The sequence below is a fragment of the Streptomyces sp. CRN 30 genome (assembly GCF_034105845.1).
In genome coordinates this window covers 57,293-99,269 of the sequence record NZ_JAVRHI010000091.1, presented here as the reverse complement: position 1 = coordinate 99,269, position 41,977 = coordinate 57,293, and the positions used below count along the sequence as shown (strand labels likewise).

38 protein-coding genes and 1 pseudogene (1 of these 39 only partly in view) are annotated in these 41,977 nt (G+C 73.5%); 20 read left to right on the top strand and 19 right to left on the bottom strand.

What is annotated here, in order from left to right; genetic code table 11:
• The 12 genes and pseudogenes from UW392_RS08905 to UW392_RS08850 form a co-directional block, all read left to right on the top strand.
• Positions 1-892: GntR family transcriptional regulator (locus UW392_RS08905; RefSeq protein ID WP_320774346.1), on the top strand; the 892-nt coding region annotated here is incomplete at its 5' end.
• A gap of 93 nt (positions 893-985) precedes the next feature.
• The gene (locus tag UW392_RS08900) at positions 986-2,374 is read left to right on the top strand and encodes a glycoside hydrolase family 28 protein (RefSeq protein WP_320774345.1); all 1,389 of its coding nucleotides are present in this window, start codon (positions 986-988) and stop codon (positions 2,372-2,374) included.
• 139 nt (positions 2,375-2,513) lie between these two features.
• Positions 2,514-3,728, top strand: coding sequence for an enolase C-terminal domain-like protein (locus tag UW392_RS08895; protein ID WP_320774344.1), 1,215 nt, complete (start codon positions 2,514-2,516; stop codon positions 3,726-3,728).
• Positions 3,729-3,748: 20 nt separating this feature from the next.
• The gene (locus UW392_RS08890; RefSeq protein WP_320774348.1) at positions 3,749-4,771 is read left to right on the top strand and encodes a hydroxyacid dehydrogenase; all 1,023 of its coding nucleotides are present in this window, start codon (positions 3,749-3,751) and stop codon (positions 4,769-4,771) included.
• Positions 4,772-4,776: 5 nt separating this feature from the next.
• Positions 4,777-5,781 carry an aldo/keto reductase gene (locus UW392_RS08885; RefSeq protein WP_320774343.1) on the top strand — a complete coding sequence of 335 codons (1,005 nt, stop codon included), beginning with the start codon at positions 4,777-4,779 and terminating at the stop codon, positions 5,779-5,781.
• Positions 5,778-6,662, top strand: coding sequence for an amidohydrolase family protein (locus UW392_RS08880; protein ID WP_320774342.1), 885 nt, complete (start codon positions 5,778-5,780; stop codon positions 6,660-6,662). The genes UW392_RS08885 and UW392_RS08880 overlap by 4 nt, the downstream gene beginning before the upstream one ends.
• Before the next feature lie 21 nt (positions 6,663-6,683).
• Positions 6,684-8,129, top strand: coding sequence for a hypothetical protein (locus UW392_RS08875; RefSeq protein WP_320774341.1), 1,446 nt, complete (start codon positions 6,684-6,686; stop codon positions 8,127-8,129).
• A 54-nt stretch (positions 8,130-8,183) separates the two neighbouring features.
• Positions 8,184-9,452: an ABC transporter substrate-binding protein gene (locus UW392_RS08870; RefSeq protein WP_320774340.1), complete on the top strand. Its 1,269-nt coding sequence runs from the start codon at positions 8,184-8,186 to the stop codon at positions 9,450-9,452.
• A 135-nt stretch (positions 9,453-9,587) separates the two neighbouring features.
• Positions 9,588-10,439, top strand: a complete 852-nt coding sequence (locus tag UW392_RS08865) for a sugar ABC transporter permease (protein WP_320774339.1) — start codon at positions 9,588-9,590, stop codon at positions 10,437-10,439.
• A complete protein-coding gene (locus UW392_RS08860; RefSeq protein WP_320774338.1) occupies positions 10,436-11,278 on the top strand; it encodes a carbohydrate ABC transporter permease in 843 nt (280 codons plus the stop codon). The genes UW392_RS08865 and UW392_RS08860 overlap by 4 nt, the downstream gene beginning before the upstream one ends.
• Before the next feature lie 201 nt (positions 11,279-11,479).
• Positions 11,480-11,548: pseudogene (locus UW392_RS66930) on the top strand (L-rhamnose mutarotase); the annotation flags it as partial.
• 43 nt (positions 11,549-11,591) lie between these two features.
• Positions 11,592-14,258: a right-handed parallel beta-helix repeat-containing protein gene (locus UW392_RS08850; protein ID WP_320774337.1), complete on the top strand. Its 2,667-nt coding sequence runs from the start codon at positions 11,592-11,594 to the stop codon at positions 14,256-14,258.
• Positions 14,259-14,317: 59 nt separating this feature from the next.
• Here UW392_RS08850 and UW392_RS08845 read toward each other — a convergent pair whose 3' ends face one another.
• Positions 14,318-15,067: a FadR/GntR family transcriptional regulator gene (locus UW392_RS08845; protein ID WP_320774336.1), complete on the bottom strand. Its 750-nt coding sequence runs from the start codon at positions 15,065-15,067 to the stop codon at positions 14,318-14,320.
• Between the two features lie 138 nt (positions 15,068-15,205).
• On the opposite strand from UW392_RS08845, the gene UW392_RS08840 reads away from it, so the two are divergent.
• On the top strand, positions 15,206-16,339 hold the full coding sequence (locus tag UW392_RS08840; RefSeq protein ID WP_320774335.1) for a mandelate racemase/muconate lactonizing enzyme family protein: 1,134 nt from the start codon (positions 15,206-15,208) through the stop codon (positions 16,337-16,339).
• 58 nt (positions 16,340-16,397) lie between these two features.
• The gene (locus tag UW392_RS08835) at positions 16,398-17,057 is read left to right on the top strand and encodes a ThuA domain-containing protein (RefSeq protein WP_320774334.1); all 660 of its coding nucleotides are present in this window, start codon (positions 16,398-16,400) and stop codon (positions 17,055-17,057) included.
• A gap of 9 nt (positions 17,058-17,066) precedes the next feature.
• Here the strand turns inward: UW392_RS08835 and UW392_RS08830 are convergent, their stop codons facing one another.
• From UW392_RS08830 to UW392_RS08810, 5 genes are all read right to left on the bottom strand, one after another.
• Positions 17,067-18,107 (bottom strand): LacI family DNA-binding transcriptional regulator, encoded by a 1,041-nt coding sequence (locus tag UW392_RS08830; protein WP_320774333.1) that lies wholly within the window; start codon positions 18,105-18,107, stop codon positions 17,067-17,069.
• Positions 18,108-18,214: 107 nt separating this feature from the next.
• Positions 18,215-19,387 (bottom strand): fumarylacetoacetate hydrolase family protein, encoded by a 1,173-nt coding sequence (locus UW392_RS08825; RefSeq protein WP_320774332.1) that lies wholly within the window; start codon positions 19,385-19,387, stop codon positions 18,215-18,217.
• A gap of 13 nt (positions 19,388-19,400) precedes the next feature.
• Positions 19,401-20,201 (bottom strand): enoyl-CoA hydratase/isomerase family protein, encoded by an 801-nt coding sequence (locus tag UW392_RS08820; RefSeq protein ID WP_320774331.1) that lies wholly within the window; start codon positions 20,199-20,201, stop codon positions 19,401-19,403.
• Complete coding sequence (locus tag UW392_RS08815; protein WP_320774330.1) at positions 20,198-21,295, bottom strand: extracellular solute-binding protein; 1,098 nt, start codon at positions 21,293-21,295, stop codon at positions 20,198-20,200. The genes UW392_RS08820 and UW392_RS08815 overlap by 4 nt, the downstream gene beginning before the upstream one ends.
• Positions 21,292-22,500, bottom strand: a complete 1,209-nt coding sequence (locus UW392_RS08810; protein ID WP_320774329.1) for a CoA transferase — start codon at positions 22,498-22,500, stop codon at positions 21,292-21,294. Before UW392_RS08810 ends, UW392_RS08815 begins: the two co-directional genes overlap by 4 nt.
• A 176-nt stretch (positions 22,501-22,676) precedes the next feature.
• Between UW392_RS08810 and UW392_RS08805 the strand changes: the two genes are divergently transcribed.
• Positions 22,677-23,423 (top strand): SDR family oxidoreductase, encoded by a 747-nt coding sequence (locus UW392_RS08805; RefSeq protein ID WP_320774328.1) that lies wholly within the window; start codon positions 22,677-22,679, stop codon positions 23,421-23,423.
• Positions 23,420-24,487: an aldose 1-epimerase family protein gene (locus tag UW392_RS08800; protein ID WP_320774327.1), complete on the top strand. Its 1,068-nt coding sequence runs from the start codon at positions 23,420-23,422 to the stop codon at positions 24,485-24,487. Before UW392_RS08805 ends, UW392_RS08800 begins: the two co-directional genes overlap by 4 nt.
• Before the next feature lie 18 nt (positions 24,488-24,505).
• On the opposite strand, the gene UW392_RS08795 is transcribed toward UW392_RS08800, so the two are convergent.
• The 4 genes from UW392_RS08795 to UW392_RS08780 form a co-directional block, all read right to left on the bottom strand.
• Complete coding sequence (locus UW392_RS08795; protein ID WP_320774326.1) at positions 24,506-25,354, bottom strand: alpha/beta hydrolase; 849 nt, start codon at positions 25,352-25,354, stop codon at positions 24,506-24,508.
• Between the two features lie 43 nt (positions 25,355-25,397).
• Positions 25,398-26,120 (bottom strand): DUF6250 domain-containing protein, encoded by a 723-nt coding sequence (locus tag UW392_RS08790; protein WP_320774325.1) that lies wholly within the window; start codon positions 26,118-26,120, stop codon positions 25,398-25,400.
• Positions 26,121-26,277: 157 nt separating this feature from the next.
• Complete coding sequence (locus UW392_RS08785) at positions 26,278-27,495, bottom strand: NAD(P)/FAD-dependent oxidoreductase (protein ID WP_320774324.1); 1,218 nt, start codon at positions 27,493-27,495, stop codon at positions 26,278-26,280.
• Between the two features lie 103 nt (positions 27,496-27,598).
• Positions 27,599-28,543: an RNA polymerase sigma-70 factor gene (locus UW392_RS08780; protein WP_320774323.1), complete on the bottom strand. Its 945-nt coding sequence runs from the start codon at positions 28,541-28,543 to the stop codon at positions 27,599-27,601.
• Between the two features lie 63 nt (positions 28,544-28,606).
• On the opposite strand from UW392_RS08780, the gene UW392_RS08775 reads away from it, so the two are divergent.
• Positions 28,607-29,164 (top strand): 2'-5' RNA ligase family protein, encoded by a 558-nt coding sequence (locus tag UW392_RS08775; protein WP_320774322.1) that lies wholly within the window; start codon positions 28,607-28,609, stop codon positions 29,162-29,164.
• A gap of 42 nt (positions 29,165-29,206) precedes the next feature.
• On the opposite strand, the gene UW392_RS08770 is transcribed toward UW392_RS08775, so the two are convergent.
• The 5 genes from UW392_RS08770 to UW392_RS08750 all read right to left on the bottom strand — a co-directional run bounded on the left by UW392_RS08770 (position 29,207) and on the right by UW392_RS08750 (position 34,458).
• The gene (locus tag UW392_RS08770) at positions 29,207-29,977 is read right to left on the bottom strand and encodes an SDR family oxidoreductase (protein WP_320774321.1); all 771 of its coding nucleotides are present in this window, start codon (positions 29,975-29,977) and stop codon (positions 29,207-29,209) included.
• Between the two features lie 148 nt (positions 29,978-30,125).
• A complete protein-coding gene (gene bla, locus UW392_RS08765; RefSeq protein ID WP_320774320.1) occupies positions 30,126-31,076 on the bottom strand; it encodes a class A beta-lactamase in 951 nt (316 codons plus the stop codon).
• Between the two features lie 173 nt (positions 31,077-31,249).
• On the bottom strand, positions 31,250-32,110 hold the full coding sequence (purU, locus tag UW392_RS08760) for a formyltetrahydrofolate deformylase (protein ID WP_320774319.1): 861 nt from the start codon (positions 32,108-32,110) through the stop codon (positions 31,250-31,252).
• Positions 32,107-32,979 carry a methylenetetrahydrofolate reductase gene (locus UW392_RS08755; RefSeq protein WP_320774318.1) on the bottom strand — a complete coding sequence of 291 codons (873 nt, stop codon included), beginning with the start codon at positions 32,977-32,979 and terminating at the stop codon, positions 32,107-32,109. The genes purU and UW392_RS08755 overlap by 4 nt, the downstream gene beginning before the upstream one ends.
• A 132-nt stretch (positions 32,980-33,111) precedes the next feature.
• A complete protein-coding gene (locus UW392_RS08750; protein ID WP_320774317.1) occupies positions 33,112-34,458 on the bottom strand; it encodes an aminomethyl transferase family protein in 1,347 nt (448 codons plus the stop codon).
• 239 nt (positions 34,459-34,697) lie between these two features.
• On the opposite strand from UW392_RS08750, the gene UW392_RS08745 reads away from it, so the two are divergent.
• The 3 genes from UW392_RS08745 to UW392_RS08735 all read left to right on the top strand — a co-directional run bounded on the left by UW392_RS08745 (position 34,698) and on the right by UW392_RS08735 (position 37,736).
• Positions 34,698-35,630: a LacI family DNA-binding transcriptional regulator gene (locus UW392_RS08745; RefSeq protein ID WP_320774316.1), complete on the top strand. Its 933-nt coding sequence runs from the start codon at positions 34,698-34,700 to the stop codon at positions 35,628-35,630.
• A 95-nt stretch (positions 35,631-35,725) separates the two neighbouring features.
• Positions 35,726-36,385 (top strand): GntR family transcriptional regulator, encoded by a 660-nt coding sequence (locus UW392_RS08740; protein ID WP_320774315.1) that lies wholly within the window; start codon positions 35,726-35,728, stop codon positions 36,383-36,385.
• Between the two features lie 70 nt (positions 36,386-36,455).
• Positions 36,456-37,736, top strand: coding sequence for an MFS transporter (locus tag UW392_RS08735; RefSeq protein WP_320774314.1), 1,281 nt, complete (start codon positions 36,456-36,458; stop codon positions 37,734-37,736).
• Between the two features lie 319 nt (positions 37,737-38,055).
• Here the strand turns inward: UW392_RS08735 and UW392_RS08730 are convergent, their stop codons facing one another.
• From UW392_RS08730 to UW392_RS08715, 4 genes are all read right to left on the bottom strand, one after another.
• The gene (locus UW392_RS08730; protein WP_320774313.1) at positions 38,056-38,793 is read right to left on the bottom strand and encodes a class I SAM-dependent methyltransferase; all 738 of its coding nucleotides are present in this window, start codon (positions 38,791-38,793) and stop codon (positions 38,056-38,058) included.
• A 68-nt stretch (positions 38,794-38,861) separates the two neighbouring features.
• Positions 38,862-40,295, bottom strand: a complete 1,434-nt coding sequence (locus UW392_RS08725; RefSeq protein ID WP_320774312.1) for an MFS transporter — start codon at positions 40,293-40,295, stop codon at positions 38,862-38,864.
• Positions 40,296-40,482: 187 nt separating this feature from the next.
• Positions 40,483-41,466, bottom strand: a complete 984-nt coding sequence (locus UW392_RS08720) for a dipeptidase (RefSeq protein WP_320774311.1) — start codon at positions 41,464-41,466, stop codon at positions 40,483-40,485.
• Positions 41,463-41,977, bottom strand: the 3' portion of a protein-coding gene (locus tag UW392_RS08715) for a hypothetical protein (RefSeq protein WP_320774310.1). The gene runs 175 nt beyond the window's last position; 515 of the gene's 690 nt are visible here — the last part of the coding sequence; the start codon falls outside the window, past its right edge; the stop codon is at positions 41,463-41,465. The genes UW392_RS08720 and UW392_RS08715 overlap by 4 nt, the downstream gene beginning before the upstream one ends.

Below are 41,977 nucleotides of genomic sequence, written 5' to 3'. Positions count from 1 at the left end.
CGCGGACGGCACACCGGTGCCGTCCACCCGCGCCCTGGCGGACACGCTGGGTCTGTCGCAGTCCACCGTGGCCCGGATCTGGCGGGAACAGCGGGCACGACTGCCGGAAGCGCGGAGGCCGCACGGGTCGCGCGGGACGCGCGAATCCGAGGACGCGCGCGAGGTGCGGGCCCCGCGTGAGCGGCGTGACCGGCGGGCCCGTGAGGAGACCGGGCCGGAGGTCCGGTCCGCCGCGCGGATGCCGCGTCAGTTGCTCTCCGACCACGTCTACGCCCTGCTCCGCGACTCGATCGTCAGCGGCCGGCTCGAACCCGGCCGCCGCCTGGTGGAGTCGGAGATCGCCCGCCAGGTCGGTACCAGTCAGGCGCCGCCCCGCGAGGCGATCAAACGGCTGGCCTACGAGGGGCTGGTCGTCTCCCAGCCGCACCGCGGCACCTACGTGGCGCGGATCTCGACGCGCCAGGCGCGAGACGTCCGGGACATCCGCGTCATGTTCGAGGAGTACGCGGCCCGGCGCGCCGCCGAGCGCCTGGACGCCGAGCACGTCCGGCTGCTCACCGAGGACGTGTCACTGCTGCGCGAGGCCGCCGCCGAGGACGACATCGGCGCTTTTCGTGACGCGGACATGTCCTTTCACCGGCATGTGTGCGAAGCTGCCCGCAACGCCGCGCTGATCCGCCTGTGGCGCATGATCGAGTCCAGCCTGTGGGACCTTCACGTGCTGGGCGACCCGCGTTACGCGGGCGGCTGGGGCGCGATGGCCGAGCACCACGCGGACCTCCTGGACGTGCTGCGCTCCGGTGACCCCGAGGTCGCCGGGCCGATGTTCGCCGCCCATGCCGCGGGCGAGGCCGCCCGTTTCCTGCCCGACCGGTCCGCCCCGGAAGGCTGACCGGGCCGCAGCCCCTGACAGAGCCCGCCGCGCCACCGGCGGCACCGCGTGCGCGCCCGCCGCCGGTCCCACCACTTTCCGAGGGGTACACCCATGAGCGATCCCGCACGCAGACATGTCCTCCGCCTCGGCGCCCTGGCCGCCGCCGCGCTCCCCCTGGCCGGTGCCACGGACGCCGCCGCGACCGGCCGGGGGCGTCCGCGCTTCCCCGACCGCTGGTTCCCCGTCACCGACCACGGCGCCGTGGGCGACGGCACCACCGACTGCACGGCCGCCCTGCGCGCCGCCGTCCGGGCCTGCCACGCGGCCGGCGGCGGGCACGTCCTGGTGGAGCCGGGCCGCTGGGCCACCGGCCCGGTCCACCTGCTCAGCGGCGTGGACCTGCACGTCGCGAAGGGTGCGACGCTGCTGTTCGACACCGACCCGGCGGCGTACCTGCCGGTGGTGCGCACCCGGTGGCAGGGCATCGAGGTGTACAACTACTCGCCGCTGGTCTACGCCTACCGGCAGCACGACATCGCCGTGACCGGCGGCGGAGTCCTGGACGCGCGGAGCGACAACGCGCACTGGTGGCCGTGGAAGGGCTCCGGCCAGTACGGCTGGCAGACCGGCATGCCGCACGAGCGCGAGGACTGGGCGACCCTGGAGCAGTGGGGCGCGCGGGGCGGCCCGGTCGCCGACCGGGTCCTGGGCGCGGGCCACCACCTGCGCCCGAGCTTCGTCCAGCCCTACGCCTGCGCGAACGTGCTGATCGAGGGTGTCACCCTGCGCAACTCCCCGTTCTGGAACATCCACCCGGTGCTCAGCCGCGACATCACCGTCCGCGATGTGCGGGTCGAGTGCGAGGGGCCGAACAGCGACGGCTGCGACCCCGACTCCTGCGAGAACGTCACCATCGAGCGGGTCACCTTCGCCACGCACGACGACTGCGTCGCGATCAAGTCGGGGCGCGACGAGGACGGCCGCCGGGTCGGGGTGCCCTCCCGGCACATCCGCATCCGGGACTGCGTGTACCTGAGCGGCGGGGCGGCGGTGGCCATCGGCAGCGAGATGAGCGGCGGTGTCTCGGACGTGGTGGCCCGCGGGCTGCGCCTGCCCTACGACCCGGAGCTGGGCGAGGCGTCCGTCGCCTCGGTGCTGAACGTCAAGTCGACGCCGACGCGCGGCGGTTACGTGCGCGACGTCCGCGTGACCGACGTCGACGCGCCGGGCTGGACGTACGTGCCGTTCGAGGTCACCTTCCAGTACGCGGGCGGCACCGGCGGGACACTGCCGGCCGAGGTGTCCGGACTGACGGCGGCCCGCTGGTCGGTGCGCGGCCCGTGCGAGTACCCGGTGCGCGTCCGCGGGCCGGCCGAGGCGCCGGTGAGCGGTGTCCGCCTCGACCGGCTCACCTTCGACCGGGCGGCGCGGGACCCGCTGTTCCAGTCGGCGACGGACCTGTCCCTGCACCGGGTGACGGTCAACGGCGAGCCGCTGTGAGGCCGTTCACGCCTCTCTCCAACTCGTCACTTGTATGATACGTTACGACCGCTTGAGGGTGCCGCACCGCGTTTTCGCTGGTGGCAGCACGGCACCGTTCCCTTTGCACGGCGCGAACGAGCACTTCGAGGGGGAGCAGTTGAGAATCACCGGATACCGGTCCCTGCGGACGGTGCACCGGTGGGGCCGTCCCGTCGGGGACGCGAACGGCTTCATCGCGGGCGGTGTCACGGAGGTCCCGGTGGTACTGGTCGAGACCGACCGCGGTCTCACCGGAGTGGGGCTCGGCGCCCACGCCGACGCCCCGCGCGTCTTCCCCGCCCTCGACGGCCAGGACCCGCGGGCCGTCACCGCGCTCTACGACCGGATGCTGGCGCACACGTTCAAGAGCGGACACGGCGGCGCGACGTTCGGCACCATCGGCGCCTTCGACATGGCCCTGTGGGACCTGAAGGCGAAGATGGCCGACGAGCCGCTGTGGCGCACCCTCGGCGCGGCCGACCGCTTCGTGCCCGGTTACGCCTCCGGCCTCGACATCGCCCTGGGCGACGACGAGCTGGTGGCGCTGTACTCCGGCTGGGCCGAGCGCGGCTTCACCGGCGCCAAGCTCAAGGGCGGCCTCGACGCGGACCGCGACACCACGCGGCTGCTGGCGGTCGCCGACGTGCTCCGCGGCAACACCCGCTCCCCCGCCCTGATGCTGGACGTCAACGAGAGCTGGGGAAGACACCAGGCGGTGCGGCTGCTCAGCCGGATCGAGAGCCGGGTGGACATCACCTGGATCGAGGAACCGGTGCGCCGCTGGGACGTGGCCGGCAACCGGGCGGTGGGCCGGGCCGCCCGCGCCGCCGTCGCCTCCGGGGAGAACCTCACCGGGCTTGAACAGTTCCGTCCCCTGCTCGCCGCGGACGCCGTGCAGGTCGTCCAGACCGCCAGCGTCTGGGGCATCACCCACTTCCTGCGGGTGGCCACCCTCGCGCACGGCCGGGACCTGCCGGTCAGCCCGGTCGGCTACGAGGCCAACCCGCTCGCCCACGCCGCCGCGGCCACCCCGAACCACCTGGTCACCGAGGTGCAGGACACCGGGATGCCGGTGGGGGTCACCGTGGACCAGGTCGTCGCGGACGGCGGCATCGTGCTCGGTGACACCCCTGGTCTCGGCATCACGGTCGACGAGGCCGCCGTGGCGGAACTCGCGGCGGGCGCGGGCTGGTCCCACCCCGACGGCCCCCACGTACGGCCGCCGGCGGCGGGCCTGCGCCTCGTGCCCGAACCCGGCGGGAGCGGCGTGGAGGGGCTCGGACGGCTGGAGTCCGAGCAGGGTGAGCGCGCCGCGAAGGAGCGCACCCCGTGACCCGTCCCCGCCCGTACCCCGTGGCCCGTCCCCGTGCCGTCCTCGCCATGAACCCCCGGCGGCTGGCCCGTTCCCTCTTCGACGACGACGCCCTCGCCCGGCTGCGTCGCGCCGCCGACCTCGACACCGACCACGTCCTCACCGAACTGGACTCCCCCGCGTCCCGCGCGGCGCTGGCCGGCGCGGAGATCCTCGTCGCGGGCTGGAACGCCCCCGTCGTCCGGGCCGCGCACCTCCCGCACACCTCCCGGCTGCGGGCCGTGGTCTACGCGGGCGGTGTCGCAGCCACCTGTCTGGAGGACCCGGCGGTGTTCGCCGCCCGCGGGGTGGTCGCGGCCAACGCCCGCGCCGCCAACTCCGTCCCGGTGGCCGAGTACGCGCTGGCGATGATCCTGCTCGCGGGCAAGCGTGCCCTCACCGCCGGCCACCGCTACCGTGCGGGGCGCCGCCTGCCCGACCTCCTCACCGCGCCGCCGGGACACGGCAACTACCGGCAGACCGTCGGTGTCGTCGGTGCCTCCACCGTCGGCCGCGCGGTGCTCCGGCTTCTGCGCCCCTTCGATCTGGACGTCCTCCTCCACGACCCCACCCTCACCGCCGCGGAGGCGACCGCGCTCGGTGACCGTCCGGTGGCGCTGGACGTGCTGATGGCGGAGAGCCGGGTGGTCTCCCTGCACCAGCCGCTCACCCCGCGGACGAAGGGGCAGATCGACGCGGGACGGCTCGCCCTGATGCCGGACGGCGCCACGCTGGTGAACACCGCGCGGGGCGCCGTCGTCGACCGGGAGGCGCTCGTCGCCGAGTTGCGCACCGGCCGTATCGACGCCGTGCTCGACGTCACCGACCCCGAACCGCCTGCCGCCGGCAGCGAGCTGTGGACCCTGGACAACGTGGTGCTCACCCCGCACCTGGCCGGGTCGCTCGGCGGGGAGCTGCACCGCATCGGGGACGCCGTCGCCGACGAGGTGGAGCGCTACGCGGCCCGCCGCCCCTTCGCCCACCCGGAGGACCTCGCCGCCTCCGCCGCCGCGAGGGTCGGGTGAGGACGGTGCGTACCCGTACCCCCGCACGCGGTCCCGCGTTCACCGGACTCGGTCTCGGCACAGCCCAGTTGGGCAATCTCGGCGGCGTGGTCGACGACGCGGACGCCGCGGGTGCCCTGGACGCGGCCCGGGACAGCGGTGTCCGTTACTTCGACACGGCCCCGCACTACGGCCTCGGCCTCGCCGAGCGCCGGCCGGGCGCCGCCCTCGCCCGCCGTCCGCGCGCCGAGTACGTGGTCTCCACCGAGGTGGGCCGGCTGCTGATACACAGCCCGCGGACCGCGCACCGGCAGGACGACGGCGGGTTCGCGGTACCGGCGGCGTACCGCCGTGTCCTCGACTTCGGCCGGGACGGCATCCCGCGCTCCCTGGACGGCAGCCTGCGCCGGCTCGGCCTCGACCACGTCGACGTCGTCTACCTGCACGACCCGGACGCGCACTGGCGTCAGGCCGCCGGGACCGGCGTCGACACCCTCGTCGCACCGCGCGACCGGGGCGTGGTGAAGGCGGTGGGTGTCGGGATGAACCAGACGGCGATGCCGGCCGGGTCCGTCCGGCGGTGCGACGTCGACCTGGTCATGGTGGCCGGCCGGCACACCCTGCCGGACCACTCCGCCCGGGACGCGCTGCTCGCCCTCGCCCGGGAGCGCGGCGCGGGCGTCGTCGCCGCCGCGGTCCACAACTCCGGGCTGCCGGCGACCGACCGCCCGACGGCCGGTGCCACCTACGGCTACCGGCCGGCCTCCCGCGCCCTGACCGACCGGGCGGCGGCGATCGCCGCCGTCTGCGCCCGGCACGGCGTCACCCCGCCGGAGGCCGCCGTGGCCCACCCGCTGTGGGACCCGGCGGTCGTGTCGGTGGTGACCGGCGCCCGGGACACGGCGCAGTCCGCCGGCAGCGCGCGCCGCGTAACGGCCGACGTGCCCGACGCCCTCTGGGCGGAACCGGCCGGACTCGGGCTCGTTCCCGGCCTCGACCCCGTACATCGCACCACCGGGAGGCGGGCATGACCGTCATCGACGCACACCTGCACGTCTGGGATCCCGCGCGCGCCGCGTACGACTGGCTCGGGCCCGACTCCGCGCCCATCGACCGGGCCATGCGGTTCACCGACGTCCGTCCGCAGCTGCGCGCCGCCGGTGTCACCGCCGCCGTCCTCGTCCAGGCCGCCGACAACGACGCGGACACCGCGTACATGCGGGAGAACGCCGCCGCCCACCCGGAGATCGTCGGCGTCGTCGCCTGGGTCCCGCTGGACGACCCCGCGCGGGCCCGGACCCGGCTGGCGCAGCTCCGCGGCGATCCGCACGTCGTGGGCGTCCGGGCCCTCATCCACGACAACCCCGACCAGGAGTGGATCCTGCGCCCCGACGTCGCCCGGGGGCTCGACCTGCTCGCCGAGGAGCGGCTGGCCTTCGACTACGTCACCTCCTCGCCCGCGGCGCTGGCCCACGTGCCGGAGCTGGCGGAGCGCCACCCCGGGCTGCGCCTGGTCGTCGACCACCTGGGCAAACCACCGGTCGGCGGCGGCTCCGAGGACCGGGCCGGATGGCGGAAGCTGATCGCGGCCGCCGCCCGGCACCCGCAGGTCCACGCCAAGGTCTCCGGCCTGTACTCCGCCGCCGGCCCCCTCGCCTCGTGGACGACCGGGCAGATCAGGCCGTTCGTCGAGGACGCGCTGGAGCTGTTCGGACCCGGCCGGCTCATGTACGGCGGCGACTGGCCGGTCTCCGTGCTGGCCGGGGGCTACGCACGCGGCCGGGAGGCGTACGAGGAACTGCTCGCGCCGCTGTCGGCCGCCGACCGCGCCGCGGTCCTCGGGGGCACGGCCGCGGACTTCTACCGCATCGACGCCGCTCTGCTGGACGCCGCACGCGACACGGCCGGGTGAACCGCCGACGGAGGGAACACCATGGAACACCGCACGACCGCGCCGGACACGGCCGCGCTGGCCGGCTGGCTGCGCGGCTGGGTGACGGACGCGGGAGCAGTCAACGGCTTCCACAACCACAGCGTGTGGGGCACCAACCCCGCCACCTTCCTCGACTTCACCAGCGGACACACCACGTTCGCCGGTCCCGCCCTCGGTGCCTTCGCGAAGGCTCTGGCGGCCCGCCCCGACGAGCGGGGCCTGGACCTCCTGCGGCGCCTGCTGCGCTACCAGTCCACCGAGTTCCAGGCCGACGGACAGTACGCGCACATCGGCTTCCAGGTGGGCGAGTCGGCGACGCGGGGGCTCATCCACAACGCCGTCGGCAGCCTCGGCATGCTGCTCGCGCTGCGCCATGCCCGGCACCTGCTGCCCGCCGACGAGGTGACGGCCGTACTGGCGGCGGTGCGGCGCAACCTGGACGCCTGCGAGGTGTACGGGGGCGGCCGGCCCGGCCCGGACGGCACCTGCAACCAGGAGTACGCCCGGGTCTGGGTCAAGCAGCTCTACACCGAACTGGCCGACGACAAGACGTACGCGGACCAGATACCCGAGGATCTGGCCGAGCTGGTCCGGCTCTTCCACCACCGGGGTGTGCCCGACGCGGACAGCACCGGTACGTTCCGCACGGTGCGGGACCGTACCGAGGGCGGCATCCTCGAACCGGCCGAGTACTACGGCCTGATGATCGTCCCCCTGGTGCTCGGCCACCGCGCGTACGGCGCCCCCGGGCTGCTGGAGGAGGCCCGCCGCCTGTGCCGGCACGTGGCCCGCTCGGCGTGGACCGACGAGACCGGCGCCACCCGCTACCACCGCTACTGGTACGTCAAGGGCGAACGGACCCTGAAGAGCGACACCCCCATGCTGATCGCGGGCATGGGACTGACCCTGTACGGCATCCACGAGGTGCTGGCCGAGGGCCCGGACCCGGAGCTGGAGACCTTCACCGAGGCGTGCCTCGCCACCTACGCCCGCTACCAGACACCGGCGGGCTACTTCGCCTCCGCGAGCGGCTGGCACAACGAGGCGGACATCGCGCCCAGTACCGCCTGGCACGCGCACGACCTGCTGTTCCTCACCGCCCGGCTGGGCGCGGACGAGGACTTCTGGGACCGGGTGTTCGCCTCCAGCGGCCGGCAGTCGGTGCTGGTCAGCGACCGTGCCTTCTGGGCGGAGTCCGGCGTCCACTGGTGTGTGCGCAGCCCGCTGACCGCGGGTGACCTCTTCTACTACGGGCGCAAGGACCGGTCCGCCTTCGCCCGGGAGTTCTTCGCCTGGACGGACCGGGAGCCGCTGCCCGAGGAGCTGCGCTACCCGCGGGTGCCGGAGTTCTTCGTCGCCGACGACGGGATCTACCGCGTCGACCGCTCCGCCGCGCCCACCGACATCACGGCCGTCGGGCCCCTGCCCTACCGAGGGTTGCTGTGACGCCGTACCGACCGTGACCCACTGGTTTCCCCATCGAGGAAGTGAGAGCCGACAATGATGTCACCCCACTCGAAAGGCAGAGCGCGCGGTACCGCGCTCGCCGCCGTGGTTCCGCTGCTGCTCCTCGCGGCCTGCTCGTCGGGCACCGCCTCCTTTGACGGTGAGGACGGCGAGATACGGATGATGGTCAACCTCACCGACAACCTCGACCAGGCGTACTGGGAGAAGCTGGTCGCGCCGTTCGAGGAAGAGACCGGTCTGAAGGTGAGGATCGAGGGGCCGACCGGCAAGTCCGTCGCCGAGTCCTTCCCGCAGCAACTGGCCGCGGGGACCGCGCCGGAGGTCATCCAGTCGATCTTCCCGGACGAGGACACGGCACCCGAGCTGGTCGACCTCTCCGGGGAGTCCTGGGCGAAGGACACGCCGATGTTCGACGAGTACGCCATGGACGGCAAACACTACGCGGTCGGGGTCGGCACCCAGACGCAGTCGCTCGTCTACTACAACAGGACCGCCTTCGAGAAGGCCGGGATCAGCGAGCCGCCGGCCACCTGGGACGAACTCGACGACGCCCTGGCCGCGTTGAAGAAGGCCGGCTACACACCGATGCAGACCGCCGGTGACTTCCAGACCGGCCTCCAGCTCCAGCAGCTCTACCACCCGGCGCTCAACCAGCTGCGTCCCGAGTGGCAGACGGCCGTCTCCGAGGAGAAGGTCTCCGTCGGCGAGCTGTACGAGCCGGCCTTCGAGCGGTACGCCGACTGGATCGGCGAGGGCTACATCGCCAAGAGCGACGTCGGGCTCAGCCCCTCGCAGGCGGACGGCAACTTCATCGCGGGCAAGGTGGGCCTCTACACCAACGGCAGCTGGTTCGCCGCCACCCTGAACCAGGCGGAGGACCTCCCCTTCGAGGTGGGTGTCTTCTCCCCGCCCGCCGCCGACGGCAAGAGCTACCCGGGACCGCAGGGCGCGACCATGGCCAACCCGTACATGGTCCGCGCGGGCACGGGCGACGAGGACGGCGCCCGGCAGCTGGTGGAGTACCTGGTGACCGACGAGAAGGCGGTCGACGCGCAGCTCGGCTCGGACGGGGTGTTCCGCAAGGGCGCCGACCTGGAGCAGAGCGCCGTGGACGCGCAGATCCAGTCCGTCCTCGACGACGCCCCCGCGTTGGTCGCCGTGGGCGAGGGGCAGGGCGACATCCGGCTGCCGGTGACGGGCTTCAACCCGAAGTTCACCGAGGTCGCGCAGAGCCTGTACACCGGCGCCGGCCCGGCGGACGCGGCGAAGGCGATCGACCAATGGGTCGACGAGAACCGCTGACCCATGGCGCAGAGACTCACATCGACACCGCGCCCGGCACAGCGGCGGGTCCCGCGGCCCGACGTACGGCCCGTGCCACGCCCGGCGCCCCGCCGGCCCCGGCGGAACTGGCGGCACACGGGCACGAACCTCAGTATGGTCCTGCCCGCGGTGCTGATCTACGCCGCCCTGCTGGTCGTCCCGGTCGGCTACGCGTTCTACTACAGCCTCACCGAGTACAACGGGTTCCCCACCCGTGTCCCGGAGTTCGTCGGTCTGGACAACTACCGCACGGTGTTCGCCTCCGACGACATGACCGGCACCATGGTGGTGACCGGGGTGGTCGCGGTGGTGGGGGCCGTCGCCGTCAATCTCGCCGCGCTGGGCCTGGCCCTGCTGCTCCAGCGCACCAACCGGTTCACCACCTTCGGCCGGGTCGTGATGTTCTACCCGCACGTGCTGAGCGCGCTGGTGGTCGGCTTCCTGTGGCAGGCGATCCTCGGGCCGCAGGGCGTGGTCAACACCATGCTGGAGAAGGTGGGCACGGACAGTCTCCCCTTCCTCAGCGACCCGGACTGGGCCCTGTGGTCGATGATCTTCGTCATCGTCTGGTCGCTCTTCGGCGTGCAGCTGATCCTGTACCTGGCGGGTCTTCAGGCGGTTCCGGCGGAGCTGCTGGAGGCGGCGCGGATCGACGGCGCGGGCCGGTGGCAGACGTTCCGTGCCGTCACCTGGCCGTCGCTGGCGTCGACGGTGACGGTCGCCGTCATCACCTCGGGCATCTCCCTGCTGAAGACGTACGACGTCGTCGTCTCCCTCACCGGCGGCGGTCCCGCCGGCTCCACCAAGACCCTCGCCTACTCGATCCTCGCCGTGTCCTTCCCCCAGCGGGACATCGGCGTGGCCTCGGCCCAGGCCGTCCTGCTGATCCTGGCCGGCGCGGTGCCGGCCCTCACGGTCCTCCTCCTGCGCAGACGCGCCGAGGACGATGCGGAGTCCATCGGATGAAGAAGACCCTCACCTCCGCCGCCACCGTCCGGGTGGCGTTCGTCTCCCTCGTCTCCGTCGGCATGCTCGTGCCGATGTACCTGCTGGTGGTCAACACCTTCAAGAGCCAGCAGGAGATCCTCGCCGACCCCTTCACGCTCGACCTCGGCACGGCGACCGTCCAGCACCTCGCGGACGCCTGGAACAACCCCGACTTCAGCATCGTGAAGGGGTACGGCGTCACCGCCGCGCTGGTGCTGTGCGTGAACGCCCTGGCCATGGGCGTGTGCGCGCCCGCGGCCTATGTGCTGGCCCGCACCCCGAAGCTCCTCTCCCGGCTGCTGCTGTTCTTCTTCGTGGCGGGGATGTTCATCCCGACGCAGGTGATCCTGGTGCCGGTCATCTTCGTGCTGCGCTCGATCGGACTGATGGGCACACTGCCGGGGCTGATCCTGTTCATGACGGCCACGACGATCCCGTTCACGCTGTTCGTGTTCTTCGGGTACGTGCGGGTGCTGCCCAGGTCACTGGACGAGGCGGCGGCCATCGACGGCGCCGGCCGGTACTACACGCTGTGGCGGATCGTCCTGCCCCTGATGCGGCCGGTCATCGCCACGGTGTTCATCCTGAACTCGCTCAGCGTGTGGAACGACTTCGCCAGCCCGCAGATGATCCTCGGCCCCGGCAGCGGCATCTACACGGTCACCACCGGCGTGTACGCGGCCGTCGGCCAGTACTCCACCGACTACACCAAGGTGTTCCCGACACTGCTGCTCGCGGTGATCCCGATCCTGGCCGTCTTCGTCGTGATGCAGCGCCATGTCATGAGCGGCCTGGCGGCCGGAGCCGTCAAGGGGTGACCACCCACAAGGAGTGAGACGCCATGTCCGCAGGTCCCGCGCGGCCCCGCCGGGCCACATCACCAACTACTCGGTCTTCCTGCGCGACCACATCCTGTTCGCCTACTACGAGTACACCGGCGACGACCACGCGGCCGACATGGCCGTTTCGCCGCCGACCCGGACACCCAGCGCTGGTGGACCCTCACCGACCCCTGTCAGCAGCCGCTGGACTCGGCGGCGCCCGGGGAGCGCTGGGTGGACGGTGAAGAGGTCTTCCACCTGGACTGAACCGCTCGCTCGACGAGGGACAGGCCTGAGACGAGAGGCACGTATGAAGAGAACCGGTGGACGGCCGGCCCGGTCGGTGATCACCGCCCTCGCCCTGGTGCTGACGGCGGGTGCCGCCGCCCCGGCGGCCCACTCCGCGGCGGCCGGGCACCGGGGGCCGACGGTCTGGGTCTCGGCGGCGGACGGCGACGACGCGGGCGACGGCAGCCGCGGGGACCCCTTCCGGACGATCACCGCCGCGCGGGACGCGCTGGCCGGGCGCACCTCGGCCGGGGCCCGCGGCACGGTGTACCTGCGGGGCGGCACCTACGTCCTCGACGACACGGTCCGGCTCACGGGCCCTGAGCACTCCTGGGTCACCTACGCCCCGTACCGGGACGAGAAGGTGCCGGTCACCGGGTCGCACGAGCTGCCGGCCGACGGCTGGCAGCGGCTCACCGACCTGCCGGCGCAGACCCTCGCCGAGCCCCGGTACTCCTCCCACACCCGGCTGGACACGCCCGCGCTGCGCGAGGGCGTGTGGGTCTTCGACCTCGGCGCGCACGGTATCGACCCGGGCACGCTGTACAAGAACGGCTTCAACTGGGTGCAGGACCCCTTCGCACCCGAACTCGCCGTCGGCGGCACCACCCAGACGCTCGCCGAGTACCCGAACGGCACGGGGTGCGCGACCACCGGGACCGACTGCCACCTGTGGGGCACCGGGGCCAAGTGGAAGGCCGACGGACCGCGCGACCTGATGAACGTGGACCTCGACGCCCGCTTCGGCCCGGAGTCCGACTGGAACACCTCCGGTACGACACCGAGGGCGCAGTTCGAGGACAAGAAGCAGCTCCTCGCCGACCCGGAGCAGCGCGACACCTGGTCGCCGGAGGAGATGCGGCGCATGACCCCGTCGGTCTTCACCGTCGGCGGCCGGGCCGCCGACGGCGACCGCTACCGGCGCTGGGCCCCCGAGGCCGAGCCCGTCGTGGACGATCTCGGCACCCGCGGGTTCGGGAAGTACGCCGACGTCCCCGTGCAGCTCGACCCGCGCTGGATCGAGGACATCGACAACACGACGACGGAGACCGAGGGCTGGCTCTCGGGGTACCTCGGCAACAACTACGCCAACGACATGGTGCGCATCCTGTCGTGGAGCGGGGACCGGCTGTACACGAAGTACCCGTCCATGTACGTCCCGCAGGACGCGTGGACCAAGGTGAAGGTGCTCAACGTCCTGTCGGAGCTGGACACCGCCGGTGAGTACTACATCGACCGGTACCGGGACAACGACGTGCTCTACTACCGGCCCGACGGCGGCACGATGGAGGGGAGGTCCGCCACCCTCCAGACGTTCGACAAGAACTTCTTCCTGCTCGACGGGGTCCGGGGGGTGACCCTGCGGGGTCTGGCCATGACCGGGTCGCTGGTCAGCGGGGTGCAACTGCTGGACGCCGTCGGGACGCTCGTCGACGGGGTCGACATCTCCAACGTGAGCATGGACGCGGTGCGGATCGGCCGGACCACCGACACCATCACCAGCATGCCCGACCACGAGACCGTGCAGGGGGGCCACGACAACGTCGTGCGCGGCTCCTTCCTGCACGACCTCGGCGGTGGCGGGGTGCTGCTGGGCGGCGGCGACCGCGCCACCCTGGAGCGGGGGAACAACACCGCCCACCACAACGAGATCACCCGCTTCTCGAAACTCGCGACGTACACACCGGCCGGCTACCTCAACGGCGTCGGCAACACCTTCGCGTACAACTACGTCCACGACGCGCCGCACATGGCCGTGCAGATCATGGGCAACGACATGCGGGTCAACCACAACCGGTTCTCCGACGTGGTGAAGAACGCCGGTGACATGGGCGCCGTGTACGCGGGCCGGGACTTCACGTACCTCGGCAACGAGGTCGCCTACAACCACTTCGAGGGGATCGGCGGCAGCAACGACGCGCTCTACCTGGACGACGGCGCCTCCGGGTTCCGGTTCCACCACAACGTCGTGGAGGACGCCCACTCCGGGGTCAACCTCAACTCCGGCCACAGCAACAGCGCCGACGACAACGTGTACCTCGGGGTGACCCGGGCCGGGCACGGCGGCATCTACCACCAGAAGGGCGAGACCCGGCTCCCGATCGACAACAGCTGGGTGCTGCTGAGCCGCTTCGACTCCTTCCTGGACGTCCGCGAGGGCGAGAAGTACGGCGCGACGCCCGAGACCGTCGCCGCCTGGCACCGGCACTACACGGACGGCCGGCACCGGTACTCCGACGGGAGACCGGTCACCTACCCGGAGATCACCGAGTGGTACGTGCCGCGGGCCGCCGCGACCGGCCGGGACTGCACCGCCGCCGACTACTCCACCACCGGCACCGGCGGCTGCTCCCGCGCCACCGTGTGGGACGACCCCGACTCGGTGTGGGTGCCCTCCCGGATCGGGGTGGACCACTCCGTGGTGATCGGCGGGGGCACCGGTTTCACCGGGTCGTCCGCCACCTTCGCGCAGCCGACGTCGGTGTACGACGTGACCCGGTGGAGCGGCACGGCGGGCACGCACACGCTCACCGCCGCGACGGCGACGGAGGCCGGCTTCGACCCCGGCACACTGTCGTTCTCCTCGAAGGGCGGCGCGGCCCGGGAGTTCGGGTCCGCGTGGGTGCGGGAGTGGAACCGCCTGGTCACCGCGGAGGGCATCGGGCGGCCCGGACACACCGGCGGATGAACGGACCGGTGACCGGCCGGTCCCGCGCCCCGCGGCGGGGTGCGGGCCGGCCGGTGGCCTCAGGCGTCGCCCGCGTCGGCGGGGCGGCGGCGGGCCCAGGACGAGGTGATGTGCTCCCGCATCGCGTCGGCGGCGGCGTCGGCGTCCCGGGCCAGCAGCGCGGCCGCGACCCGGGCGTGCGCCCGGTGCGTCAGCTCGATGTCCTCACGGGTCGGGTCGCCGTTGTACTGCGGCGACCGCAGCGCCTTGCCCTGGATGTTGGAGACGATGGCCCGTCCGAACGCGTCCTGCGAGGCCCGGTGGATCAGCTCGTGGAACTCTATGTCGGCGCGGGCGTAGGCGGTGGCGTCGTCCCGCAGCGCGGCCAGTTCCTCCAGCTTCGCCGCGAGGGCCGCCGCCTGGGCGTCGTCGATGCGGCCGGCCGCGCGGGCGGCCATGGCGCACTCCAGGGTGGTCCTGATCTCGATGAGGTTGTCCAGGAAGACCAGGCGGTCCTCGCGCTGGAACAGCGCGTCGAGGACCAGCGGGTCGAGCAGGCTCCACTGGTCCTGGTCGAGGACCACCGTCCCCCAGCCCTGCCGGGTGGCGACGAGTCCCTTCTCGGCGAGTGTCGTGGTGGCCTCGCGGATCACGGTCCGGCTCACCTCGTACCGGTCGCACAGGACACCGGCCGACGGCAGCGCCGTTCCCGGGGGGTGCTCCCCCAGCACGATGGCGGTCGCGAGGCTCTGCACGACCGCTTCGGCGAGCGGCGGCCGGCGCCGGAGCGGACGGGACACTGCGGTGGTGTCCGCGGATGGATTGCTCATCTGGTCAGGGACTCCCAAGGTGTGTGCTGGTCCGGTGGGCCCACGCTGTCCGAAGACCCAAGGTTAGCGGACCGTGCTAAGGTCATCACTCGTATTACAAGTTATAACCCAGTCGCCCGGTTGCCCAGGAGGAGCCCGATGCGCATCACCGGTTACCGGTCCCTTGCCACGGTGCACGAGTGGGGGCGGCCGGTGGGTGATGTCAACGGGGTGGTCGCCGGCGGAGTCACCGAGGTCCCGCTCGTCCTGCTGGAGACCGACGAGGGCCTCACCGGCGTCGGCCTCGGCGCCCACACCGAGGCACACCGCGTCTACCCCGCCCTCGACGGCCAGGACCCCCGGGCCGTCACCTCGCTCTACGACCGGATGCTCGCCCACGTCTTCAAGTCCGGGCACGCGGGCCGGACGTTCGGCGCGGTCGGCGCGTTCGACATGGCGCTGTGGGACCTCAAGGCGAAGATCGCCGGGGAGCCGCTGTGGCGGACCCTGGGCGCCGCCGACCGCTTCGTGCCCGGCTACGCCTCCGGGCTGGAGTACGCGCTCACCGACGACGAACTGGTCGCCTTCTACGGGCAGTGGGCCGAGCGCGGCTTCTCGGGCGCCAAGGTCAAGGGCGGCCTCGACATCGACCACGACGTGCGCCGGCTGCTCGCCGTCCGCGACGTGCTGCGCCCCAACAGCGCGCGCCCGGCGCTGATGTACGACGTGAACGAGGCGTGGGGACGGCACCAGGCGGTGCGCCTCACGCGGCGGGTGGAGAGCCGGGCGGAGCTGACCTGGATCGAGGAGCCGGTCCGGCGCTGGGACGTGGCGGGCCACCGCGCCGTGGTGACCGGCGCCCGCGCCGCCGTGGCCACCGGGGAGAACCTGACGGGTCTTGAGCAGTACCGGGCGCTCCTCGACGCGGACGCGGTGGAGGTCGTGCAGACCGGCAGCGTCTGGGGGATCACCCACTTCCTGCGCGTCTCGACGCTCGCGTTCGGCCACGGACTGCCGGTGAGTCCCGTCGGGTACAACGCCAACCCGGTCGCGCACGCGGCGGCCGCCGTGCCGAACCACCTCGTCACCGAGATCCAGGACCTGCGCGCCCCGGTCGGCCTCCGCGTCGACCAGGAGATCTGCGACGGCGGGATCGTTCTCGGCGACACCCCGGGCCTCGGCATCGAGGTCGACGAGGAGTCGATCGCCACGCACGCCGCCGCCGGCCAGTGGTCCGGCGCCGCCGGACCGCACGTCCGCCCGGCCGACGCCGGTCTGCGGCTCGTCCCCTGAAGAGGCCGACGACCCGGCCGGTCCCTTACGTCCCCGACAGCACACGAAGGAGCGCGACGTGAGCACACGCAAGGCCCTGGTGGTGCGCGGCGGCTGGGAAGGCCACGACCCGGTCGGCTGCACCGAGCTGTTCCTGCCGGACCTTGAGGACGCCGGGTTCGACGTCACGGTCCGCGAGGACCTCGCGGTCTACGAGGAGGCGGACCTGCTCGCCGCCACCGACCTCGTCGTCCACTCGTGGTCGGCCGGTGAGCTGACCGCCGCTCAGGAGGCGGGGCTGGTGTCGGCCGTGGAGGCGGGCACCGGGTTCGCCGGGTGGCACGGCGGTGTCGTCGCGACCAACGTGGCCAACGCCCGCTACCTGCGGATGGTGGGCGGACGGTTCCTGTGGCACCCGGAGGGGTTCCAGGAGTTCACGGTGCGGATCGCCGCCGCTCCGGACCGGGACGGGGAGATCACCCAGGGCATCGCGGACTACGGCGTCGTCACCGAGCACTACTGGGTGCTGACCGACGCCCTCAACACCGTCCTGGCGACGTCCGTGCTGGCCTGTGACGGCGACCAGTGGGAGGAGCCGGTGGAGTTCCCCGTGGTGTGGACGCGCCGCTGGGGCGCCGGGCGGGTCTTCGTGTGCACGCTCGGCCACCGCGTCGCCGACCTGCGGGTGCCGCAGACCGCCACGATCGTGCGGCGGGGTCTGCGGTGGGCGGCGCGGTGAGCCGGCGGGTCAGGTGCTCTCCCGGGCCACGATCCGGTGGCCGACGTCCCGGTGCGGGGTGTCGACCGGGGTGCCGCGCATACGGGCCAGGAGCAGTTCGGCGCCCAGCTCGCCGATGAGCGCGCTCGGCACCGCCACCGTGGTCAGCGCGGGCACCAGGTGCCGGGCGAACTCGAAGTCGCCGAACCCGGCGAGCGCGAGGGTGCCGGGGACGTCGATGCCCCGGCGCACGCAGGCCAGCAGGGCGCCGGCGGCGAAGACGTCGCTGGAGAACATCACGGCGTCGGAGTCCGGGTACCGCTCCAGCGCGAGGTCGAGGAGGGCGACCCCGGTGTCCATGGTGACCGGTTCGGGACCCGCGTCGACGGTGCGCGGCTCGGCGCCCAGCAGGTCGCGGACGGCGGTGGTGTAGCCGTCGAGGCGTTCGGCGGCCCGGGGGTCGCCGGAGGTGTGCCGGCCGGCGAAGGTGATCCGGCGCCGGCCGCGTCCGGCGAGGTGGGCGACCATCGCGCCGGCCGCCGCCGCGTTGGAGAAGCCGACCAGCAGGTCCACCGGGTCCGGCGACCAGCCCCAGGTCTCCACGACCGGCACCCCGGCCGCGCCGAGCAGCGCGAGGGTGCCCGGGGTGTGCCGGGTGCCGACCACGAGGAGTCCGTCGGGCCGCCGGCCGAGGAAGCTGCGCAGGACCTCCTCCTCGTGCTCGGGCCGGTAGTCGGTGGTGCCGACGAAGATCTGGTAGCCGTGGGCGGACAGGGCCGTGGAGAAGGAGTGCACGGTGTCCGCGAAGACCGACGCGTTGATCTGCGGGACGAGCGCGGCGACGGTGCGGCTGCGGTTGGAGGCCAGGTTGCTGGCGGCGAGGTTGGGCACGTACCCGGTCGCCGTGATCGCCGCCTCGACCCGGGCGCGGGTCTCGTCGGGCACCGCGGCGGGGTCGCGGACGACGCGGGAGACGGTCTGGGCCGACACCCCGGCGGCCGCCGCCACGTCGGAGAGGGTCACCGAGCGGGTCGCGGAGCGTTTGCGCGGGCGGCGGGGCGGCGGGGTCACACCGGGAACGATATCGGCCGCTCCCCCACCGGCCGCCACGGCCGTCTTCCCACCGCCCTCCACGGCCGTCTCCCGGCCGTCCGCCGCGGCCGTCCCGGCGCCGTCCCTCACAGCGCTCCCCTGGCCGACAGGGACCGCATCAGGTCGGCGAGCCCGAACTCCCACGGCGCGCACTCCTCGCTGGGCCGGACCCGGTTGACGAGGGAGCCGAGCCGCGGGGTGGTGATGGTGACGAGGTCCCCGTCGTGGTGGGTGAAGCCCTGTCCGGGCGCGTCGCGGTCCTCGACGGGCGCGAACATGGTGCCGAGGTAGAGCACCGCGCCGTCGGGATACCGGTGGTGGTCCCCGATGAGCTGGGCGACGAGGTCCAGCGGGTCGCGGCTGATGGCGGCCATCGAGGACTCGGCGCGCAGCCGGTGTCCGTCGGTGCCCTCGACGGTGAGGGTGACCACCGCCCGCCGTACGTCGTCGAGGCCGAAGCCGTCGTCGAAGAGGCGCAGGAAGGGGCCGAGGGCGGCGGAGGCGTTGTTGTCCTTGGCCTGGGGCAGCAGCAGCGCCGAACGGCCCTCCACGTCACGGAGGTTGACGTCGTTGCCGAGGGTCGCGCCGACGACGGTGCCCGTCGACGAGACCGCCAGCACCACCTCGGGTTCGGGGTTGTTCCAGCGGGAGGCGGAGTGCACCCCGGCGTCGGTCGCGGTGCCGACGGCGGAGAGCACCGGGGCCTTGGTGAAGATCTCGGCGTCGGGTCCGAGGCCGACCTCCAGGTACTGGCTCCACGCCCCCTGGGCGACGAGGATCTCCTTGAGGGCGGCGGCCTCGGGCGAGCCGGGCCGCAGGGCGGCGACGTCGTCCCCGACGAGGTCGCCGATGCGGGCGCGGGCCTCGGCCGCGCCGGAGGCGTCGCCGCGGACGCGTTCCTCGATGACCCGTTCCAGCATCGACACCACGAAGGTCACCCCGGCGGCCTTGACGGTCTGGAGGTCCACCGGGGCCAGCAGCCAGGGCAGTTCCGGGTCCCGTTTCCCGGGCGGGGTGTTGGCGAGGAGCGCGTCGAGTCCGGCGATCCGCTCGCCGCGGGCCGCGCGCAGCAGCTTCGCCGGGTCGGGTGTCTCGCACAGGTCGCGTACGGTCGCGAAGGCGCCGGTGACGTCGTACACGCCGGTGTCGCGGACGGCGACGACGGAGGGGCCGAGGCCGGGGCGCCAGACCCGGCCGACGAGCGCGCCCGCGGTGCCGTCGGCGGGCAGGGTGGTAGTGGCGTCGGGCCACTGGCTCATGGTGGTGGTCCTCTCAGCGCTTGCGGAAGACGGGGGTGCGCTTCTCGGCGAAGGCGCGGCGGCCCTCGGCGGCGTCCTCGGTGGCGAAGCAGACGGTCTGCAGGTCGCGTTCGTAGGCGAGGGCCTGGTCCTCGGGGAGGTTGCCCGCTCCACGCAGGTTGATCTTGGCGGTCTCGGCGGCGACGGGGGCCCGGGAGGCGATGACGGCGGCGAGGGCGCGGGCCCGGTCGAGCAGTTCGGCGCCGGGTACGACCTCGCTCACCAGGTGCCACTTCAGGGCCCGCTCGGCGTCGATCCGGTCGCCGGTGAGCAGCATCAGGGCGGCGTTGCCCGGTCCGGCGGCGCGGCTGAGGAACGCGGCCATGCCACCGCCCCCGATCCAGCCGAGGGTGATCTCGGGGGCGCCGAAGGACGCGGTGTCGGCGGCGAGGCGGATGTCGCAGGACAGGGCGGTCTCCAGGCCGCCGCCGAGGGCGTAGCCGTTGACGGCGGCGAGGGTGGGGGTGCGGGCGGCGCGCAGGGCGTCGCAGTAGTCGACGCGGTTGCGGAACTCCCACGGGGTGGCGTAGCGGTCGAGTTCCCGGATGTCGGAGCCGACGCTGAAGGAGCGGTCGCCGGCGCCGGTGACGACGACGGCGCGGACGTCGTCGGTGCCGTCGCACCACTGGATCGCGCGGACCAGGGCGGCGGACATCTCGGGGGTGACGGCGTTGAGTTTGCCGGGCCGGTCCAGGGTGAGGGTCGCCACGCGGTCGGCGACGTCGAGCCGGACGTGCGGGGTTCCCAGGTCGGGCGGGGTGGCGGTGCCGGTCATGCGCGCTGCTCCTTCGGTGTGCGGCTCGCCCGGTACAGGGCGCGCATCCGGTCGAGGGCCGGCCGGTGTCCGGTGTCCCCGGCGAGTGCCTCCCGTACGACGGCGGAGGCCGCGCTCTGGAAGGGGATGTAGCCGGCGTGCCGGGGGCGGACCCAGGCCCGTTCGCAGGTGGTGCGGGTGCGCCGGTAGAAGTCGGCGGCGACGGTCTCGGGGTCGGTCCAGGCGGCGCGCGCGCTGGGCTGGCCGTGGTGCCGGGGCAGGAACTCCCGTTGCGCGGCGGGGGACATCAGCCAGCGCACGTGGTCGAGGAGGGCGGCGGAGGGGGTGCGGCGGGTGCTGATGGCGAGTCCGGTGCCGCCGAGGGTGGAGCCCGGCCGTCCGCCCGGTGCGAGGGCGGGGGCGTCGGTGAAGGTGAGCAGTCCGGCGTAGGTGACGTAGCCGTAGACCAGCGGGCAGTGGGCGAGGCGGTCGGTGCCGGTCATGAGTTCCAGCAGGCCGATGGGGTTGAGGGAGCGGGTCCGCGGCGGGGCGAGGGCGTCGAGGTCGGCCATCCGGTCGAGGACCGCCAGCCCCGTGGCGTCGCTGATCAGCCGGTCGGGGTCGGTGCCGGGTTCCTCGCCCGCCGCGACCGCGAGGGAGGCGAAGGTGAGGAACGCGTGCGGCCCGGCGAGAGAGAGCGCCACCGGGACGCGGCGGGCGAGGCGGTGGACCTCGTCCCAGGTGGCGGGGGTCTCGCCGCCGGTGAGGTCGGTGCGGGTGGCGGCGACCTGGGTGGCCGCGTCCAGCGGGAGCGCCCACTGGCGGCCGGCCAGCTCGTAGGAGCACATGGTGGGCCCGATGGAGTCGGTGCGCCAGCGGACGAGTTCGGCGGGGGTGAACAGGTCGTCGAGCGGGGTCAGGCAGCCGGCCCGGACGGCCTCGCCGAGGTGCGGGTGGTCCAGGACGATCAGGTCGTAGCGGGCGCACAGCTCGTCGACGGGGTGGGACTCGAAGCCTTCGAGGGGCTGGACGTCCCAGTGGATCAGGTCGCCGGCCGAGGCGGCGAGGGCGTCGTGGCCGCGGGGGTGGTCCCAGGTGAGTCCGGTGTAGGTCACGAGGTCTCCGTCACGGTGCCGGCGGCGAACAGCTCCTCGATCTCCCGCTCGTCCAGGCCGGCCTCGGCGAGCACCTCACGGGTGTGTTCGCCGGTGAGCGGGGCGCCGCGGTCGATGCGCGGCGGGGTCGCGGAGAACTTGTAGGGGAAGCCGGGGACGGTCACCCGGCCCTCGGTGGGGTGGTCGTAGGTGACGAAGGTGCCGTTGTGCCGGATCTGGGGGTCGTCGACGAGGTCGGCGTAGCCGTAGACCGGTCCGGCCCACACACCGGCGGCGGCGAAGGCGTCCAGCCAGTGCCGGGCGGGCCGCTCCCGCAGGCGGGCCTGGGTGCGGGCGAAGATCTCGTCGCGGTGGGTCCAGCCGTGTTCCTCGTCCTCCATGGCGAGGAAGGTGTCCTCGCCGAGGATCTCGCCGAGGGTCTTCAGGGGCGGGAAGGCGAGGACGATGTAGTCGTCGGCGGTCTCGAAGGCGCCGTAGGGCGAGCGGATGTAGACGTGCGCGTGGGGCTGCGCGGAGCGGTGCTGCGGGAGGCCGCCCACGGTGTGCACGGAGAGTTCCTGCATCTGGAGGGTGGTGACGGCGTCCAGCATGTTCACCGTGACGAGCTGTCCCTCGCCGGTGCGTTCGCGGTGCAGGAGGGCGGCGAGGACGCCCTCGAAGGCCGTGGCGGCGGTGACGGCGTCCACCAGGTACTGGCCGGCGGCGCGCGGTGGCTCGCCGGCCCGGCCCGCGGAGAGCATCGCGCCGGACATCGCCTGGAGCAGCAGGTCCTGGCCGGGACGCTGGGCGTAGGGGCCGTCCTCGCCGTAGCCGGAGACGGAGACGTAGACGAGGGCGGGGTTGAGCGCGGCGAGGGAGGCGTAGTCGACGCCGAGGCGGTCGGCGACGCCGGGGCGGTAGTTCTGCAGGAAGACGTCGGCGCCGGTCACCAGGCGGCGCAGCACCTCCTTGCCGGCCGGGGACTTGAGGTCGACGGCGAGGGAGCGCTTGTTGCGGTTGAGCGACAGGAAGGAGACGTTGACGCGGTTGCCGCCGGCGCCGCCGGCCGCGGCGTGGCGCTGCCACTCCCCCGTGACCGGTTCGACCTTGACCACGTCGGCGCCGAGGTCGCCGAGGCGCTGGGCGGCGAAGGGGCCGGCCATGGCGATGGAGCAGTCGAGGACCCGGTAGCCGGAGAGTATGCCGGGCTTGTCACGCGTGGTCATGGGACTCCTGACGTTCGGTCATGGGGACTCGCTGACGTCCGTACCCTGTTGTTAGCGCTACCGATAGCGCTAACATTCACGCTACGCAGGCACCTCTCACGGTGTCAACGGCCCCAACAGCCCATCGCAGTCGCCCACTTGGCGCCCGGTCCGCACCGGGAAGAGGGGAACCACCGATGAAGCAACCTCAGGCCGCGCTCGTCACCGGCGCCGGCGGCGCCCTGGGCCGGGCGATCGCCGTCCGGCTCGCCGCCGACGGCCATGACGTCGCCGTACTGGACCGCGATCCGGTGTCGCTGGAGCGCACCGCCGAGGAGGTGGAGAAGGCCGGCGCGCGGGCACTGCCCCTCGTCACCGACCTGCGCGACGCGGCGGCGATCGAGGCCGCCGTCGAGCGCGCCGAGGCCGTACTGGGCACGCCGCGCGTCCTGGTGAACAACGCCGCCGTCTACCCGAGCCGGCCGTTTCTGGAGATACCGCTCGCCGAGTACGAGGAGGTGGTGGCGGTCAACCAGCGCGCGTACTGGGTGGCGGCGCAGTCCGCAGCGCGCCGGATGAGCGTCACGGGCGGCGGGGCGATCGTGAACATCGCGTCGATCACGATGCACGGCGGCTGGTCCTCGCTCGCGTCCTACGTCTCCACCAAGGGCGCCGCCGTCACGCTCACCCGCGCGCTCGCCCGGGAGCTGGGACCGGCGGAGATCCGCGTCAACTGCGTCTCCCCCGGCGCCTTCCCGACCGCCGCCGAGGAGATCCACGAGGACCCGGAGGCGTACCGTCGGCACGTCCTGGACCACCAGGCGCTGAAGCGGCGCGGACAGCCGGAGGAGCTGGCCGCGGTGGTGTCCTTCCTCGCCGGGCCGGACGCGTCGTTCGTCACCGGTCAGTGCGTCGAGGTCAACGGAGGGTGGGTGATGGCGTGAAGCTGCACGGACGTGACCTGGACCGCAAGGGTCTCGCGCGGCTGGCCGGCGATCTGGGCGCGGCGGGCGGGGTGCGCTCGGTCGTCCTGGACGACGGGTCCGAACGGGGCATCCGCGCCCTGGAGTTCCGTACGGGCGCGGGGCTCTCCTTCGACGTGCTGGTGGACCGGGCGATGGACCTCGGCGGCGCGGAGTTCGCGGGCCGCGGCTTCGGCTGGCGCTCGGCGACCGGGTTCCGCCATCCCGGGCTGCACGAGTACCGCGACGACGACGGCCTGTCGATGATGCGCAGCTTCTCCGGGCTGCTGCTGACCGCGGGCCTGGACCACACGCTGTTCGGCGCGGAGGTCGACGCCTCCCAGTACCGCTATCCGCCGCGCACCACGGTCTCCAACGGGCTGCACGGGCGCGTCGCGAACATCCCCGCCCGGCTCACCGGCTACGGCGAGCGGTGGGAGGACGACGGGCGCTGCGTGCTCTGGGCCGAGGGCGAGGTACGGCAGGCCGCGATCTTCGGCGAACACCTGCGGCTCACCCGCCGCATCGAGGCCGACCTGGGCGGTACGGAGATCCGGCTGACCGACCGGGTGCGCAACGCCGGCTTCGACCCGACTCCGCACATGTACCTGTACCACGTCAACATCGGCTGGCCGTTCCTGGACGAGGGCGCGCGCTACGAGATGCCGCTCGCCCGCACCCTGTGGCAGAGCGACAGCGTCGCCGAGCAGGGCGTCCCGCACACCGTTATGCCGGGTCCGCTGCCGGGGTTCGTGGAGCAGGTCTACGAGCACGAGCTGAAGCCGGACGAGGCCGGTCTGGTCCGGCCCCGGCTGGTCAACGAACGTCTCGGGGTCTTCTTCGAGCTGGAGATCGACACGGCGCGGTTCCCGTACTTCTTCCAGTGGCTGCATCTGCGCGAAGGGGCCTACGCAGTGGGCTTTGAACCCTCCACCCACCATGTGCAGGGGGAGCAGGCGGCTCGTGACGACGGCTCGATGACGTTCCTCGCACCGGACGAGGAGCGGGTGTACACGACCGTGTTCCGGGTCGGCACCCTGGAGTGACGGCGGCCGTGCCGTCGGTCAGAGGCCGTGGTCGGTCAGGAAGGCGCGAAGGAGGTCGTCGTAGGCGGCGGGGGCCTCCAGGAAGGAGGCGTGGCGGCTCCCCTCCAGCAGCGTGGGGGCACCGCGCCACAGTGCGGCGTACGGCAGGGACGCCACGTAGGCGTGGTTGATGAAGGGGTCGTCGCGTCCGTCGATGACGGCGAGCGGGACGGGCGACACGGCGACGAGTTCCTTCTGGTCGGAGTCCCGGCCGGCGGCGAAGGACTCGAACATCAGGCGGCGGGCCCGGCCGTCGGTCCGGGTCACGTCGTCGACGACCCAGGCGGGCGGCGGGGTCACGGAGATCTGCCCGGCGAACTCCGCCGCCTGCGCGGGCGTGATGTGCTCGGCGCCCGCGTGGCCGAGGGCCGGCAGGAAGCCGTCGGCGAGGGTCTCCCGGTTGACGGGCGGCGTACCGGTCACGACCAGGCCGGCCAGGCCGGGGAAGAGCGGGATCAGCTCCAGGCCGATGTGCCCGCCGAGCGACCAGCCGACGACGACGGCCCGGTCGACGCCCAGGGTGCCGAGGAATTCGGTGATCGTCGCGGCGTAGCCCCGCTGCGTGTACGCGGCCGCGGGGTCCGTCGCGTCGTCGGACTCGCCGTGGCCCGGCAGGTCGAGGGCGAGCAGCCGTCGCGGCCCGAAGTCGTCGGCGAGCTGGGCGTGGAACACCTTGCGCGAGGACGAGTTGCCGTGCACGAAGAGCAGCGGTGTCCCGGGGGACGTCCCCTCCGGGTCGGTGTCCGAGTAGGCGATCCGCCCGTGGCGGGTCGCGACGTAGCGGGTGCCGCCGGGCAGTGCCGGCGTCCGGCGCTGAGCATCGTCCATGGGCGCCATCGTAACCAGGTGGTCCGGTCCGCCGGCCGGTGGATCAGCGGGTGCGGGACGGCAGCCGCCGGACCCGGAAGTCGCTGACGCGGAAGTGGCTCCAGGTGGTCCGGAAGGCGAAGTGACCCGCCGTGTACGGCTCCGGGTCGTCGTGGTGGAACACGAGGCGGCCGTTGTTCCACCAGCGGACGGCCGATCCGTCGGAGACGATCCGGACGTGGTGGGGAGCGCCGGGGACGAGCAGCGGTTCGGTGTAGTCGTGGATCAGCGGGCGCACCCCCGCCTCGCCGACGTAGCGGCGCAGCCGGGTCGTGGTGTTGCCGTTGGCGCCGTAGCCGACGTAGTACGTGCGCAGCAGGTCGTACTCGGCCAGGGCGCCGCCGCGTCGGGTGGCGAACAGGTCGTGCGGGGAGCGTACGTCGGTGGCGTTCCAGAAGTTGTTGAGGTCCGAGACCCGGTCGTTGGCACCGCCCTCGGCGACCGGTGTGGCGGTGTACTCCAGTGTGTACGGCCCGGACAGCCGCTGCCTGAACCAGACGGTCGCCCCGGCGGGGACGTCGATCTCCAGGACGCCGCGGCCGGCGGTGACGGTGCCGCCCGCCTCCAGTTCGACGGCCCACTTGCGCAGCCCGTGGCGGAAGTCGTCCCCGGCGAGGAGGTGTCCGCGGCGCCGGTCCCCGGCCGCCCGCGCGGTGCCCGCCGGGACGGCGGCGGAGAGGGCGGCGCCGGCCGCGAGGGCGGCGAAGGTCCTGCGGGTGGTGGTCATGGGAAGGGCTCCTTGCGGGGGCGGGCGGCCGGGCGGGGTGGGTGCCGGGCGGGGTGGGTGCCGGTCACACCCTGCCCCGCCCGCCGCCCCTTCCGGCACCCCTGCCACGAGAACGCAATGAAACGCTCACAGAACGACAGGGCCCCGTCTTCTCGCGTCAGGCCGACGCCTCGACCGTGCCGACCGGCTCGCCCGCCCCGTCCTCGCGGATGTTCCCGGGCAGCAGCCGGCGGCGGCGCACCGGCACGCCCAGGGTCGGGTGGGCGACGCTCCAGGCCGCGCCCTTGCAGACCAGTTCCTTGTAGAGGGCGGCGAACCGGCCGGTCAGCGCCGCGCCGACCGAGCGGTCGTCGGCGGTGACGTACTGGATGAGGCCCTGCGCGCGGCCGAGGGACACGCACTGGTTGAAGTAGCGGATCGGGATGTCGGGCAGCTTCCCGCCGGTCAGGCGCGCGGCGATGGCGTCGGCCGTCTGCCACGCGGCGGGTGTTCCGGAGGCACACGACATGCGCAGCGGCTTGTCGCCGGGGCCGGTCGCGAGGGCGGCGTCGCCGACGGCGTACACGTCGGGGTGCGACACCGACCGCATGGTCCGGTCGACGACGATCTGTCCGCTCTCGCCGACCTCCAGGGTGGTGGCCCGCGCGATCGGGTGGACCGCGAAGCCGGCCGTCCACACGGTGACGTCGGCGGGGAGGTCCTCGCCGTCGCCGGTGCGGACGCGGCCGGCCTCGACGCGTGTGACGGCGGTGTGTTCGCGCACGGTGATGCCGAGCCCGTCGAACACCGCGCGCAGGTGCCGGCGGCCCCGGTCCGAGAGCCGGTCGCCGAGTCCGCCGCGCACGGCGAGGGTGACGTCCAGGTCCGGGCGGGCCTCGGCGATCTCGGTGACGGCCTCGACGCCGGTGAGGCCGCCGCCGACGACGACCACGGGCCGCCCGGCGGCGAGTCCGGCCAGTCGCTCCCGCAGCCGGAGCGCTCCGGGGCGGCTCGCGATGTCGTGGGCGTGCTCGGCGACACCGGGGACGGCGTGGTCGTCCCGGCCGCTGCCGAGCGCGTACACGAGGGTGTCGTACTCCAGCTCCTCCGAACGGCCGTCGGCGTCGGTGACGGCGACCGTCCCGCGGTCGGTGTCGACGCCGGTGACGCGGGCGATCCGCAGCGCGACCCCGGTGCCGGCGAACATCGCGTCGAGGGGCCGGGGCCGCAGGTCCCGGCCCACCACGAGCTGGTGCATGCGGACGCGTTCCACGAAGTCGGGTTCGGCGTTGACGAGGGTGACGGCGACCTCGTCGGAGCGCAGCCGCCTGGCGAGGCGGCCGGCGACGGTGGCTCCGGTGTATCCGGCGCCGAGGACGATGATGCGGTGCTGCATGCTGCTGCTCCTGTCTGCGCGGTTGCACCACCTGAACCGGGCGGCCCACGCCTTCCTGACAGGGTTCGCCTGTGAACTGGATCACATGCCCCGTCGTCCGCGGTCAGAACGCGTGGAACAGCGGCTTTCCGTGGTCGCCGGCCGCCCACGTGCCGGTCGCGCGCCGGAGCTTGTCGGGGTTGACCTGGTTGCGGAACGCCGCGATGCCCTCGTCGGTGATCTCCAGGCACATGACGCCGACGACCCGGCCCTCGACGACCGCGACGACGGCCGGGCCCCCGTTGGCGCTCGTGAGGTACACCTCGGGCGAACCGCCGACCAGGTTGCGCTTGGCCGCGGCGGGCTTGAACAGCCCGCGCATGAACCGCGCGACGGCCGTGGCACCCTCGAACGCCTTGGTGCGGGCCGGTACCTGCCCGCCGCCGTCGCCGATCGCGACGGCGTCGGTGGTGAGCAGTTCCACGAGCAGTTCGGTCCGTCCGCTGGTCGCGGCCGCCAGGAACTCCTCGACGACCCGCCGGGCGGCCGCGGCGTCGATCTCCCGGCGGGGCCGGCCCGCGTCGAGGTGCCGCTTGGCGCGGTGCAGGATCTGCTGGCTGGCCGCCTCGCTGAGGCCGACGATGCCGGCGATCTCCCGGTGCGGGTAGCCGAATGCCTCCCGCAGCACGTACACGGCCCGCTCGTGCGGGGTCAGCCGCTCCATCAGGGTGAGGACCGCGTACGAGACCGACTCGCGCTGTACGGCGGTGTCGGCCGGGCCGAGCATCGGATCACCGGCGAGCAGCGGTTCGGGCAGCCACTCGCCGACGTAGGTCTCGCGGCGGGCGCGGGCCGAGGTGAGCTGGTTGAGGCACAGGTTGGTGAGCACCTTCGTCAGCCACGCCTCGGGGACACGGACGGCCTCGACGTCGGCGCCCTGCCAGCGCAGGAACGTCTCCTGCACGGCGTCCTCGGCCTCGCCCACGGAGCCGAGGAGGCGGTAGGCGAGGGCTTCCAGACGCGGCCTGGCGCTCTCGAACCGTTCCACGTCCTCGGGGGTCAGCGGCATGCCGAGGATTTTAGGCCCTGTCGCCCGCGCGCGCCGGGGCCGGGGCGGCCGTACGCTCACGGGGTGCACAGCGTGGAGCTTCTGCCCGACCCGGTGACCGAGCGGGCCGTCGTGGAGGTGTGGCGCCGGCTGCGCGCGGCGGGCCTGCCGAGCCAGGCCGCGCACCGTCACCCGACCAACCGTCCGCACCTCACGCTCGGCACGGCCGCGACGCTGCCGCCGGAGACCCGCGACGGTCTGCGCCGCGCGCTGGCGGTGCTGCCCCTCCCCCTGCGCCTGGACGGCACGGTGCGGTTCACCGGCCGTACGCGCGTACTGGCCTGGCGCGTCCGGCCCGACGACGCGCTCCTCCGCCTCCAGGAGACGGTCTGGCGGACCCTGCGCGGCACCGCGAGCGACCCGGACGGACCGCCGAACCCGCTGCTCGCCCCCGACCGCTGGGCCCCGCACGTCACGCTGGGCCGCGGCCGGGGCGCCGCCTGGCCCGACTCCGACGAGGTCCTGCACGATGCCCTGTTCCGGGACTCCGCCGCGCCGGACGGCGTCCTGGCCGGCCGGTGGACCGCCGCCCGCGCGTACGACTCGGCGGACCGCACGACCGAGCGCGTCGACGGCGTGTGACCGGCTCGGAGCGCTCCCGGCGTGGCTCGCGTACCGGGGCGGTCAGGCGGCGATCACGGCCACGCCCGCCCGGCCGCCGTCGACGTCCACCACGGTGCCGTGGACGAACGCGGCCTCATCGCTCGCCAGCCAGACCGCGGCGTGCGCGACGGCGTCCGGGGTGCCGACGCCGCCGGCCGGTGTGCCCTTCATCATGACCAGCCCCGGGTGCGGCTCGGCGCCCTCCGGCGTCGGCGGGAGGATCACGCCGGGCGAGATGGCGTTGACCCGTACGCCCAGCGGGCCGAACTCGGCGGCCCAGCCCCGCGTCAGCGTCTCCATCGCCCCCTTGCTGGAGGCATACAGCGCACCGAGCGGGGTGGCGAGCCGGGCCACCCACGACCCGAGGTTGACGATCGTCCCGCCGCCCGCCGCGGCCATCGCGGGCGCGACGGCGGCGGTGAGGAAGAAGGGCGCCTTGACGTTCACCGCGTAGACCCGGTCGAAGGTCCGCTCGTCGGTGCCGGCGGTGGGGGCCGCCGGGTAGATCCCGGCGTTGTTGACCAGGATGTCGATCCTGCCGCCCAGCGTCTCCCGCGCGCGCTCGGCGAGATCGCGGGAGGCCGCCGCGCTGCCGTCGAGGTCGGCGGCCACGAAGTCGGCCCGCCCGCCGACGGCCCGGATGCCCTCCACGACCCGCGCGCCGCGCTCCGCGTCCCGCCCCGAGACGAGGACGTGCGCCCCTTCGGCGGCGAACGCCTCGGCGATGGCCCGCCCGATGTTGCTGGTCGACCCCGTGACCAGCGCCGTCCTGTTCCGCAGTCGCTCACTCATGCCGTGGCCTTCCCCTTCGCCTGCCGGGCGGCCGGACCATCCGGCCGCCCTGTCGGACAACGGCCCAGCGCCTGGGCCGCGGGAGCCACTCTGCTCAGCGGAAATTGGACCGGCAAGTCCAGAACGGACGGGGCCGGACGCGGCGTCCTCAGCGGAGCGCGGCGACGACCGCCTCCGTGGCGTCCGCGATCAGCGCGTCGTCGGACGGGGCGTCCTCGGCGCCGCGGTCGGACAGCACGGCGATGACGATCGGGGAGCCGCCGGGCGGGCGCACGACGGCGATGTCGTTGCGCGTGCCGTAGCCGCCGGCCCCGGTCTTGTCCTCGACCTTCCAGCCCTTCGGCACCCCGGCCCTGACGTACGGGTCACCGGTCGTGTTGCGGGCCATCAGGTCGCGCAGCGTCTCGCGCCGGTCCGCCGGGAGCCAGCCCCCGAGGAGGAGGTGGCGCAGGTCGGTGGCGAGCGCGCGCGGGGTGCTGGTGTCCCGTTCGTCACCGGGCACGGCCTCGTTGAGGTCCGGTTCGACGCGGTCGATACGGGTGGTGGTGTCACCGAGGTCGCGCAGGGCCGCCTCGACCTTCGCGGGGCCGCCGAGTTCCTCCGTGATCAGGTTGGCGGCCGTGTTGTCGCTGTAGCGGATCGAGGCGTCCACGAGGGCGCTCAGCCGCATGCCGGTGCCGACGTGTCGGGAGGTGACCGGCGCGTGCTCCAGGAGGTCTTCAGGCCCGTAGTGGACGACCTCGTCGAGCCGCTCGTCCGTGGCACTGCGCAGCAGCACGCCGGCGGTGAGTGCCTTGAACGTGGAGCAGTGCGCGAACCGTTCGTCCGCCCGGTACGTGACCGTGCGGCCGGTGCCCGTGTCCAGCGCGTACACGCCGAGCCGGGCGTCGTCGTACCGCCGCTCCACCGCGGCGAGGGAGTGGTCGGTGGCCCGTGCCGCCGTGGTGGCGGTGACGGCCGGGGCGGTCGGGGCGGCCGGTCTGCCGGCGGCGTCGGCGCAGCCCGCGAGCAGGCTGGTCAGGAGCAGGACCGGCGCCGCGAGCGACGCCGTCCGCCTCGTGGGGGTGGCAGGACCGGACAGGCGGAACGGTTCACGCATGAGGGCGAGCCTGCCAGGGGTGACCACGCGGGCAAAGACGGCGCCCCGCGCGTCGGACACGGTCCGACCCTCGATCTCAACTTCAGGGTGAGGCTCGGTGGTGAGAACCGGTCCCGGTCCGAGCCTCTGCCCCGAGCCCCTGCCCTGGGGAGGGCTCGGGCTCGGGCTCGGGCTCAGGCGAACACGATCGTCTGCCTGCCGTCGCGGACGACCCGGTCCTCCGCGTGCCAGAGCACCGCGCGGGAGAGCACGGCACGTTCGACGTCGGCGCCCCGCCGGGCCAGGTCCGCGGCGGTGTCGGCGTGCGAGACCCGGACGACGTCCTGCTCGATGATGGGCCCCTCGTCCAGTTCCTCGGTGACGTAGTGCGCGGTGGCGCCGACCAGTTTCACACCGCGCTCCTTGGCCTTGGCGTAGGGGCCGGCGCCGACGAAGGCGGGCAGGAAGGAGTGGTGGATGTTGATGATCGGCACACCGACCCTCTCGATGAAGTCGCCGGAGAGGATCTGCATGTAGCGGGCGAGGACGACGAAGTCGACGTTGTCCTTGAGCAGCTTGAGGTGTTCGGCCTCCGCGGCCGACTTGTCCGGGCCCGCGGACGGGACGTGGAAGAAGGGGATGCCGAAGCCGCGCACCTCCTCGGCGGTGTCGGGGTGGTTGGAGATCACCATGGCGACGGTGACGGGCAGTTGGCCCCGGCGGTGGCGCCAGAGCAGGTCGAGCAGGCAGTGGTCGGACCGGGACGCGAAGATCGCCACACGCTTGGGCACGGAGAGGTCGCGCAGGGTCCAGGTGAGGCCGTACCGCTTCACCAGTTCCTCGTCGAGGTCGGCGGTGAGCGCGGGGCGGACGGCCGCGAGACCGTCGAGGCCGAAGACGGTGCGCTGGAAGAAGGCACCGCCCCGCGGATCGTCGGAGTACTGGTCGAGGGAGACGATGTTGGCCCCGTGCCGGCCGAGGACGCCGGTCACCGCCGCGACGATGCCGGTGGCGTCGGCCCCCTGGACGAGCAGCGAGGCCCGGGTGGCGCTCACGCGCACGTCTCCTTCCCGACCCGGGCGATCCACTCGGAGGTGGCCTTCAGCCCGCCGAACGTATAGAAGTGGATCTTCACGTCGCCGTGCCGTCCCGGGTCGTACCCCTCGGCCAGGGCGCGCAGGAAGCGGTCGGGACCGGCCGTGCCCATCAGGTTGGTCAGGGACAGGCCGTACTTCCTGACGATCGAGGCGCTGGTACCGACGCCGAACCGGGCGGCGTAGGACAGCAGCCGCCGCGCCCCCGCCGGGCCCGGGACACCTATGCGCACGGGCAGGGTGGTGCCGTCGCCGCGCAGCCGCTCGATCCAGGCGAGCACGGGGTCGACGTCGAAGCCGAACTGGGTGACGATCCCGCCCTCCAGCCCGCCTGCCGCCAGCGCCGCGCTCTTGTCGCGCAGCGCCGACCACAGCACGTCCTCGTCGATGGCCGGGTGACCCTCGGGGTAGCCGCTGATCCCGACGCGCCGCACGCCGTAGCGCTGGAGCAGTCCGGACTCGATCAAGGCCAGGGAGTCGGCGTAGGGACCCTCGGGCCGGGCGGGGTCGCCGCCGACGGTGAGGACCTCGTCGCCGGTGCCGTCGGCGCGCAGCGCGGCGAGGAACCGTTCGAACTCCGCGCGGGAGGCGAGGCGGCGGGCGGAGATGTGCGGCACCGGCACGAAGCCGAGCCGTTTCACCGCGCGGGCCGCGGCGAGCCGTGTCGCGAGGTCCTCGGTGCCGAGGAAGGTGACGTTGACGCGGGTGCCCGGCGGGACGGTGCCGGCCACGTCCGCCAGCGCGGGTACGTCCTTGCCGGTCATCTCCAGGGAGAAGTCCGCCAGCGGTGGCGTGCCGACCGCCGCCGGGGCTGTGCCGAGAGGATTCATCGTGCTCCTCGTCGAAGGGCCGAGAAAGAGTTCAGGGTCGGGAAGAGGACCGAAGACCGGATGACCGGATGACCGAAGACCGGAGGACCGGATGACCGGAGGTTCAGCGGTCGTGGGCGGGGCACGGTGGTGTCAGGCGTCGCGGCGGTACGCGGTGCGGGCGTGCCGGTCGAAGGGGCTCGGCCGGACGGTGCCGCGGATGCGGGGAAAGCCCAGGTCGGCGTCGGGGTCGGTACCGGGGCCGGGGTGTTCGCCCCAGACCACGGTGACCTCGGTGCCGGGAGCGGCGTACGCCGGGTCGATCAGCGCCTGGGCGAGGACGGTGCCGACCGGGTCGATGGACGCGCTCTGCATGGTGACCCCGGCGAGGCCCGCCGGGGTCTCCACCCGGTGCCGCGCGTAGCTGAGGACGAACCCCGGGTCCGCGCCGCCGCCCAGGACGCGGCGCACGTCGTCGGGGTCGAGGACGAGGGTCACCTTCGTGCGCAGGCCCGTGTCCCCGGCCGCGGCGAGCAGGGCGTCCCGGCCGTGGAAGTCGTGGCCGAAGTGGATCATCTTGCCGTAGCCGAGTTCGTACGGGGAGACGTAGTAGTCCTCGATGTCCGGGGAGTAGTAGCTGCCGTGGAGCGGGCGTCTGCCCTCGATGCCGAAGAGCGGGAGCCACCGGCGGTAGGCGGCCAGGTCGGGGTCGGAGTAGATGCCGGGGACCGGTGAGGGTATCCAGCCGCTCTCCACGCTCGGCGTCGCGTACGCGAGGGCGCCGACCCGGACCAGGCCGAACGGTTCACCGGCCTTCAGGAACGCCTCGTGCACGTACGCGGCGTGCTCCCAGGGGCCGATGAACTCGTAGCCGGCCTGTCCCGCCATGCCGTGCCGGAGCGCCCTGACCGGGCGGCCGTCCAGGGTGACCGGCGTGGAGTGGAAGAACTTGGTCTCAGGGACCGGTCCGCCGAGGACCCGTGCGATCAGCTCCAGTGCCAGGGGGCCCTGTATCTGGTACCTGAACAGTGTCGGGTCGGCGCCGCCGGGGCGGAACGCGGAGGACGGGTCGGTGGCGAAGGAGACGTCGTACCCCTCCCGCTCGGCGTGGTACCGCACCCAGTGCTGGGCGGCGGGGACGCCGCTGAGCACATAGGCGTGCTCGGCCTCGCGGGCGAGGATGCCGTCGGTGACGATGTGGCCGTGCCGGGTCACCGGGACGTACTGCTTGGCCTGGCCGACGGCGAACTTCTCGAAGTTGTTGGCGCCGTACTCCGCGAGGACGCGGGTGGCGTCCGGGCCCTCGATCCAGAGGTCGTACATGTGGTGCGAGAGGTCGAGCAGCGCGACCCCCTCGTGCCAGGCACGCTGCTCGGCACGCCAGCCGGCGAACTCGCGGTCCACGACCTCCGGCGTCCAGGGCTCCGCGCCCGGCTGCCAGAGCAGGCCGACGGGCGATCCGGCCCGGTCGATGCCGTCCTGAAGGCTGGGGCTGGTCATACGGCTCCTCTCCGAGCTTCCGGGGGACAGTGACCGACGGTTACTAAATCGATCTAGCAACCGTCCACACTGTCCCTCGGGAGAGCTAGAACGATTTAGCGCACGCTAGCAGAGCGCGCTCCCCGCAGGCGAGTGCCGACCGGAGCTTTCCCGCCGGGCGACCCGGGGTCTCCCTACAATGACGGCTGAGCGCCGCCCTACAGGAAGCGTGGTGCGCCGACCGCATCGGAGCAGGGGTGATGGGCAGTTCCGGAAGAGTCACGCTCAAGGACGTGGCGGCGGCCAGCGGCGTGTCCCGCGCGACCGTGAGCTTCGTCCTCAACGACGACCCCCGCCAGTCCATCTCGGCAGCCACCCGCGACCGGGTGAAGCAGGCCGCCCGCGACCTCGGGTACGTGCCGCACGGTGTCGCCCGCGCCCTGCGCGAGGGGACGTCGCGGGTCGTCGTCCTGAACATCGACGCGGAGCTGGAGGGCCGGTACTCCCGCAGCTACGTCCGCGGCCTCGACACCGAACTGGCCGCGCACGACCACGTGTTGCTCGTCCGCTACGGCCATGACACCCCGCAATCCACCCAGCAGGTGCTCGACGCCATCGCCCCGCGCGCGGTGATCCGCTTCGGCGAGGCGTATCTGACCGGCCGCGGACTCGACGACATGGGCGGCGGCTGGCGGGACGGCCTCGCCGCCCACACGGCGCTGCAACTGCGGCACTTGGCGGAGCACGGCCACACCCGGGTCGCCGTGGGGCTGCCGGACCCGGGGTCGCCGCTGGCCGAGGCCCGGCTGACCTTCACCGGACAGGCCGCGCGGGAACTGGGCGTTCCCGTACCGGAGTCCTTCGCCGTCCCGCAGGACCCGGCCGACTGCGCGCGGGCCGTCGGGGCACTGCTGGCCGGGGTGCCGGAGGTGACCGCGATCGCCGGGTTCAGCGACGACGTCGCCCTGCGCGTCCTGACCGCGCTGCGCGGCCTCGGCCGCCGGGTCCCCGAGGACGTCGCCGTGATCGGCTTCGACGACAACGGCTACGGCGTCCATGTCACACCGCCGCTCACCACCGTCGCCATCGACGCGGAGGCGCACGGCCGGCTCAGCGCGCGGCTCGCCCTGGACCTCGGCACGGAGGGGCTGCGCCCGCCGTCGGCGCGGGTCGTGGTCCGCGGCTCGGTCTGAGGGCACGAGCCCTGGCTTCCCCCTCGCTCCCCCCTTCCCCGCCTGCCACGCAACCATAGATACAAGGATGTATGCATAGGTGTTAGGGTCGGTCCATGACCGAGGGAGCAGGGCGCGTGTCGGCCGCCCAGACGGCGTACGCGGTGACCAAGGAACTCATCCTCAGCGGGGAGCTGGTCGCCGGTTCACTGATCAGTGAGGGCGAGATCGCCGAGCGGGTCCGGGTCAGCCGGACACCGGTCCGCGAGGCGTTCCTGCGCCTCCAGGCCGAGGAGCTGCTGGCCCTGCACCCCAAGCGCGGTGCCGTGGTGGTGCCGGTGCCCGCCGGGGAGGCAGCGGACGTACTGGAGCTGCGGCAGGCACTGGAGCTGTCCGCCGCGCAGCGCATCGCCCGCGACGGCCTCGGCACCGACGCCGAGCACCGTCTGCGGGAGCTGATCGACCGGCAGCGCGCCCTCGCGCGGACCGCGGACGTGGACGGGTTCGCCGCGGTGGACGAGGCGTTCCACCGGGGCATCGTCGAGGCGTCGGGCAACCGGCTCGCCGGCCGTTTCTACGCCACCCTCGGTGACCGGCAGCGCCGGATGAGCGTCTCCGCGCTGTGGCCCCGGCCGCAGCGGCTGGCCGTGCTGGCCGACGAGCACGAGACGCTGCTGGCCCATCTGACGGCCGGACGGCCGGAGTCGTTCGACGCCGCGCTGCGCGCGCACCTGGCCGCCACCCACGGCGCGCCGGGACGGCACGACGCCGGCTGAACACGAGGCACGACGCACAGGGCACAGAGCACAAGGCACGACGCACGACGCACGAGGAACCACCTTCACCATGCGAGAGACACCCAGGGGCGCGTGGCGGCCCGTCGCCGCCGCGATGTTCGTCTGCGGCTGGGGCGGCAACCAGTTCACCCCGCTGCTGCTCATGTACCGCGACCAAGGCGGCTATTCGGCGCTCAGCGTCGACGCGTTCCTCGGGGCCTACGTCGTCGGTCTGGTGCCCGGTCTGCTGCTCGGCGGCCCGCTGTCGGACCGGCGGGGCCGCCGGCCGGTGCTGCTGCTGGGCACCGTCGCCTCCGCGCTCGCCAGTGTGGTGCTGTGCTTCGGCACCGACGGCGCCTGGCCGATCTACGCGGGCCGGCTGCTGACGGGGATCGCGGTCGGCGTCGCCATGTCGGTGGGCAGCTCCTGGGTGAAGGAACTGTCCACCGGCGCCGGCCCGGGGCTCGCCGCGCGCCGGGCCGCGCTCTGCCAGACGGCGGGCTTCGCCCTGGGCGCGGGGGTGGCGGGCGCGCTGGCGCAGTGGGGACCGTGGCCCATGGTGACGCCGTACATCGTGCACGTCCTGATCACCGTGGCCGTACCGGTGCTGCTGCTGCGGGTGCCGGAGACCCGGGTGGCCGACGCGGCGGCGGGCGCCCCGGAGCGGGGGCTGCTGCGGGGGCTGCTGGCCGACCTGCGGGTCCCCGCTCCGGCGCGGCGCCGCTTCCGGCTGGTGGTGCTGCCGATGGCGCCCTGGGTGTTCGGCGCGGCAGGGCTGGCGTACGCGGTGATGCCGCAGCTGGTGCGGACGCGGGTCGGCCACTGGGGTCTGGCCTACGCGACGGCGCTGACGGTGCTGACCCTGGGCACCGGCGCGGCCGTGCAGCCCCTGGCGGCGCGGTTGCGGCGGGCGGGCGGCGGCAAGGGGCGTGCCGGTGTCGTGGCGATGGCGCTGATGCTGCTCGGTACCGTGCTGTGCGCGCTGAACGCGGTGGCGCGTTCCCCGTGGCTGGCCGTGGCGGCGGCCGTCACCCTGGGCGCGGCCTACGGCATCGCGGTGGTCTCCGGGCTGCTCGAGGTGCAGCGGATGGCGGACGCGGAGGATCTGGCGGGTCTGACGGGCCTGTACTACGCGCTCGCCTACTCGGGTTTCCTGCTGCCGACCGTGCTGGCGCTGTTCTCGGAGTGGCTGTCGTACCCGGTGATGCTGTCCGCCGTGGCGGTGGTGGCGCTGTGCTGTCTCGTTCTGGTGGTGCGCGGTGCGGCGGCGGCCGTGCCGCCGGTCGCGCGGACGGTGCGGGGCGGGCTCGGGGCAGGTGATAGGGCGGCCGACGCCAGCGGTCGGCGTTAGCGACGGCCGCCCTGCGCGGGGTGCTCGCGTCCCGACGCGGGCACCGCACGCGGGATCGACCTCACGGCACCCGGGGCGTGCGGAAGTTACGCCCCACTCGAACGGGCCGGGAGATCGAGGGACCGGGTCCCGCAGGACCGTTCGCGGAGTCGGGACGCCGGTTTCCCTGCTGGTTCAAGGGTCTCTCCGGACCCGGGGGCAGGGGGCCACTGTCGCGCCCGACCACCTTAGACCGTCCGTGCGCCCGGCTCCAGACGGCCGTCCGGCCATGTCGCGTTCCGGGCGGCGTGATTTCCGCGGGCGGACGGGGCGGAGGGCGTCAGCGCGGGGTGCGGCGCAGTACGAGGGTGAGGAAGCCGAAGGCGTCCCGGTAGGTGGTGAGCCACTCGGCGCGGCGGTCGGCGGCCGTCCGCAGTGCTTCCGCGCTGTCGGGTCCGTCGGGGCGGTCCAGGGCCCATTCGGCCAGCGCGCCCCACAACGACCATTCGTAGGCGTCCCGTTCGGCCCAGGTGCTGACATGGCCGTGGACGGGGGTCCAGCCGTCGGCGGCCACGCGGTCCACGGTGGTCGCGAGATCGGTGAGGTCGCCGAGGAGCGCGACGGCCTCGGCGGTGGGCGCGTTCTCCCAGAAGCCCTCGCCGATCAGGACGGTGCCGTCGGGGGCGAGGTGGCCGCGGGCCGCGGCGAGGGTGGGGAGCAGTCCGCCGAAGGCATGGGTGGCGCCGACGCTGAGCACCACGTCGAACGGCCGCGACGCGGTGAACTCCGCGGCGTCCGCGTGGTGCAGGACGAGGCGGTCGCCGACGCCGCGCGCGTCGGCCTCGCGGCGGGCCCGCGCCAGGGAGTCCGCGGAGGTGTCGACGCCCTCGGCGCGCAGGTCCGGGTGGTCGGCCAGGGCCCGCAGAAGCCATTCGGCAGTGCCGCAGCCGAGGTCGAGCACGCGCGCGTCCCCGCGCCGGACGGCGCGGTCCAGGAGCCGGTGTACGGAGTCGTCGTCGAGCGGGGCCTTGACCGGGTGTCCGGTGTGGGCGAGGGCGGAGATCTGTTCGCGGTTCACCGGCGCAGCCTGGCAGCACCGGGGACGGCGGCGCACCCCGTTTTCCGTCGCCGTCCCCGGTGTGCGGGTCATCCGGAGAGCGCTTCGAGGGACCGGCCCTTGGTGGAGGTCGACAGGGCGAGGGTCACCACGCAGCCCGCGGCGAGGACCACGCAGATCAGCGTGAAGACACCGGTGAACCGCAGCGAGGCGTACATAGTGCCGATGATCATGGGTGCGGTGATGCCGCCGACGCGGCTGAACGCATCGGAGGTCGCGGCGGCCATCGAGCGCAGTGCGGTCGGGTAGACCTCCGGGAGGTAGGTGTACAGCGGGGCGTACAGGCCGTTGAGGAAGAAGCCCAGCAGGATGCTGAGGACGAGGACCGCCGTGTCGCCGCCGGCCTGAGACACCAGGTAGGCGCAGACGGTGGAGGCGGCGAGGCAGGTGACGATGGACCATTTGCGGTCGGTGCGGTCGGCGAGCCACGCCGCCGGGTAGTAGCCGGCGACCTGGGCGATCTCCACCAGCAGCGCGTAGCCGAAGCTGTCGGTGATGCTCATGCCGCGGTCCAGGAGCATGCTCGGCAGGAACGTCAGGAAGCCGTAGTAGGCGAAGCTGGCGATGAAGAACATGGTCCAGGTGACGACGGTCTGCCGGATGTACGGGCCCTGCCAGAGGGCGGCGAACTGCCGTGCCGCGCTCAGATCGGTGGCGCGGTCGGCCGCCGGGGAGGGTTCGGGGTCGGGCAGGGGCCGTCCGGTGCGTCGCCGCACCTGTTCCTCCAGTTCGGCGACGACCGCCTCGGCCTCCGCGTCGCGTCCCTTGAGCAGCAGGTACCTCGGGGACTCCGGCAGACTGCGGCGCCACCACAGGGCGAGGACGACGGGCAGCCCGACCAGCACCAGGCCCCACCGCCAGCCGTGGTCGACGCGGGCCACGACGAACGTGCCGATGAGCGCGGCCAGGACGTAGCCGAGGCCGAAGAACCCGGCCAGGGAGCCGACGTAGGCGGCGCGGGCCTTCTTCGGCGCGAACTCGGCGAGGTAGGGGATGACGATGTTGACGTTGACGCCGACGCCCACTCCGGCGAGGAAGCGCAGGACCAGGAGCACCGTGTAGTCGGGCGCGAGCGAGGAGAGCAGCGTGCAGCCGCTGTAGAGGACGAGGGACCACAGCAGCAGGGGTTTGCGGCCGAGGCGGTTGCCGGCCAGGGCGAGGGCCAGGTCGCCGGCGAACGCGCCCGCGAGGGTGGCGCTCGCGATCAGTCCCTGTTCGGAGCCGCTCAGTGCGAACGCCGTGGTGATCAGCGGCAGCAGGAACGACATGATGCCCAGGTCGAGACCGTCCAGTGTGGTGCTGAGGCCGCCCTGGGCGAGGATGCGGCCCTGCAACCGGGTCATGGGGAGCCGGTCGACGCGTGCGGTGAGCCGTGCGGCGGTGTCGGGCGGGGAGGCGTCGGCGACGGCGGTGGTGCCCGGGGCTGAGGTGCCCGGACCTTGCTGACTCTGCTCGGATGTCATGGCCCGTCGGCCTTTCGGTGCGGGGGCGGCCCCGTCTCCGCGGCGCGGAGGACGGGGCGGCCGTCGGTGGGCGGATGCGGGCCGGGCGGTCCGTGGCAGCGGTGCCGCCCGGCCCGGTCGAGCTGTCGCTGAGGGCCCGGTCGAGCTGTCGCTGAGGGCTCGGGTCAGCTGTCGCTGAGGGCCCGGTTCAGCCGCCGTACGGGATGAAAGCCGTCCCGTACAGCCGGAGCCAGTTGCCGCCGACGACGGCCTCCGCCTCCGCGGCGGTGAAGCCGAACCGCCCGGTGAGCCGGTCCGCGACGCGGGCTAGGCCGCGGGCGTCGGTGAGCCACTCCGTGGTGTCGCCGTCCCCCGGGGACAGGTCGGCGCCGCGCTGTGCGCCGCGGGTCCAGCGGCCCTTGCGCATCCAGGCGAACTCGGCGGGCCCGGCCTTCGGGCTGAGGTCGGTGCCGACGGCGACGTGCCGCACGCCCATCAGGTCGACGGTGCGGGCGACCATCGCGCACCAGTCGTCCAGTGTCCCGGCGTACCGGCCGGAGATGGACCGGTACGTCGCCAGTCCGAGAACGCCGTCGCGGGCGGCCAGCGCCTTCAGGGTGGCGTCGTCGACGTTGCGCGGATGGCCGTACAGGGAGCGGGGGTTGGCGTGGGTGACGGCCACGGGTACGGCGGAGTGGTCGATGGCGTCGCGCCGGGTGCGTTCCCCGGAGTGGGACAGGTCCACCAGCATCCCGGCGGCGTTCATCTCGCGGACGACTTCGCGCCCGAAGCGGGTCAGGCCGGGGTCGTGCTCCTCGTAGCAGGATCCCCCGAGCTCGTTGGTGTTGTTGTACGTCAGCTGCATCACCCGCAGCCCCATGGCGTGGAAGTGGCGGACGAAGCCGAGCCGGCCCTGGAGCGGGGAGGCGTTCTGCGCGCCGAGCACGATCGCGGTCCGGCCCTCGGCGCGGGCCCGTCCGATGTCGGCGGTGTCCCGGGCGAGGAGCACCAGGTCGGCGTGGTCCGTCGCCAGGTCGTGCCACGCGGCGAGGGCGTCCATCGTCTCGACGGCGTCCTCCCAGAAGGCCACGGTGGCGGTGGCGCAGAGCACGCCGCCCGCGCGCAGCTGCTCGAACACCTCGCGGTCGTACGGTCCACACTGCAGCCCGTCGACGACCGGCGGCGGCGTCACGAGGCCACCCCCGCCGGTTCGTCCTCGCCGGCCTCGGCGAGGATCTCGCCGCCTGGCCCGAACACGGAGTCCCCGGCGTGGGTGCGGGAGAGCGGGCTGTCGGGGGTGAGGGCGAGTTCGGCCTCCGCGACCACCTGCCGCCAGCGGGCCGCCGGCACCCGGACGCCGTGGGTCAGCGCCCGCAGGTCGGCGGCGTCGGGTCCGGTGGCGGGGCCGCCGGGGGCCGTGCGGGCGGTGACCGAGTCCGGGGTGAGGGTGAGCAGCACGCCGTGGCGCGCCGCGAGCGGCACCAGCGCGCGGACCGCCCAGTCGGTGCCGGGGGCGGCCAGTCTGGCCACCCCGTCGGTCAGCGCGCCGGCGACGGCCAGGTCGAGCAGGTCGGCGGCGGTGGCGAGGGCCGGACGGCCGGCTCCGGCGGGGATGCGGAAGGCCCGGGGGTCGTCCGGGTCCGGTACGGGCCGGTGGTGGGCGGCGCGCAGCGCGGGCAGGTCGGCGAGGAGTCCGGCCAGGC

Bases quoted from the DNA above. Each gene is read 5' to 3' on its own strand.
- UW392_RS08900 (WP_320774345.1), top strand. From the start codon at position 986: ATGAGCGATCCCGCACGCAGACATGTCCTCCGCCTCGGCGCCCTGGCC.
- UW392_RS08880 (WP_320774342.1), top strand. From the start codon at position 5,778: ATGACCGTCATCGACGCACACCTGCACGTCTGGGATCCCGCGCGCGCC.
- UW392_RS08875 (WP_320774341.1), top strand. From the start codon at position 6,684: ATGGAACACCGCACGACCGCGCCGGACACGGCCGCGCTGGCCGGCTGG.
- UW392_RS08870 (WP_320774340.1), top strand. From the start codon at position 8,184: ATGATGTCACCCCACTCGAAAGGCAGAGCGCGCGGTACCGCGCTCGCC.
- UW392_RS08865 (WP_320774339.1), top strand. From the start codon at position 9,588: ATGGTCCTGCCCGCGGTGCTGATCTACGCCGCCCTGCTGGTCGTCCCG.
- UW392_RS08860 (WP_320774338.1), top strand. From the start codon at position 10,436: ATGAAGAAGACCCTCACCTCCGCCGCCACCGTCCGGGTGGCGTTCGTC.
- UW392_RS08850 (WP_320774337.1), top strand. From the start codon at position 11,592: ATGAAGAGAACCGGTGGACGGCCGGCCCGGTCGGTGATCACCGCCCTC.
- UW392_RS08845 (WP_320774336.1), bottom strand. From the start codon at position 15,067: ATGAGCAATCCATCCGCGGACACCACCGCAGTGTCCCGTCCGCTCCGG.
- UW392_RS08840 (WP_320774335.1), top strand. From the start codon at position 15,206: ATGCGCATCACCGGTTACCGGTCCCTTGCCACGGTGCACGAGTGGGGG.
- UW392_RS08825 (WP_320774332.1), bottom strand. From the start codon at position 19,387: ATGAGCCAGTGGCCCGACGCCACTACCACCCTGCCCGCCGACGGCACC.
- UW392_RS08820 (WP_320774331.1), bottom strand. From the start codon at position 20,201: ATGACCGGCACCGCCACCCCGCCCGACCTGGGAACCCCGCACGTCCGG.
- UW392_RS08810 (WP_320774329.1), bottom strand. From the start codon at position 22,500: ATGACCACGCGTGACAAGCCCGGCATACTCTCCGGCTACCGGGTCCTC.
- UW392_RS08805 (WP_320774328.1), top strand. From the start codon at position 22,677: ATGAAGCAACCTCAGGCCGCGCTCGTCACCGGCGCCGGCGGCGCCCTG.
- UW392_RS08795 (WP_320774326.1), bottom strand. From the start codon at position 25,354: ATGGACGATGCTCAGCGCCGGACGCCGGCACTGCCCGGCGGCACCCGC.
- UW392_RS08790 (WP_320774325.1), bottom strand. From the start codon at position 26,120: ATGACCACCACCCGCAGGACCTTCGCCGCCCTCGCGGCCGGCGCCGCC.
- UW392_RS08785 (WP_320774324.1), bottom strand. From the start codon at position 27,495: ATGCAGCACCGCATCATCGTCCTCGGCGCCGGATACACCGGAGCCACC.
- UW392_RS08780 (WP_320774323.1), bottom strand. From the start codon at position 28,543: ATGCCGCTGACCCCCGAGGACGTGGAACGGTTCGAGAGCGCCAGGCCG.
- UW392_RS08770 (WP_320774321.1), bottom strand. From the start codon at position 29,977: ATGAGTGAGCGACTGCGGAACAGGACGGCGCTGGTCACGGGGTCGACC.
- bla (WP_320774320.1), bottom strand. From the start codon at position 31,076: ATGCGTGAACCGTTCCGCCTGTCCGGTCCTGCCACCCCCACGAGGCGG.
- UW392_RS08755 (WP_320774318.1), bottom strand. From the start codon at position 32,979: ATGAATCCTCTCGGCACAGCCCCGGCGGCGGTCGGCACGCCACCGCTG.
- UW392_RS08750 (WP_320774317.1), bottom strand. From the start codon at position 34,458: ATGACCAGCCCCAGCCTTCAGGACGGCATCGACCGGGCCGGATCGCCC.
- UW392_RS08745 (WP_320774316.1), top strand. From the start codon at position 34,698: ATGGGCAGTTCCGGAAGAGTCACGCTCAAGGACGTGGCGGCGGCCAGC.
- UW392_RS08740 (WP_320774315.1), top strand. From the start codon at position 35,726: ATGACCGAGGGAGCAGGGCGCGTGTCGGCCGCCCAGACGGCGTACGCG.
- UW392_RS08735 (WP_320774314.1), top strand. From the start codon at position 36,456: ATGCGAGAGACACCCAGGGGCGCGTGGCGGCCCGTCGCCGCCGCGATG.
- UW392_RS08725 (WP_320774312.1), bottom strand. From the start codon at position 40,295: ATGACATCCGAGCAGAGTCAGCAAGGTCCGGGCACCTCAGCCCCGGGC.